Raw genomic sequence first — 56,961 nt, forward strand, 5'->3', positions numbered from 1 at the left:
TCGAGGTCGACCCTCTGGTCGTCGGGGAAGGGGATGGTCATCCCGGCGTCCGTGCGGCGGAGGTTGACCACCGGGACCTGCTCCATGCCGAGCGTGGCGAGTTCCGCTTCGACGCCGGCCCGCAGTTCCTCGGGGCGCTGCGCGATACGGAACGGGAAGGGGCCGCCGGGGTCGGGGGTGGCGCCGACCTTGGTGACGACCAGCACGTCGTCCTGAGGGCGCAGCGCCTCACGGACGAGACCGTTGACGAAGCCGTCGCCGTAGAAGTGGGCGGTGTCCACGTGGTCGACGCCGAGGTCGAACGCGCGGCGCAGCAGGGCGATGGCCGCGGGGCGGTCCTTGTGCAGGCGCTCCAGCTGCATGGCGCCGTAGCCGATGCGCGAGACCGTGCGTCCGGCCAGTCGGCCGGTGCCGCCGGGGCGCGGGGCGGAGACGATGGTGCGGGTGGTTTCAGCGGGCATGGCTTCCTGCTCTCATGAGAGACTGGGCGCATACGGAGGAGCCTCCGTTATCTTCAACCGTAGCACTATCGGAGGGGCCTCCGCTTTGTCATCGCCACCACGCCCCCACACCCCGGGCCCTGCCGACCCCGACGGCCGGCCGCTCCGCCGCGACGCGCGGCGCAACCGCGACAAGCTCATCGCCGTCGCCAAGTCCGCCTTCGCCCAAGCGGAAGGCCCGGTCTCCCTGGAGGGCATCGCCCGCGAGGCCGGCGTCGGCATCGGCACCCTCTACCGGCACTTCCCCACCCGCGAAGACCTCGTCGAGGCCGTCTACGCCAGCGAACTCGACGCCGTCACCGCCAGCGCCCCCGCCCTGCTCGACCGGCACCCCGCCGATGTCGCCCTGCGCGCCTGGATCGGCCGCTACGCCGCCTTCATCGCCACCAAACGCGGCATGATGGACACACTGCTCACCGCCTTCGCCTCCGGACGTATCGCCGCCCCCTCGCGCGAACGCGTCACCACCACCATCGCCACGATCCTCGAACGGGGCGCCGCCGCCGGCACCCTCCGGGCGGACGTCGACCCCGACGACGTCGCCACCCTGCTCATCGGCGTGTTCCCCGCCATCATCGAGGGCGCCTCCCAGGAACGGACCGACCGCCTGCTCGACCTCATCGTCGACGTCGTGCGCCGCCCACAGAGCCCACAGAGCCCGCAGAGGGATCGGTGATCGTGCAGCTCTCCGGTGGGCCCGCCGTCGGGGAGGGGCGCCAGGCGTACCGCGACGGCGGCGCCTTCCTGAGGTGCCCGGCTGCCCGCCGTCCGTCTGGTGCGGGCCGGTGGAAAACCTGTGGCGCGCCGTCGCCGCGGGCGGCTATGGTCCATTCGTTCCCGCGGCTCCTTCGTGCCGCAGATGTCCGCTGCGTGATCCGGGAGGTGTTGACCGATGGCTGTCGTTGCGACGGGCGTTGCCCGCAACCGGAAGTCCCTCAAGTCCACCTCCGTGGCCGCCGGCTGATCTCACTCCTTTCCCGCGCTCGTGGGCGCGGTGCCGGGGCCACCCTTGTGAAGGGTCACCCCTTGTCTTTCTCCTCTTCCCTCGGTTCTTCCTCGCATCCACTCGCTCCCTACGGCTGGGACGCGGGCTGGGAGGCCGAGTTCGCCCCGTACGCGGACCGGGGTCTCGTACCCGGTCGCGTCGTCCGGGTCGACCGCGGTCTCTGTGACGTCGTCACGCCGGCCGGCATGGTCCGTGCCGACACCGAGTTCGTCGTTCCCCGTGACCCGATGAAGGTCGTGTGCACGGGCGACTGGGCCGCCGTCGACCCCGACGGCAGCGACCCGCTGTACGTGCGGACCCTGCTGCCCCGCCGTACCGCCTTCGTCCGTTCCACCTCCTCCAAGCGGTCCGAGGGCCAGATCCTCGCGGCCAACGTCGACCACGCCGTCGTCGCCGTGTCGCTCGCCGCCGAACTGGACCTCGCCCGCGTCGAACGGTTCCTGGCACTGGCCTGGGAGTCCGGCGCGCAGCCCGTCGTCGTGCTCACCAAGGCCGACCTCGTGCCCGACCCGGTGACGCTCGCGCACCTCGTGCGGGACGTCGAGACCAGCGCGCCCGGTGTGCCGGTGCTGCCGGTCAGCGCCGCGCTGGGGGAGGGGCTGGACGTCCTCGGTGCCGTCGTCTCCGGAGGCACGGCCGTGCTGCTCGGGCAGTCCGGCGCGGGCAAGTCGACCCTCGCCAACGCGCTGCTCGGCGACGACGTCATGGACGTACAGGCGACCCGTGACGTCGACGGCAAGGGGCGGCACACCACCACCACCCGCAACCTGCTCGTCCTGCCCGGCGGGGGCGTGCTCATCGACACGCCCGGGCTGCGCGGGGTCGGGCTGTGGGACGCCGGGCACGGCGTCGGCCAGGTGTTCGCCGAGATCGCAGAGCTGGCCGAGGAGTGCCGGTTCCACGACTGCGCCCACGAGAGCGAGCCCGGATGCGCGGTGCTGGCCGCCGTCGACAGCGGTGAGCTGCCCGAACGGCGGCTGGAGAGCTACCGCAAACTGCTGCGGGAGAACCAGCGGATCGTCGCCAAGACCGACGCCCGGGTCCGGGCCGAGCTGCGCAAGGAGTGGAAGCGGCGGGGCGCCCAGGGGCGGGCGGCCATGGAGGCCAAGCAGGGGCGGCTGCGCTAGCCGGCGCAGCCGGACGCGGTGTCCGATTTCCGCCAGCCCGAGGGGGCGGGGTGGCGGAGACTGGACGGTGTGGAAGGTGACGACGACAGCAGGTACGAGACCGTGCGGAGCCGGGACGGCAGGTTCGACGGGGTGTTCTTCTTCGCCGTCGAGACGACCGGTGTGTACTGCCGGCCGAGCTGCCCGGCCCGTACGCCGCACCGCCGCAACGTGCGGTTCTTCGCGACGGCCGCCGCCGCGCAGGGCGCCGGGTTCCGGGCCTGCCGGCGGTGCCGTCCGGACGCCGTGCCCGGCTCGGCGGAGTGGGACGTGCGCGCCGACGTCGTGGGCCGCGCCGTGCGGCTGATCGGTGACGGCGTCGTCGACCGGGAAGGGGTGGCGGGGCTCGCCGCCCGGCTCGGCTACAGCAGCCGGCAGGTGCAGCGGCAGCTCACCGCCGAACTGGGCGCCGGACCGGTCGCCCTGGCCCGCGCCCAGCGGGCGCACACCGCGCGCGTGCTGCTCCAGACCACCGGCCTGCCCGTCACCGGGATCGCCTTCGCCGCGGGCTTCAGCAGCGTGCGGCAGTTCAACGACACCATCAGGAGCGTGTACGCCGACACCCCGAGCGGGCTGCGCGCCGCCGCCCCGGCCAGGGACCGGGCGGCCCCCGGCGGCGGCATACCGCTGCGGCTCGCCCACCGCGGGCCCTACCCGGCCGGGCCCGTCTTCGACCTGCTCCAGCGGGAGGCCCTGGCGGGGGTCGAGGAGGTGAGCGGGCCGCCGGGCCGCCGTGTCTACCGGCGCACGCTCCGGCTGCCCTACGGCACCGGCGTCGCCGCCGTCGACGAGCGAACGGGCGGGCCGAGCCGTTCCGGCAAGGGTTCCGGCGGCTGGCTCGCCGCGCGGCTGCTCCTCACCGACCCGCGCGACCTGACCACCGCCGTACGGCGGCTGCGGCGGCTGTTCGACCTGGACGCCGACCCGTACGCCGTCGACGAACGGCTCGGCGCCGACCCCCGCCTCGCCCCCCTGGTCGCCGCCCGCCCCGGGCTGCGCTCACCGGGCACCGCCGATCCGGAGGAACTGGCGGTACGGCTGCTGACCGGCCGGGCCGGCGCCGAACGGCTCGTCGCGCGGTACGGCAAGCGGCTCGACGCGCCCTGCGGCGGCCTCACCCACCTCTTCCCCGAACCGGCGGCGCTCGCCGGGGCCGAGCCGCACGGCACCCTCGGCGCGCTCACCGCCGCCCTCGCCGACGGCGCCGTACGCCTCGACCCGGGCGCCGACCGGGACGAGGCCGAGGCCGCCCTGCTCGCCCTGCCCGGCATGGACCAGGCGACCGTCACCGCCGTCCGCACCCGCGCCCTCGGCGACCCGGACGCGGCCCCGCCCGGCGCCGACGTCCCCGACACCTGGCGCCCCTGGCGCTCGTACGCCCTGAACCACCTGCGCGCAGCGGGGGAGTTGGAGTGATCATGCACATGGACACGGATATGCACACAGACATGCACACAGACATGCACACAGACATGCACACAGACATGCACACGGACATGCGTACCTACTGGACCGAGGTCGCGAGCCCCGTCGGGCCGCTGCTGCTCACCGCCGCCGCGGACGGGGCGCTGACCTCGCTGTCCGTGCCCGGGCAGAAGGGCGGGCGGACCGTCCAGGACGGCGACCACTGGCGGGCCGACCCCGGCCCCTTCCGGGAGGCCGTGGCGCAGCTCGGTGCCTACTTCGCCGGGGAGCTGACCGCGTTCCGGCTGCCGCTGCGCGCCGAGGGCACCGCCTTCCGGACGAAGGTGTGGGACGCCCTCGACGCCGTGCCCTACGGCACCACCACGACGTACGGGGCGATCGCCGCCCGCGTCGGCGCCTCCCGCGCCGCCGTACGGGCCGTGGGCGGCGCGATCGGCGCCAACCCGCTGCTGATCCTGCGCCCCTGCCACCGGGTGATCGGCGCCGACGGCTCCCTGACCGGATACGCGGGCGGACTGGAGCGCAAGACGCGGCTGCTGGCCCTGGAGGGGGTCCTGGACACGGGTCAGCCGGCGAACACCGCGCCCAGCCACGCCCCGGCGATCAGCAGGCAGGCGAACAGCTCCGTCAGCACGCTCCAGCCGCCCGAGCCCATCGCCGACCGCACGGCCGCGACCGCCTCGCCGTGACGGCCCAGGCGGAGCCGCTCGGCCAGGTAGATGCCGCCGAGGAAGCCGGGGACGGCGCCCACCACGGGAAGCAGGACGAAACCGACGAGGGCGCCGCCGCCCGCGTACACCGTCAGCCGGCCCTCGGCGTCCCCGGCCCGGCGCCGCCGCGCCGGCAGCGCCCAGCGCACCGCCAGGGACAGCAGCAGCACGACCGTGGCGCCGACCAGGACCGCCCAGGCCAGCGGCCGCGGGTCCTTCAGCGCCCACCACAGGACCGCCGCCCACACCAGCCAGGACCCGGGCACACCGGGCAGCAGGACGCCGCACAGCCCGAGCAGGACGACCAGGCCCACCAGCAGGAGGTCCACCACTCCCATCTGACCAGGGTGCGCCCACCGACGGCCGACCGCGAAACGACAGACCCCTAACGGTCCCGGGTCACCCAGCCCCGCTCGTAGGCGTGCCAGCCCAGTTGGAGCCGGGTGGCCACCCCGGTCAGCTCCATCAGCCGCTTCACCCGGCGCTGTACGGTCCGCAGCCCCAGGTCGAGCTGTTTGGCGACGCTCGCGTCGGTCAGCCCGGCCAGCAGCAGGGAGAGTATCTCCAGGTCGGTGGCGTCGGGGCCGTCGGGGGAGTCCTCGGTGACGCCGCGGGCGCCGAGCCGCAGCGGCAGGGCGTCCCGCCACACCGACTCGAACAGACCGGTGAGCAGTTCCAGCAGACCGCTGGCGTGCACCACCAGCGCGGCGGGCTCGGCGGACCGGGCGGTGAGCGGTACGAGGGCCAGGGCGCCGTCGGCGATCACCAGCTTGGTCGGCACCCGGTCCACCACCCGCACCTCCTCCCCGCGGTCCAGGGCCGCGGTCAGCTCGGTGATGCCGTCCGGCCGGTCCAGTACCGCCCGCTCCACCACCGCCCGGTAGCGCACGCCCCGCGCGGCGGCCTCCTCCTCCGCGTGGTTCTCCATGCCGGTGACGGCGACCGGGGTGCCGGTGACCAGCGCGCACACCTCGTCGGACGCGCCCAGCTGGAGCTGGAGGAAACGCCGGGTGACGGCCGCCGCGCCGGTCACCACCTCGACCAGGTCGTGCACCGCGGGCTCGCCGGCCGCCGCGCGGTACTCCTCGGCCAGCAGCGCGGCGGCCAGTTCCGCCTTCTCCAGTGCGTGCCGGTGCTGGGTGAGCAGGGCGCCCAGCGCCACGCCCGGCGGCGCCGCGACCCAGCGGCCCGGCCGCGCCGGGGACTGGGCCGCCAGACCGTTCTGTTCCAGCCGTCGCAGCGCCCGCTCGGTGTCCTGTTCGCCGAGCGCCAGCCGCCGGGCGAGATCGGGGACATCGGCGGCGCCCACGGACACCAGGGCCCGGTACGCCTCCTCCTGGGCCTCCTCCAGCCCCAGCACTCCCAGCATCGAACGCCGTCCCTCCCCGTGATCCCGGCTGACGCCGGCCTCCGGATCGCCCTCCGTGGCGGGAAACGGCCACGGCGCAAACCCGCCTCGGAACATCATCGCGGTACCGGTGGCCACTCTGCCAAGGTGACGTCACCGAGGCGCCCGACGGCGCCCGGCACCCGGCGGCCGTCGCGCCGCCGTACCGTGATCCGGGCCCTGACGTGCGCCGACGCGCACGGGGATGCGGGGCCCGGGTCGCCTCGCCGTCGCCGGGCGGTTCTCCCGTGGGGGGTGGGACCGCCCGGCGGCCGCCACCGCGCCGGGTTTTTCCGGATGCGCCGTTCTCAACCGGCCCGAGCGGTGGACAATTGGGGGCATGAGTCAGCAGGGGGGAAGTCCCACCGGCCGGGAGGACGACTGGTGGGGGGAGCTGTACGACGACTCCAGCCACGACACCGGGGGTGCGGGCGCGGCCGACTCCCTCGACGACCGGTTCGCCTCCGCGGCGGGAGCGCTGGACGACCGTCCCGGCCGGCGGCCACCCTTCCCGCCCGGCCCCGGCCCCGGCCCCGGCCCCGGCCCCGGCCCCGGCAGCGCGCCGCCCCCTTCCCGACCGGCCGCACCCCCGCCCCCACCTCAGCCTCCGGCTCAGTCCCCGTCCCCACCTCAGCCTCCGGCTCAGTCCCCACCTCCGCCCCCGCCCGCGCCCCCCACCTCACCCCCACCCCCCACCTCACCCCCACCCCCCACCTCACCCCCACCCCCGCTCCCCGCGAACTGGCCCCCGGCGTGCCGCGACGACACACCCCCCGCGGCCATCGGCCCCCGAGCCGGGACGGACGGGGGGCCACCGACTCCCGAGGGCCCGGCGCCCAGCCAGACCGGCCGGCTCCGCCGCCCCGGTCGCCCCCGTCGGCCCGACCGTCCCTCCGCGGGGGAAGCGGACTACGTGGGTTCGGGGCCGCCCACCTACGATCCCGAGCCCGCCGCCCTGCCGCCCGCCGACCCGGACGCCCTCGGCGACCTGGTCGCGGACACCGTGCTGGACGGTGCCCGGTACGGGGCCTGCACGCTGCGGGCGCTGTCCGTGCGCGGGGACTCCGCGCGCCACCGGGGGGACCCGCGCCGCGACGCCCTGCTCACCGCCCGCTTCGGGACGGGCGACGACGCCCTGGTCCTGGTCGCGATGGCCACCGGTGCCCGCGCGGCGACCGGCGCCCACCGTGCCGCCGCCGAGCTGTGCCGCTGGATCGGCCGGGCCGTGGGCCGCAGCCACGTCCGGCTGGCCGAGGACCTGCGGGCCGCCCGCCGCGGTGAGCTGAAGTCCGGCCTGCGCCGCCTCACCGACCGCAGCCTGGGCAGGCTCCGGGCGAGCGCCACCGAGCAGGGCCTGACGCCGGAGGAGTACGCGGCCGGGCTGCGCTGTCTGCTGCTGCCCGCCGACCCCGGCTGCCGTACCCGGGTGTTCTTCGGCGTCGGCGCGGGCGGGCTGTTCCGGCTGCGGGACGGGACCTGGCAGGACATAGAGCCCCGGCCCGCCGACCTCGCCGGCGAACCCGTGGTCGGGTTCGGTTCGTCCCCCGCCCGGGCAGCCCCCGAGACCCCCGACGGCGACCGGCTCACCGTGGACCTCGGCATCACCGCGCCGCCGAGCCCGTACGGCGAGCCGGGCGCCGGGCCGTCCCGCCGGCCGTTCCGGTTCCGGGCCTCCATCGCCCGCCCGGGTGATGTCCTGCTGCTGTGCACCGAGGGCCTGGCCGACCCCCTGCGGGGCGAGTCCGCCCTCCGTGACCACCTCGCCGGACGGTGGTCCGGCCGCACCCCGCCCGGCCTGGCCGGCTTCCTGGCCGACGCCCGCACCCGGGTCAAGGGGTACGCCGACGACCGTACGGCCGCCGCCGTGTGGGAGGCATGAACGGGGCCTTTGTGCCTACATGGACAGCATGGCCAAACAGAAGAACGTCGCCGAACAGTTCGTCGACATCCTCGTCCGCGCCGGAGTGGAACGCCTCTACGGCGTCGTCGGCGACAGCCTCAACCCGGTCGTGGACGCCGTGCGCCGCCACTCCGGCATCGACTGGGTGCATGTACGGCACGAGGAGACCGCCGCCTTCGCGGCCGGCGCCGAGGCGCAGATCACCGGCAAGCTCGCCGCCTGCGCCGGTTCCTGCGGCCCCGGCAACCTGCACCTGATCAACGGCCTGTACGACGCCCACCGCTCCATGGCCCCCGTGCTCGCCCTGGCCTCGCACATCCCCTCCAGCGAGATCGGCCTCGGCTACTTCCAGGAGACCCACCCCGACCACCTCTTCCGCGAGTGCAGCCACTACTGCGAGATGGTCTCCAGCCCGAAGCAGATGCCCCGGCTGCTGGACACCGCCATCCAGAACGCCGTCGGCCGCTCCGGCGTCAGCGTCGTCACCCTGCCCGGCGACATCGCGGGCGAGCCGGCCCCCGAGGCCGCCGTCGAGACCGCCCTCGTCACCTCCCGGCCCACCGTCCGCCCCGGCGACGAGGTGATCGACCAGTTGGTGCGGCTGATCGACGACGCCGACAAGGTCACCCTCTTCTGCGGCAGCGGCACGGCGGGAGCGCACGCGGAGGTGATGGAGTTCGCCGGGAAGATCAAGAGCCCGGTCGGGCACGCCCTGCGCGGCAAGGAGTGGATCCAGTACGACAATCCGTACGACGTCGGGATGAGCGGTCTGCTCGGGTACGGCGCCGCCTACGAGGCCACCCACGAGTGCGACCTGCTGATCCTGCTCGGCACGGACTTCCCGTACAACGCCTTCCTGCCCGACGACGTCAGGATCGCCCAGATCGACGTCCGGCCGGAGAACCTGGGCCGCCGCTCCAAGCTGGACCTGGCGGTGTGGGGCGACGCGCGGGAGACCCTGCGGTGTCTGATCCCGCGGGTCAAGGAGAAGAAGAACCGCAAGTTCCTCGACCGGATGCTGAAGAAGCACGCGGACGCCCTGGAGGGCGTGGTCAAGGCGTACACCCGCAAGGTCGACAAGCACGTGCCGATCCACCCGGAGTACGTGGCCGCCGTACTGGACGAGGTCGCCGACGACGACGCGGTGTTCACCATCGACACCGGGATGTGCAACGTCTGGGGCGCCCGGTACATCTCGCCCAACGGGCGGCGCCGGATCATCGGTTCGTTCTCGCACGGCTCGATGGCCAACGCGCTGCCGATGGCGATCGGGGCCCAGTTCACCGACCGGGGGCGGCAGGTCGTGTCGATGTCCGGCGACGGCGGGTTCTCCATGCTGATGGGCGACTTCCTCACCCTGGTCCAGTACGACCTGCCGGTGAAGGTCGTGCTGTTCGACAACTCCTCGCTGGGAATGGTGGAGTTGGAGATGCTGGTCGCCGGGCTGCCCTCGCACGGCACGGCCAACACGAACCCCGACTTCGCCGCCGTCGCCGAGGCGTGCGGCGCCTTCGGGGTGCGGGTGGAGAAGCCCAAGGACCTCGCGGGCGCCCTGAAGGCGGCGTTCAAGCACAAGGGTCCGGCCCTCGTCGACGTCGTCACCGACCCCAACGCCCTGTCCATCCCGCCGAAGATCAGCGCCGACATGGTGACCGGTTTCGCCCTGTCCGCCTCCAAGATCGTCCTGGACGGAGGCGTCGGCCGCATGCTCCAGATGGCCCGTTCCAACCTGCGCAACCTGCCGCGTCCCTAGGCTGGCGGCCCCCGCGAGCAATGGTGTTCGGCCATTTCCTGGCCGAACACCGGATACGGCCGGTCACCGGGGGGTCCGGATGACTGCCCGGCCCGCCACTGGGCATGGAACCTCGTGAACGTGTTCGAGTGCGAGGGAAGAGCGGTACCGGAACGCGGGCGGGGGACATGGAGCGGCAGGCGCACAGGGGCGGGCCCGTGGCGGTGGGGACCCGCCCGGTGGACGAAGCGGCGGAAGAGAAGGCCGACGGGAAGGCCGACAGGAAGAACGGCGCGAAGAACGGCGGGAAGAGCAGCGGGAAGAGCGGCGAGCGGGGCGGCGAGAAGGCCGGCGAGAAGGCCGGTGACGCGATGGACGGGGCGTCTCGGATCAGATGCCGGCTGCGGCGGTGCGACCTGGGAGCGGTCCCCGAAGCGCGCCGGGCGCTGCGTGAACTGCTGCGCCACTGGGGGCGGCCCGACCGGTCGGAGGTCGCGGAACTGCTCGCCAGCGAACTGGTCACCAACGCGCTGGTCCACACCGACCACGACGCCGTCCTGACCGCCACCGTGGGCCCCCGGGCGCTGCGGGTGGAGGTACGGGACTTCGTGTCCCGCCTGCCCCGGCCGCGCGCCGTGGACGCCGGCGACAGCACCAGCGGCCGGGGCCTGCTGCTGGTCCAGTCCCTCGCCGACGCCTGGGGGGTGCGGGCGCACGCCGTGGGGAAGTCGGTGTGGTTCGAACTGGACGCCGGGCCCGCCTGAGTCCCGGAGGGTTCCGGGAACGCCGAAGGGGCGCGGCCCGCGGGCCACGCCCCTTCCGGCACCGGCGCGCCGGCGTCCCGGTGGCTAACCGAACTGCTGCTCAAGGTCCTTGAGCTTGCGCTCCAGGGAGTCCAGCCGCGGCAGCGCCTGGGTGTCGTCCTCCGCGGTGAGGTCCACGGTGACCGGGTCACTCGCGCCGCGCACGGGCTGCAACGAGGGAAGGCGGCGTGCGGGCAGTTGCTCCAAAGGCGCTATGGCAGGCTCCGCGGAGGCTTGATCGGAGCCCCGCTCCACGGCCTGCACCTCGACCTCGACCGGGCGTCCGCCACGGCCGGGGAAGCCGCGGTGGCCCCGGCTGATCGCCTTCAGCTGCGCCCGCTCCAGGCGGCCGTGCTCGCGCTGGCGCCGCTTCTCCTCGTCCTTCTTGCGCTTGTCGTCGCGCACTTCCTCGACCGCCTCGTCCAGGCTGCGCACGCCCTCCAGGAGCATCAGCGACCAGGCGCCGTAGGTCTCGCGGGGAGCGCGCAGCCAGCGGACGATACGGATCTGCGGCAGCGGACGGGGCACCAGGCCCTGCTCGCGCAGCGCGGCCCGGCGGGTCTGCTTCAGCGCACGGTCGAACAGCACCGCCGCCGACAGGGACATGCCCGCGAAGAAGTGCGGTGCGCCCGCGTGGCCCGCGCCCCGGGGGGCGTGCACCCAGTTGAACCAGGCCGCCGCCAGCGCGAACGTCCACACGAGGATGCGGGAGCCGAGCGCGGCGTCACCGTGGCTGGCCTCGCGGACCGCGAGGACGGAGCAGAACATCGCCGCACCGTCGAGGCCGAACGGGACCAGGTACTGCCAGCCGCCGCTCAGGCCGAGGTTCTGCTCGCCGAACCCGACCAGACCGTGGAAGGAGAGCGCCGCCGCGACCGCGGCACAGCAGAAGAGGAGGAGGTAGGAGAAGGTGCCGTACAGGGCCTCCTTGCGCCTGCGACGCTCCTCGGCCCGCTCCCACGAGTCGTCCGCGCTCGCGTCCTTCCCCGAGGAGCGCTTGCCGCGCGCGAGCACCGCCACCGCCGCAAGCATGCCCAGGAGCAGTACGGCGCCCGGAAGCAGCCAGTTCAGCGATATGTCGGTCAGTCTCATCTAGGGGTCCCTTGCATTGGGATAGGGCGTAACGCCCGCCATAGTGGCCCAACTCCGCCTGCCCTCAGGGGTTTTCGGGGCAAGAGGCCGCCAAGGGAGTGCGTGGGGGCGGTCCGGGGCGGCGTTCTGCTCGAACTGGCGCTGGAGGGGCGGGAGTTGAGTTCGAACAAGAATACCTGCACGGGTGGTTCCGTGGAAACTTCCTGCAACCCATGAGGAAGGTGTGAATGGGCGTGGCGGTACGGGTGTCACCCGCGCGGATGATCTTAAGGGACGACCGCCGCGCTCTCGTCCGACGGGGTACCCGCCGGGCCCGGCCGAGGGGGTGTCAGCCCGCCTCGGCGAGGAGTCTGCCGATCCGGTCCGCCTCGGGGGTGCGCGGGCAGGCGGCGCAGGTGTCCTCGGGGCGCAGGGTGTAGAACATGCAGCAGCTCGCCCGGTCCCGGGTGGGCAGCGACTCGCCGTTCGGCCCGGTCAGCTCCCGGAACGCCGCCGTGCCGACGTACGGCCGGGTCGCCCCCGGCAGCAGCAGCTCCAGTTCGCGGCGGGCCCGGTCGCGCTCGCCGAGCAGATGGGCGACGTACCACAGGCCCTCCACGACCTCGTCGGTCGCCATGCCCCACAGGGCCCGGCCGCGCCGGCGCATCCGGGGGCCGAAACCGGCCAGCAGCGGTGTCAGGTGGTCCGCGACCGCGGCCCGCACCTCGGCCCGCAGCGCCTCCTCGTCGGCGACGACGCGGGCGCCGGGCAGCGCGGCGGCCGGATCGCCGGGCAGGCAGGCGAAGCCGTCCGGGCGGACCGCCATGCGGCCCAGCGGCAGTTCCTCGGCGGTGCGGTCGTAGGCGACGTGTGTCACGGGCAGGCGGGGGACCCGGCGGTGCAGGAACCAGGGCACCGTGATCAGCAGACAGGCCGGCCAGGCGTACCGGTGCAGACCGAAGGTGGCGACCACGTCCGGCCGCGCCCGCTGCCCGTAGTCCCGTACCACCTGTGCCTCGTCCCAGGCCAGGAACGACTCCAGGGCGGCCCCGCCCTCCGCGAGCGCGGCGGCCGTGACCCAGCCCCCGCCCTCGGGCAGCGGCTCCCCTGGGGCCTGCTCCACGGCGGCGAACGAGGGCAGCACCTCGGACAGGCGGGCGTAGGCGTCCGCGACGGACGAACGGGGCACGGGCATGCGGAACCACCGATCCACGTCGGTCGAACGGGCTATCTGCAGGTAAGCCTAACCTTACCCGTGATCCTCCGGATTTGAACTGGCGTGATGTACCCCTAGGGTGCTTGACGGACGAGTGACAACCCGCCGTAATGACCTCAAGTACCGACACGTCCCCAGGAGGACCCCGTGGACCCCGTGAGGGAGGGCGCGCAGAGCTCCGCCGAGACGGGGACCCCCGCCGTGCGGCCGGCGCCGGCGGCCCGCAGGCCGGGGCCGGCCGCGGTGCGCGGTGAGCACACCCACGCCGAGACGCCGCTGCCCCGTCCCCGCCCGCGTCCCCGGCCCCTCGTCCAGCGGTCCTCCGTGCGCGGGCAGGTCCTGGACGCCCTGCGCGCCGCGCTGGCCGCGGGCGAGCTGCGGCCCGGCGAGGTCTACTCGGCGCCCGCGCTCGGCGAGCGGTTCGGGGTGTCGGCCACCCCCGTGCGGGAGGCGATGCAGCGGCTCGCGCAGGAGGGCGCCGTCGAGGTCGTGCCGAACCGGGGTTTCCGGGTCGTCGAGCGGGGCGCCCGCGAACTGGCCGAACTGGCCGAGATACGCGCGCTGCTGGAGGCCCCGGTCCTGCTGCGGCTGTCCCGCACGGTGCCCGCCGAACGCTGGGCGGAGCTGCGCCCGCTGGCCGAGGCGACCGTCCGGGCCGCCTCCTCGGGTTCCCGCGCCGGCTACGCCGAGGCCGACCGCGCCTTCCACCGCGCGGTGCTGGCACTGGCCGGCAACGAGCAGCTCGTCCGGATCGCCGAGGACCTGCACCGCCGGGCGCAGTGGCCGCCGGCCGGCGGCCCCGTCCCGCGCGGCCGGGCCGACCTGATCGCCGACGCGCACCAGCACACGGCGCTGCTGGACGCGCTGATCGCCGGGGACCGGGACCTGGTGCGCGCCCTGGTGGGGGAGCACTTCGCGACGGACGGGGGAGCGGACGGGCTCGGCGGAGCGGTCTGAGGACGTCCTCCGACGGGACGTCACCGACCGGTGCGACGGCGGTCGTCCGCCCGGTGGGACCGGAGTCCGCCGTGCGCCGTGCACCGCGGCGCGTCCCGCCGTGGATGCCGCGTACCGGGCCGAATGGGGCCCGCGCCCGATGGGCGGGCGGCGCGCGGCCGGTCACGCTGGAGGGTGCGCGGGCCGCCGACGCGCGCCGCCCTGCCGCCCCGTACCGGCGCCGGTGTCCGGGACCCGCCCCGGTGCCGGCGCGACGCCCCCGCGAGGAGGAAACCGTGGCCGGTGACCCCCACCGCCCCCTTGCCCCGAACACCAGCGACACGTCGGACACCCCCGGCACCCCGGGCAGCCCGTACACCCCGCGCCCTCCGAAGGGCCCGTACGTCCCGTTGCGGCGCCGGTGGCGCAACCCGCTGCGGCGCCGTACCGACCGGCTCAGGACCGGGCTGGGCCTCGCCCTGCTGCTCGCCGTGCCGGCGGCCCTCCCTCCGGCCGTGACCTCGGCGGCCGACCGCGCCCACCGGCACTTCAGCGCCACCGCCGAACACCAGGAACGCGTCCGGCACCGCACCACGGCCGTCCTCGTCGACGCCGCCCCGCGCTCTCCGGCGTCCCGCCCGGTCCGGGCAGAGGTCCGCTACGTGGGCCCGGACGGCGGCACCCGGACCGCCCGGACCGCCGTCGCACCGGGGCTGCCCGCGCGGAGCACGGTCCCGGTCTGGGTCACCGCGGACGGGCGGCTCACCGAACCGCCGATGAGCGGGGACGAGATCCGCAGCCGCACCGCGGGCTGGGCTCTGCTCGCCGCCCTGGCCGTCACCGGCACCGGCGCCGCGGCGTACGGCGTCGGGGCACTGCTGCTCCAGCGACGCAACCTGGCCGCCTGGGAGGCGGAATGGACCACCACGGCCCCACACCGACCGACGCCCCCGTGAGGCGCGCCGTCTCCGTGGGAGGTCCCACGGGCAGTGACAGGCGCCGCCCTCGTGCGGCGCCACCGCGCCCGTGAGAGGCGCTGCCCCTCCCCGAGAGGCACACCGCGCCCGTGAGGGCACCGCGCCCGCGACCGATCGACGCCTCCGCAGGGGCACAGCGCCCGCACCGGGCCGAAGTCCCCTGTGAGGCGACCGAGCCCGTGACCGGCCGAAGCCCCCCGTGAGGCGTACCGCGCCCGCACCCGGACGAAGTCCCCCGTGAGGCGCACCCCCCCGCGCACGGCCGAAGCCCCCGTGAGGCGTACCGCCCCGATGAGTCGCGCCGCCCCGTCCTCATGAGCCGCGCCGTGCTGTCCTCATGAGCCGCCCCGCCCTGTCCCCATGAGCCGCGCCACGCCGTCCCCATGACCGCGCCGTCCCGCGCGTCAAGCCGTGGCCGCCCCCGTCGCCGGGGGGCTCAGTTGCTGGGCCAGCCAGGTCGGGACGCCGCCCAGGAGGCGGAACAGGCGGCGGGCCTCCTCGCGCAGGCGGGACGCCTCCGGTTCCGGTTCCGTCTCCGCCAGGGAGGCCAGCGCCGGGGCCGTGCCGACGAGGTACCCCAGCTCCTCCCGGATCCGCAGGGACTCGGCGAAACCGTGCCGGGCCTCGGCCAGTTCACCGTCCCGCAGGGCCAGCCCGGCCAGGTGCCGCCAGGTGAACGACAGCAGCAGCGGATCGGCGTGCGCCGTGGCCCCGGCGTGCGCCCGCCGGTAGGCGGCCCGCGCGGCCTGCGGGGAGCCGGTGAGGTTCTCGGCGAGCAGCCCGCGCCGGAAGTCGAGGAGGGCCCGCCCCGGCGCGCCGGGCGCGATCAGCGCCGCCGCCCGGCCCAGCGCCGCCCGCGCCTCGTCGGCCCGGTCCCGCACCCCGTGCAGCGTCGCCGCGTACGCGAGCTGCCCGCGTTCGCAGGCGGCGGCCCCGCGCTCGTCGTCGCTGTCCGCCAGCGCCTCCGCCGTGCGCAGCGCGTCCTCCGCCTCCGCCCAGCCCTGCTCGGTGTACAGGCACCGCTCCACCAGCAGCGCGGCCCGCTGGAGCGCGAAGGCGGGGGTGGCCGGCTGCAACAGGGCGGCCGCGTCGGCCCAGCAGGCCCGCGAGCGCAGCCGCCACACGGCGGTCCCGAGCGGATCGTCAGCGGTGGATCCCGTACCGGACATGGCGGAGTGCGCCACGTTGCCCTCCCTAGCACGCCGTCGAGCCCGAGTGGTGGCCGCATCTCAGCACGGAACGAGGGGCCCGGCCAAGGGGGTGGGTGAAGGATTTCACAAAGTCGTGGGACTCCGGGGCGGGGCGGTCCGGCCCGGCCGGTCAGCTCATCCGCAGTGCCAGGAAGAAATCCAGCTTGTCCTCCAGGCGCGACAGGTCACGCCCCGTCAACTGCTCGATCCGCCCGACGCGGTAGCGCAGCGTGTTGACGTGCAGGTGCAGCCGGGCCGCGCAGCGGGTCCAGGAACCGTCCGACGCCAGGAACGCCTCCAGCGTGGGGATCAGCTCGGCGCGGTGGCGCCGGTCGTACTCCCGCAGCGGGTCCAGGAGCCGGGCGGTGAAGGCCCGGCGCACGTCGTCGGGGACGAAGGGCAGGAGGAGCACGTGCGAGGCGAGTTCCTGGTGGCCGGCCGCGCAGACCCGGCCGGGCCGCGCCGCCGCCACCCGCCGGGCGTGCCGCGCCTCCTCCAGGGCGCCGCGCAGCCCCTCCGCCGAGTGCACGGCCGCGCTCACCCCGACCGTGATCCGCCCGTCGTCGTCCAGCCCGGCCGACAGGGGCTCCCGTACGGCCTCCAGCAGCGCCTCGGCCACGACGCCCGCCTCGCCGCCGTCGTGCTCCCGGGCGACCGCCGGCAGCGGTACGAGGGCGACGGCCTCGTCGCCGACGTGCGCGACGGCGATCCGGTCGGAGTGCTCGGGCCCGGGGACGCGGGGGTCGACCAGGATCTCCTCCAGCAGCGCCTGGGCGACCGCGCCGGTGCCGCTCTCCGGCCCGGCCGCGCCCTCCCACTCCACCCGCGCCACGACCACCTGCCAGTGCGGGGCCGCGCCCAGGCCCGGCAGCAGCACCGGCGCCGCGACCCGCAGCCGGGCCGCGATCTCGGCGGGCGCGGCGCCCGACTGGACCAGTTCGAGGATCTCCTGCGCCAGGCGCCGCCGGACCGTGCGGGCGGCCTCCCGGCGGTCCCGTTCGACGGCTATCAGCTGGGTGACGCCGTGCAGCAGGTCGAGCCGCTCCTCCGCCCAGTCCCCGGCGTCCGCCTCGACGGCCAGCAGCCACTCGGACAGCACCGCCTCCCGCACGTCGGGGGCGTCCCGCGGAGCGCGGCCGGGCCGGGGCCCCCCGCCGCGTACCGGGAAGAGGCTGTACGCGGTCGGGCCGGCCTGTACGCGGTGGGGAGCGCGCCGCCCGGCGCGCGTGGCCGCCAGGTGCTCCGCCGCGAGCCGCGCGCGCACCTCACCGGGGAGCGCGGACCCCGCCGTCTTCGCGCCCGCGACCTGCCGTCCGGTCGGCGACAGCACCCAGGCCCGCAGGTCCAGGTCGGTGCCGAGCAGTTCCAGGACGACGTCGGGGCCGCCGCCCGCCGGACCGGAGGTCATCATCCGGCGGTGCCGGTCGACCACCGCCGCGAGGTCCCCGGCGCGCTCCCCGGAGACCTGCCGCACCACGTGCTCGGTGATCGTCGCGAACGCCACCGACTCGTGCACCGCGAACAGCGGCAGCCGGTGCCGGGCGCACGCCACCACCAGGTCCTCCGGCACGCTGCCCAGCTCCGCCTCCCCGGCGGCGAGCGCGGCCACCCCGTTCTGCGCCAGGATGCGGACGAACGGGTCGGAGTCCGCGGCGTCGCGCCGCCAGGCCAGCCCGGTCAGGACCAGCTCGCCGCCGGAGAGGTAGCGGCTCGGGTCCCGCAGGTCGGTGGTCATCACGCCGCGCACCGCACGGTCCAGCTCGTGCTCGCCGCCGAGCAGCTTGAGGCCCAGCGCGTCGGTGTCCAGCAGTGCGCGCAGCCGCATTCGAGTCGCCGCCGTTCTCTGTCTCGTGTGTCTCGAAGGGGTGTTCCAGGTCACGCCGATGGGTCGCGCGTTTCCACAGGAAACCGGGGAGGTTACGGAAGACCTCTGTTCATACGAATCTACAAGATGACCACCCTGGCCAGCTAACTCCTTCATGGTTTCTGCGACTGACACAGGCGGAGCACAGGGCTGTGTACTGGGGCCACTCCACGTGAACAGCGCATGAACGAGCCCGGACCGCCGCACCCGGTGTGGCTCGATCCGTACGACCCCCGCGTACGACCCACACGACGAAGAAGAGAGCCGTTCATGGACTTCCTCCGCCCCGCCGGCTGGGAGGAGGCGCTCGCCGCCAAGGCCGCGCACCCCACCGCCGTACCGATCGCGGGAGGCACCGATGTGATGGTCGAGATCAACTTCGACCACCGCAGGCCCGAGTACCTGATGGACCTCGGCCGCGTCGCCGAGCTGAGCGAGTGGGAGGTGGGCGACCACAGCGTGCGGCTCGGCGCCGCCGTCCCCTATACGAAGATCATGGAGCACCTGCGGGCCGAGCTGCCGGGCCTCGCCCTGGCCGCGCACACCGTCGCCTCCCCGCAGATCCGCAACCGCGGCTCCGTCGGCGGCAACCTCGGCACCGCCTCCCCGGCCGGCGACGCCCACCCGGCGCTGCTCGCCGCCGGCGCCGAGGTCGAGGCCGCCTCGGTGCGCGGCACCCGCATGATCCCCATCGACGCCTTTTACACCGGCGTGAAGCGCAACGCGCTCGCGCCCGACGAGCTGATCCGCGCCGTGCACGTGCGGAAGGCGGACGGACCGCAGCAGTTCTCCAAGGTCGGCACCCGCAACGCCATGGTCATCGCGGTCTGCGCGTTCGGCCTCGCGCTGCACCCGGAGACCCGGACGGTGCGCACGGGCATCGGCTCGGCCGCGCCGACGCCGGTCCGGGCGACGGCCGCCGAGGAGTTCCTCGGCGCGGCACTGGAGGAGGGCGGCTTCTGGGACTCGGGGAAGACCATCACCCCGGCCGTGGCCCGCCGGTTCGCCCAGTTGTGCTCCGCCGCCTGCAACCCCATCGACGACGTACGCGGCACCGCGGCCTACCGCCGGCACGCGGTCGGCGTCATGGCCCGCCGGACGCTGACCTGGACCTGGGAGTCGTACCGCACCGCCGCACGGAAAGGAGAGGCCGCCTGATGCGCGTCAACCTCACCGTCAACGGACGCCCCCAGCGGGCCGACGACGTCTGGGAGGGCGAGTCCCTCCTCTACGTCCTGCGCGAGCGGCTCGGCCTGCCCGGCTCCAAGAACGCCTGCGAGCAGGGCGAGTGCGGCTCCTGCACGGTCCGCCTGGACGGCGTGCCGGTCTGCTCCTGCCTGGTCGCCGCCGGACAGGCGGAGGGCCGCGAGGTCCTCACCGTCGAGGGCCTGGCGGACGGCACCGGACTCGCCCCGGTCCAGCAGGCGTTCATCGACGCCGGCGCCGTCCAGTGCGGCTTCTGCACCCCCGGTCTGCTGGTCGCCGCCGACGAGCTGCTGGAGCGCCACCCCGACCCGGGCGACGCCGACATCCGCGAGGCGCTCTCGGGCAACCTGTGCCGCTGCACGGGCTACGAGAAGATCATGGACGCGGTCCGCCTGGCCGCCGCCCGCCGCTCCGCGTCCGAGGGGGTCTGACCATGGCGTTCCCCACCGGCGTGCCCGCCAAGCTCACCCAGGACTCGGGGACCAGGGGCGGCATCGGCGAGTCCACGCTCCGCCCGGACGGCACCCTCAAGGTCACCGGCGAGTTCGCCTACTCGTCCGACCTGTGGCACGAGGACATGCTCTGGGGCCAGATCCTGCGCTCCACGGTCGCGCACGCCGAGATCGTCTCCATCGACACCAGCCAGGCCCTCGCCCTGCCCGGCGTGTACGCCGTCATGACCTACGACGACCTGCCGGCCGGCGTGCGCCACTACGGCCTGGAGATCCAGGACACCCCCGTCCTCGCCCACGGCCGGGTACGCCACCACGGCGAACCCGTCGCGATCGTCGCCGCCGACCACCCGGAGACCGCCCGCCGCGCCGCCGCCAGGATCAGGGTCGAGTACCGGGACCTGCCGGTCGTCACCGACGAGGCGTCCGCGACCGCCCCGGACGCGATCCTGATCCACGCCGAGCGCGCTGATCACCACGCCGGCCACGTCCCGCACCCCAACATCGTCCACCGCCAGCCCATCGTGCGCGGCGACGTGACGGCGGCCCGCGCGCGGGCCGACGTGATCGTCACCGGCGAGTACACCTTCGGCATGCAGGACCAGGCGTTCCTCGGCCCCGAGTCCGGCCTCGCCGTCCCCGAGGAGGACGGCGGCGTCCACCTCTACATCGCCACCCAGTGGCTCCACTCCGACCTGCGCCAGATCGCGCCCGTGCTCGGGCTCCCCGAGGACAAGGTACGGATGACGCTGGCCGGCGTGGGCGGCGCGTTCGGCGGGCGCGAGGACCTGTCGATGCAGATCCACGCCTGTCTGCTGGCCCTGCGGACCGGCAAGCCGGTGAAGATCGTCTACAACCGTTTCGAGTCCTTCTTCGGCCACGTCCACCGCCACCCCGCCAAGCTCACCTACGAGCACGGCGCCACCCGCGACGGCAGGCTCACCCACGTCAAGGCCCGGATCGTGCTGGACGGCGGCGCCTACGCCTCCGCCTCCCCGGCGGTCGTCGGCAACGCCGCCTCGCTCGGTGTCGGACCGTACGCCGTCGACGACGTCGACATCGAGGCCGTCGCCCTCTACACCAACAACCCGCCCTGCGGCGCGATGCGCGGCTTCGGCGCGGTCCAGGCGTGCTTCGCCTACGAGGCGCAGATGGACAAGGTGGCCGGCGAACTCGGTCTGGACCCGGTGGAGTTCAGGCAGCGCAACGCCATGGAGCAGGGCACCCTGCTGCCGACCGGCCAGCCCGTCGACTCACCCGCCCCGGTCGCCGAACTGCTGCGCCGCGTCAAGGCCCGGCCGATGCCACCCGAGCGCCAGTGGGAGTCCAGCGAGGGCACCGACGTACGGCAGTTGCCCGGCGGCCTGTCCAACACCACCCACGGGGAAGGCGTCGTACGAGGGGTCGGGTACGCGGTCGGCATCAAGAACGTCGGCTTCTCCGAGGGGTTCGACGACTACTCGACCGCGCGGGTCCGGATGGAGGTGGTCGGCGGTGAGCCGGTGGCCACCGTGCACACGGCCATGGCGGAGGTCGGGCAGGGCGGCGTCACCGTGCACGCGCAGATCGCCCGCACCGAGCTGGGGGTCGCCCAGGTGACGATCCGTCCGGCCGACACCCGGGTGGGCAGCGCCGGTTCGACCTCCGCGTCCCGGCAGACGTACGTCACCGGCGGCGCGGTCAAGAACGCCTGCGAACTGGTCCGGGAGCGGGTGCTGGAGATCGGGCGCCGCAAGTTCGGCTCGTACCACCCCGCCTGGGCCACCGCCGAGCTGCTGCTGGAGGACGGCAAGGTCGTCACCGACGGCGGCGAGGCGCTGGCCGGCCTCGCGGAGGTCCTCGACGGCGAGGTGGTGGAGGTCGAGAAGGAGTGGCGGCACCGGCCGACCGAACCCTTCGACCCGCGCACCGGGCAGGGCAACGGCCATGTCCAGTACTCCTTCGCCGCGCACCGCGCCGTCGTCGAGGTCGACACCGAACTGGGCCTGGTGAAGGTGGTCGAGCTGGCCTGCGCCCAGGACGTCGGCAAGGCGCTCAACCCGCTCTCCGTGGTCGGCCAGATCCAGGGCGGCACCACGCAGGGCCTGGGCATCGCCGTGATGGAGGAGATCGTCGTCGACCCGGCGACGGCCAAGGTCAGGAACCCCTCCTTCACGGACTACCTGATCCCCACCATCCTCGACACCCCGACCATCCCGGTCGACGTGCTCGAACTCGCCGACGAGCACGCCCCGTACGGGCTGCGCGGCGTCGGCGAGGCGCCCACCCTGTCGTCCACCCCGGCCGTCCTCGCGGCGATCCGGGACGCGACGGGGCTGACGCTGGACCGGACGCCGGTCCGCCCGGAGCACCTCACCGGTTCGTGATCCACCCCGTTCGCCCTGGGCCGTCCCCCGGGTCGCGCACGTCCCAGTAACTGTGACCTCGGGAGACGGCATCATGACCCACCCGTCAGCGGAGCCCACGACCACCGCCGAGGACGCGGGCGCGGGTAGCCGCGTCCCGGCCGGACGGTCGTGGCTCGACCGGTACTTCCACATGTCCCGGCGGGGATCGACCGTCGCGCGCGAGGTGCGCGGCGGCGTCACCACCTTCATGGCGATGGCGTACATCCTCCTGCTCAACCCCCTGATCCTGTCCGGCGAGGACGCGGCCGGCGACACCCTCGCCCCCAAGGCCCTGATCACCGCGACCGCGTTCGCGGCGGCCCTGACCACCCTGCTGATGGGCCTCGTCGGCAAGGTGCCGCTCGCGCTCGCCGCCGGCCTCTCCGTCTCCGGCGTCCTCGCCTCGCAGGTCGCCCCCGCCATGACCTGGCCGCAGGCGATGGGCATGTGCGTGGTCTACGGCGTGGTCATCATGCTGCTCGCCGTCACCGGACTGCGCGAGATGATCATGAACGCGATCCCGTTGCCGCTCAAGCACGGCATCACCATGGGCATCGGCCTGTTCATCGCCCTGATCGGCCTCTACAAGTCCGGCTTCGTCCACCAGGGCGAGACCACCCCGCTCAGCCTCGGCCCGGCCGGGCAGCTCACCGGCTGGCCGGTGCTGCTCTTCGCCGGGACCCTGCTGCTGATCATCGTCCTCCAGGCCCGGAACGTCCCCGGCGCCCTCCTGATCGGCATCCTCGGCGGCACGGTGGGCGCGGCGGTGCTCAACGCCGCCGGGGCCGTCGACCCGGGGCAGTGGGCGAACGGCGCCCCCGAGCTGCACGGCGGCGCGCTCTCCCTGCCGGACTTCTCGCTCTTCGGCGCCGTCGAGTTCGGCGGCTGGGGCGAGGCCGGCGCGATGACCGTCGGCGTGATCGTGTTCACCCTCGTCCTCGCCGGGTTCTTCGACGCGATGGCGACCATCATCGGCGTCGGCACCGAGGCGAAGCTCGCCGACGACCGGGGCCGGATGCCGGGCCTGTCCAAGGCGCTGTTCATCGACGGCGCCGGGGGAGCGGTCGGCGGCCTGGCGGGCGCCGGCGGCCAGACGGTGTTCGTCGAGTCGGCCACCGGCGTCGGCGAGGGCGCCCGTACCGGCCTCGCCTCGGTCGTCACCGGCGCCCTCTTCGCGGCCTGCCTGTTCTTCACCCCGCTCACCGCGCTGGTGCCGCAGGAGGTCGCGTCGGCGGCGCTGGTGGTCATCGGCGCCATGATGCTGACGCACGCCCGGCACGTGGACTGGGCGGACCGGGCGACGGCGGTGCCGGTCTTCCTGACCGTGGTGCTGATGCCGTTCACCTACACCATCACGACCGGGGTCGCCGCCGGCGTCATCGCGTACACCGCGATCAAGGCCGCGCAGGGCAGGGCGCGGGAGGCCGGGGCCCTCATGTGGGCACTGACCGGCGTCTTCCTCGTCTGGTTCGCGCTCGCCCCGATCGAGGGCCTGCTGGGCGTGGGCTAGCCGCAGCCAGGGAACCCGTTCCTCCACCCCCGTCCCCGAGGAGACCGACAGATGCTGGACATCGCCGAACCGCTGCACCGGTGGGTCGAGCAGGGCCGCGACTTCGCCGTCGCCACCGTGGTGGCCGTCAGCGGCAGCGCGCCCCGCCGGCCCGGTGCCGCCCTCGCGGTGGACACCGACGGCACGGCGGTCGGGTCGGTCTCCGGGGGCTGTGTGGAGGGCGCCGTCTACGAGCTGTGCCGGCGGGCGCTGGCGGACGGCGAGAGCGTGGTCGAGCGGTTCGGGTACAGCGACGCGGACGCCTTCGCGACCGGGCTGACCTGCGGCGGCGTCATCGACATCCTGGTCACGCCGGTACGGGCGGACGACCCCGTCCGCCCGGTGCTCGCCGTCGCGGCCCGCGGGGAGGCGGCGGCCCTGGCCCGGGTCGTCGCCGGCCCCGGTGACCTGGTGGGCCGCGCCCTCGCCGTCCGCCCCGACGGCACCCGGTACGGCGGCCTCGGCGTCCACCCGGAACTGGACCGGACGGTCGCCGCCGAGGCGGCCGCCTTCCTGGACGCCGGCCGCACCGGCACGGTGGAGATAGGCGCGGAGGGCTCCCGGTGCGGGGCGCCGCTGACCGTGCTGGTCGAGTCCTCCGTCCCGCCCCCGCGGATGATCGTCTTCGGCGCGATCGACTTCGCCGCCGCGCTGGTGCGGGCCGGGAAGTTCCTCGGCTACCGGGTCACCGTCTGCGACGCGCGGCCCGTCTTCGCCACCGAGGCCCGCTTCCCCGACGCCGACGAGGTCGTCGTCGCCTGGCCGCACGCGTACCTGGAGCGGACGGACGTCGACGCCCGTACCGTCCTGTGCGTCCTCACCCACGACGCCAAGTTCGACGTACCGCTGCTGGAGCGGGCGCTGCGGCTGCCGGTGGCGTACATCGGCGCGATGGGCTCGCGCCGCACCCACCTGGACCGCGCGGCGCGGCTGCGCGCGGCCGGGGTGACCCGCCGTGAACTGGCCCGGCTCAGGTCCCCTATCGGCCTCGACCTCGGCGCCCGCACCCCCGAGGAGACGGCGCTGTCCATCGCCGCCGAGATCGTCGCCGCCCGGCGCGGCGGTACGGGCGCCCCGCTGACCGGGGCGCACACCCCGATCCACCACGACGGGACGCCCCTGCCTCAGCCGATCGGGGCCGGCATCGGCACCACGTCGTAGGAGAGCGCGATGGTGTCCCCGGTCACCGGGTCGCCCAGCTCCACCCGCCAGGCGTCGGCGAACTGGTCCACCTCGGCGGCCATCGGGATGGTCCCGGAGATCAGCACCGTGCCCGGCACCAGCTCGCCGCGCTCCCGCAGCACCCCGGCCCAGTAGGCGGGGGTCAGCAGCTCGGCCAGCGTGCCGTCCTGGATCTGCGTCTCCTCGCCGCCGTGGCCCACCCACGCCCGCAGCGTCAGCCGGTCGAGCCGCTCCTCCACGTCCGCCAGCCGCCACGCGCGCCGGGCCAGCACGTCCGGGCCCGCGTTCTTGCTCCAGGCCACGCCGTGCACCTCCAGCTCCCGGTCGGTGTGGTCGCAGGCGGCGGTCAGCAGCAGCTCCCCGCCGTCCGCCACGACCAGCGCCCACTCGGCCTCGCCGGAGGTCCGCCCGTGCTGCGCGGGCACCGCGGTGGTCTGCTGCGCGAGGTAGGGCGAGACCGGGTAGAGGGCGGGGGTGACGGACGGCGCGGGGACGCCCAGCTCCGCCAGCTCGGCGACGTGCGCGGCGACGTCGTCCTGGCTGCGCCCGGCGTACCCGGCGTTGAGCAGCAGCCGGACGTCCACCTCGCGGGTGGTTCCGTCGGGCAGCTCGAAGGTCAGCACGGCCATGAGGTCTCCAAACGTAGGCACGGTCGGGGTTTCGAGTGGGTTAACTTGCCGCGCGGGGCTTGCGCATACGACCTGTATACAAGAAGTATGCCGGAAGGTCCACGTACGTTGGACGGCACTCGAAGCAAGGACAGGAAGCATGCACGACACCCGGCCGGACGGCTCCGGCATCCGCCGCGCCTTCTTCGCCAGCCTCACCGGCACCGCCCTGGAGTGGTACGACTTCGCCGTGTACTCCGCGGCGGCGGCCCTGGTCTTCGGCGACCTCTTCTTCCCCTCCGAGGACCCGCTGACCGGCACCCTGCTGGCCTTCTCCACGTACGCCGTGGGCTATGTCTCCCGGCCGCTGGGCGGCATCGTCTTCGGCCGCCTCGGCGATGTCATCGGCCGCAAGAAGGTGCTGATCGCCACGTTGGTGCTGATCGGCGCCGCCACCTTCCTGATCGGCGTGCTGCCCGCCTACTCCACCATCGGCGTCGCCGCCCCCATCGCCCTGGTCCTGCTGCGGTTCGCGCAGGGCGTGGGCGTCGGCGGCGAGTGGGGCGGGGCGGTGCTGCTGTCCAGCGAGTTCGGCGACCCGAGGAAGCGCGGCTTCTACGCCTCCGCCGCCCAGGTCGGCCCGCCCGCCGGCAACCTGCTCGCCAACGGTGTGCTCGCCGCGCTCGGCGCGCTGCTCACCGAGGACCAGTTCACCAGCTGGGGCTGGCGGGTCGCGTTCCTGGTGTCGGCGGCGCTGGTGGCCTTCGGGCTGTGGATCCGGGCCAAGCTGGAGGAGACGCCGGTCTTCAAGGCGATGGAGGCCGAACAGGACCGGCCGCAGGCGCCGGTGCGCGAGGTGTTCACCACCCAGCCCCGGGCGCTGACGGCCGCCATCCTCAGCCGGGTCGCCCCCGACGTGCTGTACGCGATGTTCACCGTCTTCGTCCTCACCTACGCCACCGACGAACTGGACATGTCCCGCGGCTCCGCCCTCACCGCCGTACTGATCGGCTCCGCGCTCCAGATCGTCCTCATCCCGCTGGCCGGCGCGCTCACCGACCGGGTCAACCGGCGGCTGGTCTACGGGGTGTCGGCCGTCGGCGCGGGCGTCTGGCCGTTCGTCTTCTTCCCGATGGTGGGCGGCGGTTCCTGGCCGCTGCTGGCCCTCGGCGTCGTGGTCGCCCTCGTCCTGCACTCCCTGATGTACGGTCCCCAGGCGGCCTTCATCGCCGAGCAGTTCTCGCCGCGCCTGCGCTACACCGGCTCCTCCCTGGCGTACACGCTGGCCGGGGTGATCGGCGGGGCGGTGGCGCCGCTGCTGTTCACCGCGTTGCTGGGCGCCTTCGACAGCTGGGTGCCGCTGGCCGGGTACATCGCGCTCACGGCGGTGGTCACGGTCGTGGGCCTCGCCCTGGGCCGGGACGCCGACACCGCCGAGCACGAGGACGTGCGCCTCGTGGAGCAGGCGCGGGACCACGCGCCCGCCGCACAGTGAACCCGTACCGCCTCCTGCACAGCCGTACCGCCGACGAAGGGACACCGCACCCATGCGCATCGCACTGAGCCAGCTCACCACCGGCACCGATCCGGCGCGGAACCTGGAGCTGATCGAGCGGGAGACGCGGCGGGCCGCCGAGGCCGGCGCGCGGGTCGTGGTCTTCCCGGAGGCGTCGATGATCTGCTTCGGCACCTCGCTCAAGCCGGTCGCCGAACCGCTGGACGGCCCCTGGGCCGACGGCCTGCGCAAGATCGCGGCGGCCTCCCGGACCGTCGTGGTGGCCGGCATGTTCACCCCCGCGCCGGACGGCCGGGTCACCAACACCCTGCTGGCCACCGGCCCCGGCGTCGAGGCGTCCTACGACAAGATCCACCTCTACGACGCGTTCGGCTTCGCCGAGTCGGACACGGTGGCGCCCGGCTCGCGGGTCGTCACCATCGACGTGGACGGCGTCCGGCTCGGCCTCGCGACCTGCTACGACGTCCGTTTCCCGGAGCTGTTCCGGGCGCACGCCGACGCGGGCGCGGTCGCGACGCTGCTGGCCGCGTCCTGGGGCGCGGGGCCGGGCAAGCGGGAGCAGTGGGAGCTGCTGGTGCGGGCCCGCGCGCTGGACGCCACGCTGTTCGTCGCGGCGGTGGACCAGGCCGACCCCGAGGCGAGCGGCACGCCGGTGCCGCCGAAGGCGCCCACCGGCATCGGGTACAGCCTGGTGGCCGGTCCGGACGGCACGGTGCGGGGTGCGGCGGGCGCGGGGCCCGAGCTGGTCGTGGCCGACCTCGATCCGGCGGAGGTGGGGGCGGTGCGGGAGAGGATCTCGGTGCTGGCGAACCGGCGGCTGTGAGGCCGGCACGGCCGGGTGTTCCGGCTGCGGGTCCGTCGTGGCTCGTCGCGCGGTTCCCCGCGCCCCTGCGGGGCGCCTACCCCGCCAGCAGTACCCGCAGCGTCGACTCCAGGTGGCCGTCGATCGCCGCGCGAGCCGCGGCGGCGTCCCCCGCGGTCAGGGCGTCCAGGATCGCGCGGTGCTCCACGAGGACCGCGTCCTGGCGGTTGCGCGCGTTGAACAGCGCCACCACGCCCGCCCGGACCTGCCGGCTGCGCAGTCCCTCGTAGTGCCGGTCCAGGAGGCCGTTGCCCACCGCCGCCACCAGCGTCATGTGGAACTGCTGGTCCACGGCGATGAACTCGCGGGCCTGCGCCGGGCCGGTCAGGGCGCGCTGGCGCTCCAGCAGGGCGTTCAGCTCCGTCAGCGGACAGCTGTCCGTGGCGATCACCCGCTCGGCCGCGTACCGCTCGACGATGCCGCGCAGCTCCATCAGCTCGGTGATCTCCCGCCCGGACAGCGGGGCGACGCGGGCGCCGCGCTTGGGCACCAGTTGCACCAGGTCCTCGGCGGCGAGCAGCAGCAGCGCCTCCCGGATGGGGGTGCGCGAGACGCCGATGCGGTCGGCGACCTCCTGCTCGGAGAGGAACTCGCCCTGCATCGCGGGGTCCGTCAGCACGGTCTCCTTCAGGTAGGCGTACGCCTTCTCCCGTCCGGACGTCACCGTGGCCCCCTGCGTCGCATACAGCTCGTATACAGTCTCGTCCGCAGAAGCTACCACGCGTCGGGCGGTGTTCCTGATCGAGGGCCGGTCCGGGCGGCGGGAGTGACCGGTTGTCTCACGGCTGCCTGAGGAGCCGGTTGACCGCCCGTCCGAAGACGTACCGGCCGGAGCGCTCCAGGGTCCCGTCGAGCGCCGACGGCAGCAGGCGGACGGTCAGCTCCTCGTGCCAGCGGACCCGGGTGCGGCCGCCGGGACCCGGGCGGACCTCCAGTTCCGCCCAGCCCCGCACCACCCGGCCCCGCTTCTCCACGCGGCACCGGCCCGGCGTCCCGTCCCCCGGTGGCTCCCAGACGGTCACCTCCATCGGGTCGTCGAAGGCGAGCGGCCCCAGGCCCGTGCGGGCGACGAAGCGGGTGCCGGGGCCGGTGGGCGGGGCGGTGGTGACGGTGATCCGGGTCAGCGGCACCGCGTCGCCGTGCCGGTGCCACTCGGTGAGCCGGCGCCAGGTCTCGTCCAGCGGGAGCGGTGCCGTGCGTTCGAGCAAGAAGGTGGCCACGTCACGATCGTAGGGAATCCGCGGCCGGGTCTCCTCCCCGTGACCGGCCACCACCACCGCTTCCGAATACGCGTTCGGGGTACGGAGGGCTGTCGCCGGTTACTCGCCGACACGCACGTGAACGCGAGAGTGAGGAGAGCCCCGTGAGCGAGAGCCTCAGCGGCGGCCGGTCCTGGCGCCGGGCGCTGGTCACCGGCGGCGCCGGATTCGTGGGATCCCACCTGTGCGGCCGGCTGCTCGACGCCGGCACCGAGGTCGTCTGCCTGGACAACCTCGCCACCGGCGCCCGGAGCAACGTGGCCGCCCTGGAGCGCGAGCGGGGCTTCCGCTTCGTCCCCGCCGACGCCACCGACCCCGCCGCCCTGCGCGGCCTGCCCGGCCGGTTCGACCTGGTCCTGCACTTCGCCTGCCCGGCCTCCCCGGCCGACTACCTCCGCCTCCCGCTGGAGACCCTCGACGTGGGCAGCAACGGCACCCGCAACGCCCTGGAGCGGGCCCACGCCGACGGCGCCCGCTTCCTGCTCGCCTCCACCTCCGAGGTCTACGGCGACCCGCTGGAGCACCCGCAGCGCGAGACCTACTGGGGCAACGTCAACCCGGTCGGCCCGCGCAGCGTCTACGACGAGTCCAAGCGGTTCGCCGAGGCCCTCACCACCGCCCACCGCCAGGTGCACGGCACCGACACCGCCATCGTCCGCATCTTCAACACCTACGGCCCCCGGATGCGCACCGGCGACGGCCGCGCCGTGCCCACCTTCATCGCCCAGGCCCTGGACGGCGTACCGCTCACCGTCGCCGGGGACGGCGGCCAGACCCGCTCCCTGTGCTACGTCGACGACACCGTGGACGGCGTCCTCGCCCTCGCCGCGTCCCGGGAGACCGGGCCGGTGAACATCGGCGGCACCGACGAGATCACCATGCTGGAACTGGCCCGCCGCATCGTCGACCTCACCGGCTCCGGCTCCCGCATCCGCTTCGTCGAACGCCCCGTCGACGACCCCGGGCGCCGCCGCCCCGACACCACGCTGGCCCGCGAACGGCTCGGCTGGCGCCCCCGCACCGACTGGAACGAGGGCCTGGAACGCACCATCGGCTGGTTCGCGCACGCCGTCGCGGCCTGAACCACCGGCACGGTCACCAAGGGTGGTTTTGCCCTCTCTTTCCGGAGTTGAGCTGTTTCCAAGTGTTTGAGGCAGCTGTCCCGCGGCACCCGCGACCCGGAAGCGACACAGGACGGAGTACACCTCATGCGCATCCTCGGTATCAACGCTCTGTTCCACGACCCCGCCGCCGCCCTCGTCGTGGACGGCAGGACCGTCGCGGCCGCCGAGGAAGAGCGCTTCAGCCGCCGCAAGCACGGCAAGCGGCCGGTGCCGTTCTCCGCCTGGGAGGTGCCGGAACTCTCGGCCCGCTGGTGCCTGGAGCACGCGGGCGTGCGGCCCGGCGAACTGGACGCCGTCGCGTACTCCTTCGACCCCAAGCTCGCCCGGCCCGCCCGGGACATGGGCCTGGACGACCCCTGGGACCCGCTGCGCCTGGAGTACGCCCGCCGCGCCCCGCAGTTCCTCGCCGAGGCGCTGCCCGGACTCGACCCCGACCAGGTCGTCTTCGTCCCGCACCACGTCGCCCACGCCGCCTCCGCCGGACCGGCCTCCCCGCACCCCGACAACGACGTCCTCGTCCTCGACGGACGCGGCGAGTGCGCCTCCCACCTGGCCGGCCGCTACCGCGACGGCAAGCTCGACACCCTCGCCACCCAGGCCCTGCCGCACTCGCTCGGCCTGGTCTACGAGGAGCTGACCGAGCACCTCGGCTTCCTGCGCAGCAGCGACGAGTTCAAGGTCATGGCCCTCGCCTCCTACGGCACGCCCCGCTTCGCCGGCCGGATCCGCGAGCACGTCCACGCCACCGGCGACGGCGGCTTCCGCGCCCACGGCGTCGACTGGGCCGCCCTCGCCCCGGCCCGCCCCAGGGACCAGGAGTGGACCCAGGTCCACGCCGACCTCGCCGCCAGCGCCCAGGCCGTCCTGGAGGAGACCCTCCTCGACCTCGTCCACTGGCTGCACCGCGAGGCCGGCGGCGACTGTCTGACCATGGCCGGCGGCGTCGCCCTCAACTGCGTCGCCAACACGCGCATCGCCCGCGAGGGCCCCTACCAGAACGTCTGGGTGCAGCCCGCCGCCGGCGACGCCGGGACCGCCCTCGGCGGCGCCCTGCACGTCGCCGCCGCCCAGGAGGGCGCCGCCCCCGAGCCGATGCCCGGCGCCGACCTCGGGCGCGGCTGGAGCGACGACGAGATCCGCGCCTGGCTGGAGACGGCCGCGATCCCCTACGAGGAACCCGGCGACATCGCCGAGACGGTCGCCGAGGAACTGGCCCGGGACGGCGTCGTCGCCTGGTTCCAGGGCCGCAGCGAGTACGGGCCGCGCGCCCTCGGACACCGCTCCCTGATGGCCCACCCGGGCCGCGCGGAGAACCTGGAGCGCCTCAACGCCGTCAAGGGCCGCGAGGAGTTCCGGCCGGTCGCGCCCATGGTGCTGGCCGACCGCGCCGCCGAGATCTTCTCCGGCGGGCCGATCCCCAGCCCGTACATGCTCTTCGTGCACGACGTCGCCGCCGCGTGGCGGGACCGCGTACCGGCCGTCGTCCACGTCGACGGCACCGCCCGCATCCAGACCGTCGAGGAGCGCCGCGAGCCGCTCGTCGCGCGGATGCTGCACGCCTTCGAACGCCGCACGGGACTGCCGGTCGTCGTCAACACCAGCCTCAACACCGCCGGCCGGCCCATGGTCGACGACCCGCGCGACGCCCTGGAGTGCTTCGGCTCCGCGCCGGTGGACCTCCTCGCCATCGGACCGTTCGCCGTCCGCCGGGGGAGGGTCTTCGCATGACCGGACACTCCGAGGGCCACCCCGGCTACTCCGTGGTGATCCCCACCCTCGTCCGGGCGACGCTGGCCGACTGCCTGGCCGCGCTCGCCGCCGCGACCGGACCGAAGCCGGACGAGATCCTCCTCGTCGACGACCGGCCCGCGCCGGACGCCGACGCCGAGCCCGGCGCGCTGGAACACCCGCTGACCGTCCTCGGCGACCTGCGCGAGCGCACCGTCGTGCTGCGCGGCGGCGGACGCGGACCGGCCGCCGCCCGCAACACCGGCCTGCGCGCCGTCACCACCGAGTGGACCGCGTTCCTCGACGACGACGTCCAGGTCGGCCCCCACTGGTGCGACCAGCTCGTCCAGGACCTCACCGGGGCCGCCCCCGACACCGGCGCCGTCCAGGGCGTCATCGCCGTCCCGCTGCCCGGCGAACGCCGCCCCACCGACTGGGAGCGCGGCACCGCCGGCCTCGCCACGGCCCGCTGGATCACCGCCGACATGGCCTACCGCACCGAGGTGCTCAAGGAGGTCGGCGGCTTCGACGAACGCTTCACCCGCGCCTTCCGCGAGGACGCCGACCTCGCGCTGCGCGTCCTCGACGCCGGCTGGCGCATCCGGCAGGGCCGGCGCACCACCCGGCACCCGGTGCGGCCCGCCTCCCGCTGGGTCTCCCTGAAACAGCAGCGCGGCAACGCCGACGACGCGCTGATGCGGCACCTGCACGGCCCCGACTGGTGGGACAAGGCGGTCGCGCCCCGGGGCCGGATCCGCCGCCACATGGCCATCACCGCCGCCGGTGCCGCGGCCCTCCTCCTCGCCGCCGCCGGCCGCCCCCGGGCCGCCGCCGTCGCCGGGCTCGGCTGGGCCGCCGGCACCGCCGAGTTCGCCTGGGCCCGCCTCGCACCCGGCCCGCGCACCCGCGACGAGGTGACGACCATGCTCGTGACCAGCGCGCTCATCCCGCCGGCCGCCACCTGGCACCGGATCGGCGGCGAGCTGCGGCACCGGTCCGCCCCCGCCTGGCGGGAGGTGGCCGCGTGAGCACCCCCGACACCGCCGCCGTGCGGGCGGCCGGCACCGTCAAGGCCGTCCTGTTCGACCGCGACGGCACCCTGGTCCACGACGTCCCCTACAACCGCGACCCCGAGCGGGTCCGCCCGGTCGACGGCGCCCGCGAGGCACTGGACCTGCTGCGCGCGCACGGCATCCGCACCGGCGTCGTCACCAACCAGTCCGGCGTGGCCCGCGGCCTGCTCACCGACGCCGACGTACGCCGCGTCAACCGCCGGATCGACGACCTGCTCGGCCCCTTCGACGTGTGGGCGGTCTGCCCGCACGGCCCGGACGACGGCTGCCACTGCCGCAAGCCGCGGCCCGGCATGATCCTCTGGGCGGCCGGCCGGATCTGCGCCGGCCCCGCCGAGACCGTCGTCATCGGCGACATCGGCGCCGACGTCGAGGCCGCGCGCCGGGCCGGCGCCCACGGGGTCCTCGTCCCCAACGCGGCGACCCGCCCCGAGGAGACGGCCGCCGCCGCCCATGTGGCGCCGGACCTGCTGACCGCCGTACGCGCGCTGCTCGGCGGCCCGCCCAAGGGCCGGGTCCTGGCCGACGAACGCCCCATCGAGAACGCCTACGCCATCGGCGGCCCGGCCGCCCCGGCGGACGCGGCGGTGTGGCGGGCCCCGGCCGCCGGCGACACCCCGGGGAGGCCGCGATGAGGGCGATCGTCACGCGGCTGGACAGCTTCGGCGACGTACTGCTCGCCGGGCCCGCCGTCCGGGCCGTCGCCGCCCGCGCCGACCACGTCACCCTGCTGTGCGGCACCCGCGGCGCGCCCGCCGCGCGGCTGCTGCCCGGCGTGGACGAGGTGCTGGTGTGGGACGCGCCCTGGGGCGGGTTCGAACCGCCCGCCGTGGACCGCGCCGACCTCGACGCCCTCACCGCCCGGATCGACGCCGACACCGGCCTGATCCTGACCTCCTTCCACCAGTCCCCGCTGCCCACCGCCCTGGTGCTGCGCCTGGCCGGCGTCCGCCGCCTGGCCGCGGACAGCGTGGACTACCCCGGCTCCCTGCTCGACGTGCGCCACCAGCGCGCCCCGCACGCCCACGAGGCCGAAGCGGCCCTCGGCCTGGCGGAGGCGGCCGGCTTCCCGTGCCCCGACGACGGCCGGCTGCGGGTACGCCGGCCGCCCGCCGTCACGGAACTGACCGGACCCGGCCCGTACGTCGTCCTGCACCCCGGCGCCAGCGTCCCCGCCCGCGCCTGGAGCCCCGACCGCGCCGCCGAAGCCGTACGCGAACTCGCCGCCGCCGGACACCGCGTCCTGGTCACCGGCGGCCCCGGCGAACGCGACCTCACCGCCCACGTGGCGGGGGAGCACGGCACCGACCTCGGCGGCCGCACCGAGGCCCCGGAACTCTCCGGCGTCCTCGCGGGCGCGGACGCCGTCGTCACCGGCAACACCGCCCCCGCCCACCTCGCCGCCGCCGTCGGCACCCCCGTCGTCTCCCTGTTCGCCCCGGTCGTCCCGGCCGAACGCTGGCGGCCGTACGGAGTGCCGTACGTCCTCCTCGGCGACCAGGACGCGCCCTGCGCCGACAGCCGCGCCCGCCAGTGCCCCGTACCGGGCCATCCCTGTCTGAACACCGTCACCGCCACGGACGTGGCGGCCGCCGTCGAGAAACTCGTGGGGGAGACGTCATGAGAATCCTCATCTGGCACGTGCACGGGTCGTGGACCACGGCCTTCGTGCAGGGCCCGCACACCTACGTCGTCCCCGTCACCCCCGACCGCGGCCCCGACGGCCTCGGCCGCGCCCGCACCTGGGACTGGCCGCGGTCGGTGATCGAGGTCCCGCCGGAGCAGCTGCGCGACGAGGAGATCGACCTCGTCGTCCTCCAGCGCCCCCACGAACTCGGCCTGGTCGACCGCTGGCTGGGCCGCCGCCCGCCCCTGGTCTACCTGGAGCACAACGCACCCCACGGAAACGTGCCCGACACCCGCCACCCCGCCGCCGGCCTCCCCGGCGTCATCCTCGTCCACGTCACCCACTTCAACCGCCTGATGTGGGACGCGGGCCGCACCGAGACCACCGTCGTCGAACACGGCATCGTCGACCCCGGCCCCCGCTGGACCGGCGAACTGGACCGCGCCGCCGTCGTCGTCAACGAGCCCGTCCGGCGCGGCCGTACCACCGGTACCGACCTGCTGCCCGCCTTCGCCCGCGCCGCCCCCCTCGACGTCTTCGGCATGGGCACGGACGGACTCGCCGCCCACCTCGGCGTCGACCCCGCGCGCTGCCGCACCCAGGACGTCCCGCAGAGCGACCTGCACACCGCACTCGCCCGCCGCCGCGTCTACGTCCACCCCGTCCGCTGGACCTCCCTGGGCCTGTCCCTCCTGGAGGCCATGCACCTGGGCATGCCCGTGGTCGCCCTCGCCACCACCGAGGTGACCGAGGCCGTCCCGCCCGGCGCCGGAGTGGTCTCCAACCGCGTCGACGTACTGACCGACGCCGTACGCGACTTCCTCGCCGACCCCGCGCACGCCCGCGCGGTCGGCGAGAAGGCCCGGGCGGCGGCCCTCGCCCGCTACGGGCTGTCCCGCTTCCTGGACGACTGGGAGCGGCTGCTGAAGGAGGTGACCCGATGAGGATCGCCATGGTGTCCGAGCACGCGAGCCCGCTCGCCGCGCTCGGCGGCGTCGACGCCGGGGGACAGAACGTCTACGTGGCCCGGCTCAGCGAGGAACTGGCCCGGCGCGGCCACGACGTCACGGTGTACACCCGCCGCGACGGCCTCGACCTGCCCGACCGGGTACCGCTGCCCGGCGGCGCGGTCGTCGAACACGTCCCCGCCGGACCGGCCGAGACCCTGCCCAAGGACGACCTGCTGCCGTACATGCCCGCCTTCGGCGCCCACCTGGCCCGGGCCTTCACCCGGGAGCGGCCCGACGTGGTGCACGCCCACTTCTGGATGTCGGGCCTCGCCGCCCAGATCGGCGTACAGCCGCACGGCGTCCCCTTCGTGCAGACCTTCCACGCCCTCGGCACCGTCAAGCGGCGCCACCAGGGCCTCAGGGACACCAGCCCGCACGAACGCATCGGCATCGAACGGCAGCTCGGCCGCTCCTGCGCCCGGGTCCTGGCCACCTGCACCGACGAGGTCGTCGAACTGGGCGACATGGGCGTGCCCCCGCGCCAGGTATCCGTCGTGCCGTGCGGGGTGGACTCCCACCACTTCCGCCCCGGCGCCGACACCGGCCGCGCCCCCGCGCGCCGCCACCGGCACCGGCTGCTGGCCTGCGGCCGGCTCGTCCCCCGCAAGGGCTACGACCTCGCCGTCCGCGCCCTCGCCGACATCCCCGACGCCGAACTCCTCATCGCCGGCGGCCCGCCCGCCGACGACGTCGACACCGACCCCGAGGCCCGGCGCCTGACGAGCATCGCGCGCCGGATGGGCGTCGCCGACCGGGTACGGCTGCTCGGCGCGGTCGACCCCGAGCACATGCCGACCCTGATCGGCAGCGCCGACCTCGTGCTGTGCACCCCGCACTACGAGCCGTTCGGCATCGTGCCGCTGGAGGCGATGGGCTGCGGCGTGCCCGTGCTCGCCACCGACGTCGGCGGCCACCGCGACTCCGTCGCCGACGGCGTCACCGGCCGGCTCGTCGAACCCGGCAGCCCCCGGGCGATCGCGGACGCCGCCCGCGACCTCCTCGCCGACGAACGGCTGCGCCGCGCCCTGGGCACCGCCGGACGCGAACGCGTCCTCAAGCACTACACATGGCGGCGCGTCGCCGACGGCGCCGAACAGGTCTACCGCCTGACCCTCGCCGACCACGAACTGTCCCAGGAGGTGGCGTGATGACCGTGCACCCGCCCGTCGTCGGGCACTGCGACGAACTCCAGGACGCGCTGGCCGCGTTCCGCGCCTCCGCGCACATCACCCAGCGCTGGGGCGAACAGCTCGCGGCCGTCCTCTCCGGCGGCGGCCGGCTGCTCGCGGCCGGCAACGGCGGCAGCGCCGCGCAGGCCCAGCACCTGACCGCCGAACTCGTCGGCCGCTACCGCGACGACCGGCCGCCGTTCTCCGCGATCGCCCTGCACGCCGACACGTCCTCCACCACCGCCATCGCCAACGACTACGGCGTCGACGAGGTCTTCGCCCGCCAGGTCCGCGCGCACGGCCGCGAGGGCGATGTCCTGATGCTGCTGTCCACCTCCGGCGCCAGCGCCAACCTGCTGTCCGCCGCGGACGCGGGCCGCGCGGCGGGCCTGCGGGTGTGGGCGCTGACCGGCTGCGAACCCAACCCGCTGATGGCGGGCAGCGACGAGTCCCTGTGCGTGGAGGCCGCCACGACGGCGACCGTCCAGGAACTCCACCTGGTCGCCGTCCACATGATCTGCGCGGCCTTCGACGCCGCCCTGGACCAGGGCGCGGGGGGCCGGGGCACGCGGGCCCGGGGCGCCCGGGGAGGGGGCACCCATGCGTGACAAGACCCCGCTGGTCGTCGTCGGCGACGCGCTGCTCGACCGCGACCTGACCGGCTCCGCCGACCGGCTCGCCCCCGACGCGCCCGTGCCGGTGGTGTCGGAGTGCGCCGAACGCGTCCGGCCGGGCGGCGCCGCGCTCGCCGCCTACCTCGCCGCCCGCGACGGCCGCGACGTCACCCTGATCACCGGCCTGGGCGACGACCCCGCCTCCGGCGAGCTGCGGGAACTCCTCGACCCCTGGCTGACCCTGATCCCGCTGCCGCTCGGCGGCACGCTGCCCGAGAAGACCCGCGTCCTGGCCCAGGACCGCCCCGTCGTCCGCCTCGACCGCGGCGGCGGACACGCCCGCGCCGCCACCGACGAGGCCCGCGCCGCACTGCGCTCCGCGCACGCCGTACTGGTCTCCGACTACGGCCGCGGCACCGCCGACGCCCTGCGCGAGGAACTCACCGACCGTCCGCCCCTGGTCTGGGACCCGCACCCGCGCGGCGGCCCGCCCGTGCCCGGCACCCGGCTGGTGACGCCCGCCGAGAAGGAGGCGCACGGCTTCGCCCCCGGCGACGCCCGCCCGGACGGCACCCTGCGGGCCGCCGCGCACATCGCCGCCGACCTGGTCCGCGACTGGAAGGCCGCCGCCGTCGCCGTCACCCTCGGCGCCCGGGGCGCCCTGCTCTCCTACGGCGAACACCCCCTCCTCGTGCCCGCGCCCGCCACCCACCCCGGCGACTCCTGCGGCGCCGGCGACCGGTTCGCCGCGACGGCCGCCGGACTGCTGGCCGACGGGACGCTGGTCGGCGAGGCCGTGGAGGGCGCGGTGGGCGCCGCGAGCGCGTTCGTCGCCGCGGGCGGCGCGGGCGCCCTGCCGCGGGCCGGCTCCCGGCCGCGCGCCGTTCCGCCCCCCGACACCGACGACCCGCACGCCCTCGCCGCCCGTATCCGCGCCCAGCACGGCACCGTCGTCGCCGCGGGCGGCTGCTTCGACCTGCTGCACGCCGGACACGTCGGCCTCCTCCAGGCCGCCCGCAGGCTCGGCGACTGCCTGGTGGTCTGCGTCAACTCCGACGCCTCCGTCCGCCGCCGCAAGGGCGAGGGCCGCCCCGTCAACCCCCTCGCCGACCGCATCCGCGTCCTGCGCGCCCTGGCCTGCGTGGACGCCGTCGCCGTCTTCGACGAGGACACCCCCGAACGGCTGCTGGGCGACCTGCGCCCCGACGTCTGGGTCAAGGGCGGCGACTACGCCGGCGCGGACCTCCCCGAGGCCGCGCTCCTGGAGGAGTGGGGCGGCCAGGCGGTCCTCCTCCCGTACCTCGACGGCCGCTCGTCCACGGCCCTGATGGCCCGGGCGGCGGAGGGCGTGCGATGACGGTCCCTTCCTGGACCGAGCGCCCCGCACCGCCGGCGACGGTTCCTTCCTGGGCTGGGTGTTCTGTCGTGTCGGGGACGGTTTCTTCCTGGGCTGGGTGTCCTGTTGTGTCGGGGACGGTTTCTTCCTGGGCTGGGCGTTCTGTCGTGCCGGCGACGGTTCCTTCCCGGACCGGGCGCCCTGTCCCGCCGGCGACGGTCCTTTTCCCGACCGGCCGCCCCGTCCCGCCGGCGACGGTCCCTTTCCCGACCCGGCGCCCCGCCCCGCCGGCGCGGGTCCGGGTACTCGTGCGGGGCGGGCACGGCCCCGTCGCGCGTGGTGCCGCGGTCTCCTCGCCCGGCGCCCGGCCCGGCACCTGGGACCGGTCCGGCCCGGGGGGTGGGCCGACGGCGGCCGGGGCGCCCGGCGGCCCGCCCGGCCCGCCCGGCCCGCCGGGCGACGGCCACGCACCCCGCCTCCTGGTCCTGCGCGCCCTCGGTCTCGGTGATCTCCTCGCCGGTGTCCCCGCGCTGCGCGCCCTGCGGCGGGCGTACCCCGGCCATGAACTGGTGCTGGCCGGCCCCGCCGAGCTGGCGCCCGTCGTGACCGCGACCGGCGCCGTCGACCGTCTGCTCCCCGCCGCCGCACCCGGCCGCGCCGTGCCCCGTGCCCTCGACTGGACCGGCCCGCCCCCCGACCTCGCCGTCGACCTGCACGGCAACGGCCCGGCCAGTCGCCGCCCGCTGGTCGCCCTGCGCCCCCGCAGGCTGCTCGCGTTCGCCGCGGCCGACGGGCCGCCCTGGTACGCCGAGGAACACGAACGCGACCGCTGGTGCCGCCTGCTGACGGCGTACGGCATCGACGCCGACCCCACCGACCTGCTGCTGCCCCGCCCGCCGGTGCCGTCCCCGGCGCCCGGCGCGGTCGTCCTGCACCCCGGCGCCGGCGCCCCCTCCCGGTGCTGGCCGGCCGAGCGGTACGCGACCGTCGCCGGGACACTGCGCGCCCGCGGCCTGCGGGTCGTGGTGACCGGCGGCCCGGACGAGAACGACCTCGTGGCCCGGCTGGCCAAGGACGCCGGCCTGCCCGACACCGACGTCTTCGGCGGCGGCCTGCCCTACGACCGCCTCTCCGCCCTCGTCGCCGACGCCCACGCCGTGATCAGCGGAGACACCGGCGTCGCCCACCTCGCCGTCGCCCACGCCGCCCCCTCCGTCACCCTCTTCGGCCCCGTCCCGCCCAGCCGCTGGGGCCCGCCCCCGCACCCCCGCCACCAGGTCCTGTACCACCCCGGCCCGGACGACGACGGCGACCCGCACGGCGACACCCCCGACCCCGCGCTGCTGCGCGTCTCCGCCGACGACGTACTGCACGCAGTCGACGCCCTGAGCGAGGCACCATGAACCACGCCCCCACCACCACCCCCGAACGCACCCGCACCGACCGGACGCCGCACGCCCCCGTCGGCGTCGTCATCGCCACCCGCAACCGTTCGGCACGCCTGGCCTCCACCCTGCGCCACCTCCTCGACCTCCCCGAACGCCCCGAGATCCTCGTCGTGGACAACGCCTCCACCGACGACACCCGCACCATGCTGACCCGCGACTTCCCGCGGGTGAGAGTGCTGTCCATGCCCGTCAACCGCGGCGCCCTCGCCCGCACCCACGGCGTCCGCGCCCTGGACACCCCCTACGTGGCGTTCAGCGACGACGACTCCTGGTGGGCCCCCGGCGCGCTCGCCACCGCCGCCCGGCTCTTCGACGAACACCCCCGGCTCGGCCTGCTCTCCGCCCGCACCCTCGTCGGCCCCGCCGAGTACGCCGACCCGCTCAACGGCGTCCTCGCCCAGTCCCCCCTCGGCCCGGCCGCCGACCTCCCCGGCACCCAGGTCCTCGGCTTCCTCGCCTGCGCCTGCGTGGTCCGCCGCGAGTCCTACCTCGACGCGGGCGGCTACCACCCCCTCCTCTTCTTCGGCGCCGAGGAGACCCTCCTCGCCTACGACCTCGCCGCCCGCGGCTGGGGCGTCACCCACTGCCCCGAGGTGACCGCCCACCACCACCCCGACCCCGGCCCGCGCACCGGCCGCCCGACCGTCGTCCGCCGCAACGAACTCCTCACCGCCTGGCTGCGCCGCCCCCTGCCGTACGCCCTCGCCCGCACCCGCGCGCTCGCCCTCGAAGCCCGCCACGACCCGCACGCCCGGCGCGCCCTGCGCGAGACCCTGGTACGGCTGCCCGCCGCGCTCCGCGACCGCAGAACCCTGCCCCCGCACGTGGAACGGGCCGCCCACCGCCTGGACGGAACGGACCCGGCGTCATGACCGACCCCCGCACCACCGTCGTCGTCATCACCCACAACCGCCGCCCCGAACTCCTGCGCACCCTCGACCACTTGGCCGCCCTGCCGGAGAACCCCCCGGTCATCGTCACCGACAACGCCTCCACCGACGGCACCGCCACCGCCGTCGCCCGCCACCACCCGGAGGTACGGCTGCTGCGGCCCGGCCGCAACCTCGGCGCCGTCGGCCGCAACCTCGCCGTCCGCGACGTCCGCACGCCCTACGTCGCCTTCTGCGACGACGACTCCTGGTGGGCGCCCGGCTCGCTCGCCGGGGCGGCCGACCTCCTCGACCGGCACCCCGCGCTCGGCACGGTCACCGCCCGGATCGTCGTCGAACCGGACGGCACGGAGGACCCCATCGTCAAGGAGTTGCGGGACTCGCCCGTCCCCGGCCCGTCCTGGCTGCCAGGCCCCGCCCTCGGCTCGTTCCTGGCCGCCGCGACCGTGCTGCGCACCGACGCGTTCCGCGCGGCGGGCGGCTTCCACCCCCGGCTCTGGCTGGGCGGCGAGGAGGAACTGCTCGCCGCCGACCTCGCCGCGGACGGCTGGTGGCTGACGTACGCCGACCACCTGACCATCCATCACCACCCCTCGCGGGTGCGGGACGCGACGCTCCGGCGTACGCACGGCATCCGCAACACCCTGTGGTTCACCTGGCTGCGCCGCCCCGCCGGGTACGCCCTGCGCCGCACCTGGCACCTGGCCCGCACGGTCCCCCGTGACACCGCCTCGCTGCGCGCCTTCGCCGAGGCGACCGCCGCCCTGCCCTGGGTCCTGCGGGAACGCCGGGTGCTGCCGCCGGACGTCGAGGCCCGGCTGCGCACCCTGGAACCGGCCCAGCGGGACTCGACGGCCCGCAGCTACACGGGCTGACGCCGGCGCACGAGGACCGGGGCCGGGCCAGCCCTCGGTCCACCGGCACAGCACCTGGGATGCCGGTCACCATGAGGGTGACGGAGCCGGCGAGCAGCAGCAGGACCGGCAGTGCGCCGAGTGCCCCCGCCGGCCGCTGCCTAACGGATCCCGAGGGCCTCGGCCAGCCCGTCGGCGGCGTCCGCCACGCCGTCGGCCCGGAACGCCGCACCGGTCCGCCGGGCCGCCTCCCGCCCGTCGTCACCCAGGCACCAGGCCCACCACCGCTCCAGCTCCCTGGTCCCCGGCTCGCCCGTTCTTCCCGGCGTTCCGGGCCCCAGCTTCGCGGCCGCGACCAGCGCCGGCCAACCGCAGGCGCGGGCCTGCGCGGTCACCTTCGCGCCGCCCGCGACCGGGTCCACGGCGAGTGCCGGCACTCCCGCGCGCAGGGCCAGTACCAGCCCGTGCAGCCGGTCGGTGACGACCAGGTCCAGCCGGGCGAGGACCGTCTCCAGCTGGGCCGGGGTCGCGCACAGCCGCCAGTCACGGGTGTCCAGCCGGGTCTCCAGTTCCAGCCGCGCGCAGTCCTTGCCGCCGAGCCACCCCGTCACCGCCTCGGCGACCTCGGCGTGCCGCCGCCGGCCGCCGTACTCGCGCTGCCCGTGCGTGAGGATCACACCGACGACCGGCGGGGCGGTCGGCGCGGGAGCGCGGGCGGCGAGGTCCGTGGTCGGCTCGGCGGTGGGCGCGTCGCGGGCCAGGACGTGGTGGAAGCCGGTGACGGCCGCGGAGTCCGGGTCCACGATCGAGACGCCGACGGCGATCCGCACACAGTGCGCGAACCGCCGGTGCATCTCCTCGACCTGCCGCCCGTGCGCGGGCCCGCACACGAACACCAGGTGCGTGTACGCGGCCGGATCGATGTCCTCGAAGTGCGTGCCGTCCGCCCGGAACCCGGGACTCCACACGACGTCGTACGCCTGTCCCGCGTCCCGCAGTACCGTCTCCACCCGTTCCAGCGCCAGCACGTCCCCGGCGGTCGCCTCCCCGTGCAGGAAGCTGAACCACCCGGTCACCAGGATTCTGCGTGGCTTGTGCACAGTGTCCCCGGGTGCCCGGCCGGCTGCGAGCCATGCGCCCGTCGTCGCGATGTTCACCCCCGTTCGGGGCTGGTGCGACCAGGGCGGATGACCCGAAGATGGCAGCGAGCCGCCCGGAGATGGTCCGGCACCGAGGAGGACACGATGACGACGGCGACGCAGAGCTTCCGCGAGGCCCGCGACTTCCTGCTGGAGCACCGCGAGGACTACGCCACCGCCTACGCGGGCTTCGCGTGGCCCCGCCCCGAGCACTTCAACTGGGCGCTGGACTGGTTCGACGTCATCGCGGACGGCAACGACCGTACGGCGCTGCACATCGTGGAGGAGGACGGGACCCGGACTCGGCGGTCGTTCGCCGAGATGTCCGCCCGGTCCGACCGGGCCGCGAACTGGATGCGGGAGCGGGGCGTCGCGCCGGGCGACCGCATCCTGGTCATGCTGGGCAACCAGGTGGAACTGTGGGAGACGGCCCTGGCCGCGATGAAACTCCGCGCCGTCGTCATCCCGGCCACCCCGCTGCTCGGCCCCGCCGACCTGCGCGACCGGGTGGAGCGCGGCCGGGTGGCCCATGTGATCGTCCGCACCGAGGACACCGCCAAGTTCGCCGACGTACCCGGCGGTTACACACGCATCGCGGTCGGCGGCGCACCGGACGGCTGGCAGCCGTACGAAGACGTGGACACAGCCCCGGACGGGTTCGCGCCCGACGGCCCGACCCGCGCCGACGACCCCCTGATGCTCTACTTCACCTCGGGCACGACCGCCCGCCCGAAACTCGTCGAGCACACCCACGTCTCCTACCCCGTCGGGCACCTGGCGACGATGTACTGGATCGGCCTGACCCCCGGGGACGTGCACCTGAACATCTCCTCACCCGGCTGGGCCAAGCACGCCTGGTCCAACCTGTTCGCCCCGTGGAACGCCGAGGCGACCGTCTTCCTCCACAACTACACCCGCTTCGACGCGCCCCGCCTGATGGCCGAGATGGACCGCGCCGGTGTCACCACCTTCTGCGCCCCGCCCACCGTCTGGCGCATGCTGGTCCAGGCCGACCTGACCCGCCTGGCCACCCCGCCCCGGGAGGCCGTGGCGGCCGGTGAACCCCTCAACCCCGAGGTGATCGAACAGGTCCGCCGCGCCTGGGGCGTGACCGTCCGCGACGGCTTCGGCCAGACCGAGACGGCCGTACAGGTCTCCAACAGCCCGGGCCAGGTGCTCAAGACCGGCGCGATGGGCCGCCCCAGCCCCGGCTACCGCGTCGAACTCCTCGACCCGGTCACCGGCGAACCCGGTGCCGCCGAGGGCGAGATCGCCCTCGACCTCTCCACCCGCCCCGTCGGCCTGATGACCGGCTACCACGGCGACCCCGACCGTACGGCCGAGGCGATGGCGGACGGCTACTACCGCACCGGCGACATCGGCTCCCGCGACGCCGACGGATACCTCACGTACGTGGGCAGGTCCGACGACGTCTTCAAGGCCAGCGATTACAAGATCAGCCCCTTCGAGCTGGAGAGCGCGCTGCTGGAACACGAGGCGGTCGCGGAGGCCGCCGTCGTCCCCGCCCCCGACGAACTCCGCCTCGCCGTACCGAAGGCGTACGTCGTCCTGGCGGCCGGCTGGCAGCCCGGCCCGGACACCGCGAAGGTCCTCTTCGACCACTCCCGCCGGACCCTGGCCCCGTACAAACGCCTGCGCCGCCTGGAGTTCGGAGACCTCCCCAAGACCGTCTCCGGCAAGATCCGACGCATCGAACTCCGCGAGGCCACGGCCGAGGGCTCGGACGCGGAGTACCGGGAGGAGGACTTCCGGTAGCCGCGAACTCCCCCCGACGCGACGGTCACCACCGGAAGAAGCGCGCCGGCCCGCGCCTGCGGCGCGGTGCCGCCGTCCGGGTCTGTCCTGGACCTGGGTGAGGATCCGGACGCGCCTCGGCCGTGAGAGTGAGGTGCACGACCTCGTCGGCCATGCCGAGAACGACGGACGAGCCGTGAGCGGCGATGGCCCGCGCCTGGAGCGGCAGTCTGATCGAGGTGGTGAGCCGCCGGGTCTCCAGGTCCCAGACCTGGAGGAGGCCCCCGGCGGCTGTGAGGGTTCCCGCGTGGTAGGTGCTGGCGTCGGAGAGCAGGAGGAGGTGAGGGCGCCCGTCGATGTGGGTGCACGCGACCGCGGACGGCTGGTTGTGCGGGAAGGGCAGGTCCCATGCCCACGTGCGGGAGCCGTCGGTCAAGCTGCACACGTGAACGGCGGACCATTCGGCGACGAACGCGTAGGGATGGCCGTCGATCAGAGCGCAGGCCAGGACGTGCGAACGCAACACCGGGGTTTCTGTCTCCAGCGGACGGAACGTGCCGTCGGCCGGGTACCACACCTGGAGCCGGTTGTGAACCAAGGCCACGACGTACGCGGTGTCCGGCGTCTCCAGGCAGGCGAACGCGATGAGTCCTCGAGGGGGCTCCTCAGCCGCGGCGGCAGGCAGGAGAGTGGCGATCAGGTCCCCGTCACGAAGGTCCCACACACGCAGGGCACCGGTGTCCGGGGAGGAGGAGACGGCGGCAGCGTATACGCGGCCCTCATGGGCGAAACACGCGACACCGTAGGGGGAGCCGACGACATCCCTGGGGACCACGAGACGGGAAGGTCCCTGAAGATCCCATACGGCGAGGCCTTCGTTGGCGGTCGCACAGACGCCCTGGGGCCGTCCGTCGAGGACGGTGACATCGACGTGTTCCGGCATGGGGAAGAAGCCGATGTCGATGGCCGGCTCCCACGCGGGCTCACGCGTTGCGGCGGTCAAATCCCAGACGCGCAGGTGTGCGTCCCGGCCGGCGGCCACGGCGTGCGGACGGCCGTCGTGGACGAAGCAGGCGACGCTCTTGACCTCGTGGGACGTGACGGTGGGCGGCGTGCGTGCGGAGAGGTCCGTCAGATCCCACAGGCGGATGCCGTCGGAGCCCCCGGTGACGGCATGCGGCACTCCGTCGACGGGGACGGAGACAACGGACGACACACGGTCCGGATGGCCGACGAGGGTGGTGAGCAGCCGGCCCTCGTCGAGGTCCCACAGGTCGACCGCCTTGCCGCAGGCGACCGAGGCCACGAAGCGGCCGTCGACGTGGTCGCAGACGAGGGGCGCCATCGTGTCGCCCTTCATCCCGTCGACCGGCGCGCGGGCCGCCGTGACCGTGGCCAGGTCCCAGACCTGGAGTTCGACAGAGTCCAGGAACACGGCGTGGGGGCGTCCGCGGTGCTCCGCGCACGCGACGTGCAGGACACCACTCAGGCGGGCGCTGCTCAGGTGTGCGTACGCGCGGCGGCGTTGTTGTCCGCGGGTCGTCAGGTCCCAGATCCGCGGGGGTGCCGACAGGCTGGAGACGATCAGGTGGGGGCGGCCCTCGTACCGGAACACGTCCGCGGAGACGATGCCCTTCCAGCGCGGTCCGAAGTCGTCCCCGCGGGAGCCGTCCGTCAGGTCCCACAGCGCGATCCCGCGCGCGGACAGGGTCACGGCGTGGGGCCGCCCGTGCAGCGTCGTGCAGCGCAGGGCCAGCAGGCGGCCGGGGTGCCGGACGAGCACCTGGCGCTGCGCCACGAGGTCCCACACCCGCAGGGCGTCGTCGCGACGGTAGGTGACGGCGTGCGGGGTGCCCCGCATCTCGAAACACACCGTCATGTGACCGAGGGAGGGCCCGGTGTCCTCGTCCTCGTCCTCGTATCTGTCCTCGTCCGAGGGGCGAGCCTGCCGCCGGTAGGGGACGGACGCCCGCAGCGTGCCGTTGCCGAGGTCCCAGATCTCCAGGCGGTCGCCGCCCGCCGAGCCGTCCGCGACGACGTGCGCCCTGCCGTCGATGACCGTGTGGTCCAGGGAGTGCACGTACATGTCCCCGAGCCTGCGGTGCATCGCCGGGTGTACCAGGTCGCCGGTGGCCCACCGCGGCACCCAGGGGAGTCCGCGGGTGAGCCTGCGGCCGAGGGCGCTGTCGCCGAACCGGGCGGCGTCGATGGCCAGGATGTCCCGGCGTTCGTCGTTCGTCAGCGTGGCGTGCGTGGCGTAGGAGGTCCGGTAGAGGGCGGCCGTCCGGCCCGGGAAGTCCGCCGGAGCCCCTTCGAGGGCGGAGACCAGCGAGGCGGGCGAGGCGTGCACGAGGAACTCGGCGTCCCCCAGCAACTCCTCCAGCAGCCCGCCCGCCGCCGCGTGTGCCGCCAGGTGGTCGCGGAGGTAGGCGGGGCAGGCGGCCCAGTCCGGCGCCTTCGCCTCCGGATCGTGCGGCACCTGGTCCCGGAGCGTCTCGGTGATGGCCGCGTGCGCCGTACGGTCATCGGGCCCCCGTTCCCGCAGATACTCGGCCAGCGCTTCGTGGAACAGCCGGAACACGGAGTCCCCGGCCGGGGTGACCGTCTCCACGACGTAGGAACCGGCGTGTTCCTGCAACCAGCGCAACTCGCCCTCCGCGCACGGCACACCGGAGAGCGCCTCGGCGAGCGGAGCCCACAGGGTGGACCACGGCAGGCCCGCCCCTTGCGCGTAGGCCAGGGGACGCAACAGCCGTTCCACGGTGTCGCGGTCGTCGCCGTAGCGGAGCAGGTACGCCTCGAACGCCTCGCCCGCGCTGCCCGGCAGGGTCCGCTCCCAGCCGGGTGAGGCGGTGTCGACCGGCTCCGGCAGGCGGATCAGGGCCCGCGCGGTCATCCGGGCGACCAGGAAGGACTTGTCCGCCCGCGCGGCGATCCCGCGCGCCACGACGGCCGCCGCCCGGGGTTGGTCGCGGTAAGGGGAGAGCGAGTCGGGATCGTGACGGTCCAGCAGCACCTTGCGCGCGTACGCGACGATCTCGTCGCGGCTGGTCCGCCGGTCCAGGTCGATGATCCTGCTCACCCCGCCCAGCGGGCCCAGCAGGGTGCGTCGGGTCCCCACCACCAGCCGCACGGCGGGCAGCGACGCCAACGGCAGCAGGAGACGCCGGGCGATGCGGTTCCCCTCCCGTCCGTCGCCGGCGGCGCCCGCCTCGTCCAGGGCGTCGACGAGGACGGCGACCGGCGGGGAGCCCGCCTGCCCGGCCAGTTCCCCGACCAGTTCCTCCACGTCCAGGCCCGGGCGCCCCACCGCACGGGACAGTTCGTCGACGAGGTGTTCCAGCGTCGAGTGCCGCGCGTGCAGCGGCACGAGGGGATGCTCGTCCCGCCGTCGCAGCAGTCGTCCCAGTACCGCGGACTTGCCCGAACCGGGATCCCCGGTCACGACGAGGATCCTGCCGTCGTGGAGGGGCGCGGTCAGCCAGTCCGCCATTTCCTCCAGCACCGCCTCCCGGCCGGTGAAGTAGTCGCCCTCGTCGTCCAGCCCGCCGACACCGCGTGCGCGGGTCTCGAAGTGGGCGCGGCTCTGCCGGCGCAGGCGGCTGATCGTCTCCAGGTCCAGCCGCCGCCCCGTGAAACCGGCGAGGTGCGCCGTGTTGCGGAAGAAGGGGGCGTGGCCGTCGCTGTCAGCCGTGTAGTGGCGAGCGCGCTGGGCCAGCCCGCGGTCGGCGAAGTACGCGTTGATCCGCTGTGTCACCTCGTGCACGCCCACGAACTCCTGAAGGGCCCCCGACTGGGGCCGCTCCAGTACCTGGGACAGGGCGTCCACGAAGGCGTTCTCCCGCGCCTGCTGCTTGTTGCGCGCGGCGGCGACGGCCCAGTGGCCCGCCGAGTCGCGCTGGGAGCCGGCGAGGCGGGTGGCGAGGACGGCGAGGTCGCCGGTGCCCGTGCCCGCGTAGCAGGTGTCCAGGATGAACAGGTGGTAGCCGGCCGTGCTCCCGAGCAGCGCTCTGCCCAGGTCCTCACTGGCCAGGGCGGTCGCGTGGAGCAGCGTCAGCCGGGTCTCGGAACACAGCAGGTAGTGCCGGCCGTGGTGGTTGACCGCGTGCCCCGCGAAGTACACGACGACCGCGTCCTCGGGGCTCAGCCGGGTGGTCGCCGCCCACCTCTCCAGTTCCTCGGCGACCGTCTGGCGGTCCGGGTTCCTCGCCAGCCGGGGGAGCACGGCCTCGTAGCCCATCGGGACCAGCAGCTCCCGCATCCGCCGCACGTCACCGCGTACGCCCGGCAGGTCCTCGATCTCGGCGTCGCGGTACTTGCCCACGCCGATCGTGATGAGGTACTTGCGGCCGCCCGGCGTCCGCGCCGTCATGCCAGTCCCCGGGCGACGGCCGCTCCCGTCGTCGGGGCGGTGAGGTAACGGGACAGGTCGTGCATCCGCACGCCGTTGTCGATGGACGCGTCGGCGATCCGCTCACCGAAGCGGGCGGACAGCCGGTCGGGCAGGGCGACGATGTCGCCCCGGTCGGCGATGTTCGTCCAGTGCCGGACGGAATCGGGCCACGCCGCCCTGCCGTCGGCCGGCGGCGGGGAGAGACGGTCGAAGACGATGCCGCGCAGCCCGAGCGGCGATCCCACGGTCACCAGGTCCACCGGTCGCCGTGCGGCGTACCGGCACAGCGCCTCGTAGGCGACCACCGAGCCGAGGGAGTGCGCCACCACCACCTGGGTGTCGTCGCTCAACTCCGCCGCGACCCTGGCCCGCACGGCCTCGCGCAGCTCGGGTTCGGTCAGATAGCGGCGGACCTGCTTGAGGGCGAAGACAAGCAGGCGGTCGGAGACCTTGCCGAAGAACGCGGAACCGGCCAGCGCGTCCAGCGCCGAGCGCACCCAGCCGTGGTGCAGGGCGTGCGAAGCCCCGAACGCCAGCGGTCCGCGCGTCGCCGTGTCCCCGGCGTCGGGGCCGGGCACACCGGGATCGAGCCGGGCCGCCTCCCGCCACCAGGCGCCGAGCAGTTCGGTCTCCACGCCTTCCTCGACGTCGGTCTCGTCCCACGGAGGAAGGCCGACGGAGCGGGTGCCCGGCGGGAAGTAGCAGTCACCGTAGAACGCGCACGCCACGTCGGCCGCGGGCACGGGAACCGCCCCGGCCAGCCGCATGCCGTCCCGCAGCGCCGGTACGGCATCGCGGTGCAACTGGTCGGGCCCCCGGAACTCCTGCCCGACACCATGCACCACAAGGACCCGTGCCATGCCATTCCCCTCCACAGTCCACCGCGCCTCACCGTACGACGACGACAGGGCTGTTCGCAGCCCCGGCAGATGGACAGCAGCATGGCCGCCCCGGGGCGCGCGGCGGGGCCGTACCCTCGGAGTATGAGCGCCCACCTCGGTGAACGGCTCCGGGAGATCCGCACGCGTCGGGGGCTGACCCAACGACAGCTGGCGGATCTCTCGGGTGTCTCCCTGTCCCTCGTCCGGAAGCTGGAGCAGGGTGAGCGCACCGACACCCGGCTGGAGACCGCGCGGGCCCTCGCCCACGCGCTCAAGGTGCCCACCACCCGCCTCGTCGCCGCGCACGCGGAGGAACCGGCCGACGAGGCCACCGTGCGGAGCTGGGCGCCCGTGCACGCCGCCCTCGCCGCTCCGTCCGACACCGGACCGCTCGACGAGGCACCGACCTACGAGGGCGTACGGGACGCGCTGCGATCAGCGGTGCCCCTGTTCGCGCACGACCGCTTCACCGAACTCGGTACGGTGCTTCCGGCACTGCTGCGCGACACCGAGGCGTTGACCACCACCGACCCGCGAGGCAGGCCGCTGCGCGCCCGCCTGCTGGAGCTGACCGGCTGGCTGATGACCCAGACCCGGCAGTTCGACGCCGCCGAACTGGCCCTGGACCGGGCCCAGGACGACGCCACCGACCGCGTTCAGCGCGCCGCGACGGCCAGTGTCCAGTGCTGGCTGCTGCTGCGCAGGGGACGGCTCGCGCGGGCCCGGGAGCTGGCGGTCCGGTGGTCCGACGAGGTCGAGCCCCGCATGTCGCGGGCCACGCCGGCCGAGTTGAGCGCCTGGGGGTGGCTCCTGCTGCGCCTGTCGGCCGCGGCGATCCGGGACAACCGCCCCGGTGAGGCGGACGACGCCCTGCGCCTGGCCCACTCGGCCGCGGTGGCCCTGGGCCGGGAGCACACGCCCGAGGGCGACTTCCTCCGCACGTTCGGGCCCGTCACCGTGGCGCTGAAGCGCGCGGAGAACGCGATGGTCTCCGGCCGCCCGGACACGGTGCTCACCCTCGCCTCCCGCATCCCCGTGGACACCCTGAAACCGACGTCCAACAACAGGAACCGCCACCTGCTCGACGTCGCGAGCGCCCAGACGCAGCTACGGCAGTACGCGGAGGCGGTGGACACCTTCCAGAAGATCCGCGCCGGCTCCCCGCAGTGGCTCCCGAACCAGCGCTACGCCCGGGACATCCTCGACCGCGTCGTGACCCGGCGCCGGACGCTGACGCCCGAGATACGGGAGCTGGCCGACCTGGTGAACCTGCCCGTGTGACCCTCTGTGGCACTTCGGCCCCACACCCGGGAAAAGTGCCATCGACGCAGGTCAACGCTGCTCGTAGCGTCTGTCGAAAGCAGGACGACACAAGGAGCGGGCGTCATGGCGAGCAGCGCGCGGGCCGCACTGGCCGAGGCCATCGAACTGTACGGTGTCAACGGGCGGTTGCTCGTCTTCCACGACCCCGGCGACCCGTTCGGCATCGCCGCCGAAGGCGCCGATCCGCCGCCGTACGGAGGGGACCCCCGGGGCCGTTCCAGGCTGCGGGAGAAGGTCGCGCGGGCCAACGCGCGCAGCCGGGGCGAGATCCTGTAGCCGCCGGACGGCGCGCGACCCGGGTCAGTCCGTGTCGGGGGCGTCGATCACCGTGCCGTTCTCGTCGAGCGTGTGGGTGCGCCAGTACACGTCCCACTTGTCGTCGACCTTCTGCGGCACCTTGCCCTCCGGGTAGCGCGCGTACCCCTTCGGCGGTTCCTCCCCCTCCGGTACACAGGCGGAGCCGGTGCTGCCCACGGAGAGCACGGGGTACTCGCCGCCGCCGCAGATGGCGTCCTGGAAGCCGGAGCAACCGGTGAGTGCCACGACCGCGGTGCCGCTCGCGAGGGCGGCGAGCAGCAGGGGGAACCGTCCGGTTCGTGACGGGGCGGTCATGAGGGGCAGGCGCATCGGATTCTCCAGTCGTTCGGTCTGGCCCCCACTCTCGCCGCAGCGCGTCCCCGTGCCCTGAGTACGCGTACTCAACCCGGCCCGCGCGGGCACTCAGGGCGGGCCGTCGGCCGTCGCGGCCAGGGCCGCCGCCGGGGCGTTGGCCGGGCGGGGACCGGTGCCGGGGCCGAGGACGAACAGCGGGACGTGCAGCAGGTCGGCGCGGGCCCGGACGTCGGCGGGGTACGCGGCCAGCGAGAAGTGCAGGACGCGGCGGGCGGAGCGGGTCATGGCCGTCAGCCACAGGCATTCCACGTCCCGCGTGGTGGCGGCGGAGCCGGTCGGGTCGATCTGGACGAGGACGCCGCGCCCGGTGAGCCCGATGCCGGGCGTGAGCCCGCGCCGGGCGCGGTGCAGGTCGTGGTGGCCGAGCGCGCCCAGGTACCGCACGACCGCCGTGACCGTGTCGAAGGGGTCGCGCACCGGCAGGCTCAGCACCGTGCCGCACGGACAGCCCAGTTCCGGCCGGGGCCACTGTCCCTCGTCGCCGCAGGCGGCGCAGCGCACCCCGATCCACTCCTCCTCCCAGGCCCGGTGGCGGACCTCCGCCACGGTTCCGTCCGGGTCCAGCGAGGGGGCGACCGGCACTCCGCAGGCGCACGGGTACGCCGGTGCCGTGTAGCGGTGCGCGCGCCGGCAGGACGGACAGCGCACCGTGAGGCTCTCGGTCATGCCCCTCATCGTCCTCCCTTGACGTCCCTCGGCCACCCACTTACCTTACTTTCGTCATGTAGAAGACGACTTCCGACATACGGAAAGACCGGTATACGGAAGGACTGGAACTGCTCAGCGTGGGCGCGACGGGCGTGGTTCCGAACCAGGTTCCGACCAGCAGGAGTACTCGAATGGCTCGTATGACCGCTGCCCGCGCGGCAGTCGAGATCCTCAAGCGCGAGGGCGTCACCGACGCGTTCGGCGTGCCGGGCGCGGCGATCAACCCCTTCTACGCGGCGCTCAAGGCGTCCGGCGGCATCACCCACACCCTCGCCCGGCACGTCGAGGGCGCCTCGCACATGGCCGAGGGGTACACGCGCACCCGTCCCGGCAACATCGGGGTGTGCGTCGGTACGTCGGGCCCGGCCGGCACCGACATGATCACCGGGCTGTACTCGGCGACCGGCGACTCGATCCCGATCCTGTGCGTCACCGGCCAGGCGCCGACCGCCGTGATCCACAAGGAGGACTTCCAGGCCGTCGACATCGCCTCCATCGCCGCGCCGGTCACCAAGATGGCGGTGACCGTGCTGGAGGCCGCGCAGGTCCCCGGCGTCTTCCAGAAGGCGTTCCACCTGATGCGCTCCGGGCGTCCCGGCCCGGTCCTGATCGACCTGCCGGTCGACGTGCAGCTGACGGAGATCGAGTTCGACCCGGAGACGTACGAACCGCTGCCCGTCTACAAGCCGGCCGCCTCCCGCGCCCAGATCGAGAAGGCGCTCGACCTGCTCGGCGCCGCCGAGCGCCCGCTGATCGTCGCCGGCGGCGGCGTCATCAACGCCGACGCGGCCGGTCTGCTGGTGGAGTTCGCCGAGCTGACCGGCGTGCCCGTCGTGCCGACCCTCATGGGCTGGGGCGTGCTCCCCGACGACCACGAACTGAACGCCGGCATGGTCGGCCTCCAGACCTCCCACCGCTACGGCAACGCCACCTTCCTGGAGGCCGACTTCGTCCTCGGCATCGGCAACCGCTGGGCCAACCGCCACACCGGCCGGCTCGACGTCTACACCGCCGGACGGACGTTCGTGCACGTCGACGTCGAACCGACGCAGATCGGCAGGATCTTCGCCCCGGACTACGGCATCGCCTCCGACGCCAGGGCCGCCCTCACCCTCTTCACGGAGGCGGCGAGGGAACGGAAGGCGGCCGGCACCCTGCCCGACCGCTCCGCCTGGGCCGCGTCCGCGCAGCGGCGCAGGGCCACCCTCCAGCGCCGTACGCACTTCGACGACATCCCGATCAAGCCGCAGCGGGTCTACGAGGAGATGAACAAGGCGTTCGGACCCGAGACCCGGTACGTCTCCACCATCGGCCTCTCCCAGATCGCCGGCGCCCAGCTGCTCCACGTCCACCGGCCCCGGCACTGGATCAACTGCGGCCAGGCCGGGCCACTGGGCTGGACCGTCCCGGCCGCCCTCGGCGTCGCCAAGGCCGACCCCGAGGCTCAGGTCGTCGCGCTCTCCGGGGACTACGACTTCCAGTTCATGATGGAGGAGCTGGCGGTCGGCGCGCAGCACAGGATCCCGTACGTGCACGTGCTGGTGAACAACTCCTACCTGGGGCTGATCCGGCAGGCACAGCGGGCCTTCGACATCGACTTCCAGGTCAAGCTGGAGTTCGAGAACATCAACTCGCCCGAACTCGGCGGCTACGGCGTGGACCACGTCAAGGTCGCCGAGGGCCTGGGCTGCAAGGCGATCCGGGTGACCGACCCCCGCGAGCTGGGCGCGGCCTTCGAGCGGGCCAAGAAGCTCGCCGCGGAGCATCGGGTGCCGGTCGTCGTGGAGGCGATCCTGGAGCGGGTCACCAACATCTCCATGTCGGGGACGAACGACATCTCCGACGTCACGGAGTTCGAGGAACTGGCCACCGAGCCCGGCCACGCCCCGACCGCCGTCAGGACGCTGGGGCTCTGAGCCCGCGCGGACACGACGAGGGCGGTCCGTTCCCCCGGGACGGGCCGCCCTCTCGCCGTGTTCAGTCGCCTCCGCCGCCGCAACCGAAGCCCCCGCCGTGGTGACCGCCGCCGTGATCGGCACCAGGTCCGGACCCGTCGTCGTCATCGTCGGCCCGCAACCGCAGGAACCGGTCCGTCCGGCCGAACGGGAAGCGGCCCGCGTCCGCGTGGGCGCCCCGCCCGGTCAGCCGGGTGCGCTCGGTGAACCGCGGCAGCAGCGCCCTGAGCGCCGGATCGCCGTACAGGGCGACAGCCAGGGCCATGTCGTCGTGCGTATACCCTTCGGGACCCGCGGGCGGCGGGAAGGCCGCGCGCAGCTTCCGCAGCCGCCTGCGGCCGGCGCGGGTCGGACGGCCGGTCAGCGGGCCCAGCAGCCCGGCCGCCACGAGATCCCCGCGCGCCCGGGCCACCGCCGTGCGCACCACCGAGCGCGCCAGCAGCTCCTCCAGGCCGGCCGGGCGGTAGAGACCGCCGCGCACCGCGCGCTCCAGGTCGTTGCGGTGCGGCGAGTGCCGCGCCGCCTCCGGGACCAGCGCCCGGCGCAGGGCCCCCGGCCGTCCGGCGGTCACGACACCGCGCAGATGCAGCGCCACCACGGCGACCGTGACGGCGGCGCGTGCCCCGCCGCGCATCAGCGCGACGTGGTACGGCTCCAGCCGGATGCCCCTGGTGTTGTCGGCCCTTCTCATGCGATCACCCCCGTGTGCGGGGGATGTGCCCGCTCACGGGGGTGGTCCAAGCGTGCCGGTGCCGGTTTCAGAGGAGGACTTGAGGATGCCGTACCGCGCGTACGGCCGAGGGTGTACGCGCGGGTCGACGGGGATGACCGGGCCGCGGCGGGCGCGACCGGCTCGGGCGCTCCTCCCCTCACGTCGTAGGAGGGGACGCCGGGCCGTTCGCCACCGCACTGGCCCGCGCTCGCCGCGGTCCCGGTCCGCGCGTACGGCTCCGGCCTCCCCGCCGGTGCCGTACGCGGGCTGATGAGCCGGTGCGCGACGGCGTACTCGTGTCGCGTCACCGGTGGTGCCGGGCGGCGCCGCACGCCTGGGCGCGACGGGACATCTGTCGACGCGCGGCGCCGCCCGGGTCCTCGGGGTGACCGGAAGGGTCAGAGCTGGGCGCCGGAGAGGCGTTCCACGGCTCGCAGCAGGGCGGAGTGGTCCAGGCCGCCGTCGCCCTGGGCGCGCAGGGACGCGACGAGCTGCGCGACCACGGCGCCGACCGGCAGCGCCGCGCCGACGGCGCGGGCGGCGTCGGTGACGATGCCCATGTCCTTGTGGTGCAGGTCGATCCGGAAGCCCGGCCGGAAGTCCCGGTTCAGGAAGTTGTCCTTCTTCCGGGTCAGCACGGTCGAGCCGGCCAGCCCGCCGTCGAGGACGTCCAGCGCCGCCGCCAGGTCGACGCCGGACTTCTCCAGGAAGACCACGGCCTCGGCGCACGCCTGGATGTTGACGGCGACGATCAGCTGGTTGGCGGCCTTCACCGTCTGGCCCGCGCCGTGCGGACCGCACCGCACGATCGTCCTGCCCAGCGCCTCGAAGAGCGGCCTGGCCTCGTCGAAGTCGGCCTGCTCGCCGCCGACCATGATGGACAGCACGGCCTCGATCGCCCCCGCCTCACCGCCGGAGACGGGCGCGTCCAGCACCCGGATGCCCTTGTGGCGCGCGGCGTGGGCCAGGTCGATGGAGGTCTGCGGGGTGATCGAGGACATGTCGATCAGCAGGGCGCCGGAGCGGGCGTTCTCCAGGATGCCGTCGGGGCCGTAGGCGATGGCCTCGACCTGCGGTGACGCGGGCACCATCGTGATGATCACGTCGGCGTCGCGCACGGCCTCGGCGACCGAGCCCGCCGCGGTGCCGCCGGCGGCGGCCAGCCGGTCCAGCTTCTCCCGTTCCAGGGTGTGACCGGTGACCCGGTAACCCGCCTTGATCAGGTTCTCCGACATGGGGGAGCCCATGATGCCCAGGCCGATCCAAGCGATGTTCGTGCTCATGAGGGTGCCTTTCCGTGCGGGTGTGGCTCGGTGCGGGTGTCTCCCGGGGCGTGAGGACGGTCAGCGGGCCTCGCGGGGCAGCCAGTCGAAGGACTCGGCGCTCGGCCGGTCGCCGGGCTTGTACTCCAGGCCGACCCGGCCGTCGTAACCGGCCTTGCGGAGCCGGTCGAGCAGTTCCTCCAGCGGCAGCGAACCGGTGCCGGGGGCGCCGCGCCCGGGGCTGTCGGCGATCTGGACGTGACCGGTCCTCGCCGCGAACCGCTCGATCACCTCGGGCAGGTCCTCGCCGTTCATGGCCAGGTGGTAAAGGTCCATGAGGAACTTGGCGTTGCCCAGTCCGGTCGCCTCGTTGACCCGGTCGAC

Annotated in this window: 48 protein-coding genes and 2 pseudogenes (2 of these 50 only partly in view); 32 read left to right on the forward strand and 18 right to left on the reverse strand. The window is 74.7% G+C overall.

Annotation, left to right across the window (positions count from 1 at the left end; all coding sequences use genetic code 11):
• Positions 1-461 (reverse strand): annotated as a pseudogene (locus ACZ3IG_RS15730) (aldo/keto reductase); it reaches 470 nt to the left of the window's first position.
• Positions 462-546: 85 nt separating this feature from the next.
• Here ACZ3IG_RS15730 and ACZ3IG_RS15735 point away from each other — a divergent pair.
• The 4 genes and pseudogenes from ACZ3IG_RS15735 to ACZ3IG_RS15750 all read left to right on the forward strand — a co-directional run.
• Entirely contained in the window at positions 547-1,176 is a 630-nt protein-coding gene (locus tag ACZ3IG_RS15735; protein ID WP_467432342.1) for a TetR/AcrR family transcriptional regulator, read from the forward strand.
• Positions 1,177-1,526: 350 nt separating this feature from the next.
• Positions 1,527-2,633 carry a ribosome small subunit-dependent GTPase A gene (gene rsgA / locus ACZ3IG_RS15740; protein WP_467432343.1) on the forward strand — a complete coding sequence of 369 codons (1,107 nt, stop codon included), beginning with the start codon at positions 1,527-1,529 and terminating at the stop codon, positions 2,631-2,633.
• A 69-nt stretch (positions 2,634-2,702) separates the two neighbouring features.
• Positions 2,703-4,088, forward strand: a complete 1,386-nt coding sequence (locus ACZ3IG_RS15745; protein ID WP_467432345.1) for a DNA-3-methyladenine glycosylase 2 family protein — start codon at positions 2,703-2,705, stop codon at positions 4,086-4,088.
• An 80-nt stretch (positions 4,089-4,168) separates the two neighbouring features.
• Positions 4,169-4,591: pseudogene (locus tag ACZ3IG_RS15750) on the forward strand (methylated-DNA--[protein]-cysteine S-methyltransferase); the annotation flags it as partial.
• A 71-nt stretch (positions 4,592-4,662) separates the two neighbouring features.
• Here the strand turns inward: ACZ3IG_RS15750 and ACZ3IG_RS15755 are convergent.
• Both ACZ3IG_RS15755 and ACZ3IG_RS15760 read right to left on the reverse strand, forming a co-directional pair.
• Positions 4,663-5,145: a DUF456 domain-containing protein gene (locus ACZ3IG_RS15755; RefSeq protein ID WP_467432347.1), complete on the reverse strand. Its 483-nt coding sequence runs from the start codon at positions 5,143-5,145 to the stop codon at positions 4,663-4,665.
• Between the two features lie 47 nt (positions 5,146-5,192).
• Entirely contained in the window at positions 5,193-6,176 is a 984-nt protein-coding gene (locus tag ACZ3IG_RS15760; RefSeq protein ID WP_467432348.1) for a helix-turn-helix domain-containing protein, read from the reverse strand.
• 358 nt (positions 6,177-6,534) lie between these two features.
• On the opposite strand from ACZ3IG_RS15760, the gene ACZ3IG_RS15765 reads away from it, so the two are divergent.
• From ACZ3IG_RS15765 to ACZ3IG_RS15775, 3 genes are all read left to right on the forward strand, one after another.
• The gene (locus tag ACZ3IG_RS15765; RefSeq protein ID WP_467432349.1) at positions 6,535-8,073 is read left to right on the forward strand and encodes a protein phosphatase 2C domain-containing protein; all 1,539 of its coding nucleotides are present in this window, start codon (positions 6,535-6,537) and stop codon (positions 8,071-8,073) included.
• A 28-nt stretch (positions 8,074-8,101) separates the two neighbouring features.
• Positions 8,102-9,847, forward strand: coding sequence for a pyruvate dehydrogenase (locus ACZ3IG_RS15770; RefSeq protein ID WP_467432352.1), 1,746 nt, complete (start codon positions 8,102-8,104; stop codon positions 9,845-9,847).
• A 350-nt stretch (positions 9,848-10,197) separates the two neighbouring features.
• Positions 10,198-10,590, forward strand: a complete 393-nt coding sequence (locus ACZ3IG_RS15775) for an ATP-binding protein (protein WP_467432474.1) — start codon at positions 10,198-10,200, stop codon at positions 10,588-10,590.
• Between the two features lie 84 nt (positions 10,591-10,674).
• On the opposite strand, the gene ACZ3IG_RS15780 is transcribed toward ACZ3IG_RS15775, so the two are convergent.
• Positions 10,675-11,721 carry a DUF2637 domain-containing protein gene (locus ACZ3IG_RS15780; protein WP_467432353.1) on the reverse strand — a complete coding sequence of 349 codons (1,047 nt, stop codon included), beginning with the start codon at positions 11,719-11,721 and terminating at the stop codon, positions 10,675-10,677.
• A 328-nt stretch (positions 11,722-12,049) separates the two neighbouring features.
• The gene (locus ACZ3IG_RS15785) at positions 12,050-12,895 is read right to left on the reverse strand and encodes a (2Fe-2S)-binding protein (protein WP_467432354.1); all 846 of its coding nucleotides are present in this window, start codon (positions 12,893-12,895) and stop codon (positions 12,050-12,052) included.
• Between the two features lie 177 nt (positions 12,896-13,072).
• Between ACZ3IG_RS15785 and ACZ3IG_RS15790 the strand changes: the two genes are divergently transcribed.
• Both ACZ3IG_RS15790 and ACZ3IG_RS15795 read left to right on the forward strand, forming a co-directional pair.
• Positions 13,073-13,873, forward strand: coding sequence for a GntR family transcriptional regulator (locus ACZ3IG_RS15790; protein ID WP_467432476.1), 801 nt, complete (start codon positions 13,073-13,075; stop codon positions 13,871-13,873).
• A gap of 275 nt (positions 13,874-14,148) precedes the next feature.
• Positions 14,149-14,808, forward strand: coding sequence for an Rv1733c family protein (locus tag ACZ3IG_RS15795; RefSeq protein ID WP_467432355.1), 660 nt, complete (start codon positions 14,149-14,151; stop codon positions 14,806-14,808).
• Positions 14,809-15,233: 425 nt separating this feature from the next.
• Here ACZ3IG_RS15795 and ACZ3IG_RS15800 read toward each other — a convergent pair whose 3' ends face one another.
• Positions 15,234-16,013 carry a hypothetical protein gene (locus tag ACZ3IG_RS15800; RefSeq protein WP_467432357.1) on the reverse strand — a complete coding sequence of 260 codons (780 nt, stop codon included), beginning with the start codon at positions 16,011-16,013 and terminating at the stop codon, positions 15,234-15,236.
• 136 nt (positions 16,014-16,149) lie between these two features.
• Positions 16,150-17,844 carry a PucR family transcriptional regulator gene (locus tag ACZ3IG_RS15805; protein ID WP_467432359.1) on the reverse strand — a complete coding sequence of 565 codons (1,695 nt, stop codon included), beginning with the start codon at positions 17,842-17,844 and terminating at the stop codon, positions 16,150-16,152.
• Positions 17,845-18,153: 309 nt separating this feature from the next.
• Between ACZ3IG_RS15805 and ACZ3IG_RS15810 the strand changes: the two genes are divergently transcribed.
• From ACZ3IG_RS15810 to ACZ3IG_RS15830, 5 genes are all read left to right on the forward strand, one after another.
• Positions 18,154-19,041, forward strand: coding sequence for an FAD binding domain-containing protein (locus ACZ3IG_RS15810; protein WP_467432360.1), 888 nt, complete (start codon positions 18,154-18,156; stop codon positions 19,039-19,041).
• A complete protein-coding gene (locus tag ACZ3IG_RS15815) occupies positions 19,041-19,520 on the forward strand; it encodes a (2Fe-2S)-binding protein (RefSeq protein ID WP_467432361.1) in 480 nt (159 codons plus the stop codon). The genes ACZ3IG_RS15810 and ACZ3IG_RS15815 overlap by 1 nt, the downstream gene beginning before the upstream one ends.
• Positions 19,521-19,522: 2 nt before the next feature.
• Positions 19,523-21,907 carry a xanthine dehydrogenase subunit D gene (gene pucD, locus ACZ3IG_RS15820; RefSeq protein WP_467432363.1) on the forward strand — a complete coding sequence of 795 codons (2,385 nt, stop codon included), beginning with the start codon at positions 19,523-19,525 and terminating at the stop codon, positions 21,905-21,907.
• Between the two features lie 73 nt (positions 21,908-21,980).
• Entirely contained in the window at positions 21,981-23,438 is a 1,458-nt protein-coding gene (locus tag ACZ3IG_RS15825; protein WP_467432365.1) for an NCS2 family permease, read from the forward strand.
• 51 nt (positions 23,439-23,489) lie between these two features.
• Entirely contained in the window at positions 23,490-24,638 is a 1,149-nt protein-coding gene (locus ACZ3IG_RS15830) for an XdhC family protein (protein ID WP_467432367.1), read from the forward strand.
• Here ACZ3IG_RS15830 and ACZ3IG_RS15835 read toward each other — a convergent pair.
• Complete coding sequence (locus ACZ3IG_RS15835; RefSeq protein WP_467432368.1) at positions 24,602-25,288, reverse strand: DUF2848 domain-containing protein; 687 nt, start codon at positions 25,286-25,288, stop codon at positions 24,602-24,604. The genes ACZ3IG_RS15830 and ACZ3IG_RS15835 overlap by 37 nt on opposite strands.
• 139 nt (positions 25,289-25,427) lie before the next feature.
• Here ACZ3IG_RS15835 and ACZ3IG_RS15840 point away from each other — a divergent pair, with 139 nt between their 5' ends.
• Positions 25,428-26,762: an MFS transporter gene (locus ACZ3IG_RS15840; protein WP_467432369.1), complete on the forward strand. Its 1,335-nt coding sequence runs from the start codon at positions 25,428-25,430 to the stop codon at positions 26,760-26,762.
• Between the two features lie 52 nt (positions 26,763-26,814).
• Positions 26,815-27,606, forward strand: coding sequence for a carbon-nitrogen hydrolase family protein (locus ACZ3IG_RS15845; RefSeq protein ID WP_467432372.1), 792 nt, complete (start codon positions 26,815-26,817; stop codon positions 27,604-27,606).
• A 76-nt stretch (positions 27,607-27,682) separates the two neighbouring features.
• Here ACZ3IG_RS15845 and ACZ3IG_RS15850 read toward each other — a convergent pair whose 3' ends face one another.
• Together ACZ3IG_RS15850 and ACZ3IG_RS15855 are read right to left on the reverse strand one after the other, a co-directional pair.
• Entirely contained in the window at positions 27,683-28,309 is a 627-nt protein-coding gene (locus ACZ3IG_RS15850; RefSeq protein ID WP_467432374.1) for a GntR family transcriptional regulator, read from the reverse strand.
• A 115-nt stretch (positions 28,310-28,424) separates the two neighbouring features.
• Positions 28,425-28,865 carry an SRPBCC family protein gene (locus tag ACZ3IG_RS15855; protein WP_467432375.1) on the reverse strand — a complete coding sequence of 147 codons (441 nt, stop codon included), beginning with the start codon at positions 28,863-28,865 and terminating at the stop codon, positions 28,425-28,427.
• A 143-nt stretch (positions 28,866-29,008) separates the two neighbouring features.
• On the opposite strand from ACZ3IG_RS15855, the gene ACZ3IG_RS15860 reads away from it, so the two are divergent.
• From ACZ3IG_RS15860 to ACZ3IG_RS15915, 12 genes are all read left to right on the forward strand, one after another.
• Positions 29,009-29,986, forward strand: a complete 978-nt coding sequence (locus ACZ3IG_RS15860; protein ID WP_467432376.1) for an NAD-dependent epimerase/dehydratase family protein — start codon at positions 29,009-29,011, stop codon at positions 29,984-29,986.
• A gap of 126 nt (positions 29,987-30,112) precedes the next feature.
• Complete coding sequence (locus tag ACZ3IG_RS15865) at positions 30,113-31,756, forward strand: carbamoyltransferase family protein (RefSeq protein ID WP_467432378.1); 1,644 nt, start codon at positions 30,113-30,115, stop codon at positions 31,754-31,756.
• Complete coding sequence (locus ACZ3IG_RS15870; protein WP_467432380.1) at positions 31,753-32,784, forward strand: glycosyltransferase family 2 protein; 1,032 nt, start codon at positions 31,753-31,755, stop codon at positions 32,782-32,784. The genes ACZ3IG_RS15865 and ACZ3IG_RS15870 overlap by 4 nt, the downstream gene beginning before the upstream one ends.
• Positions 32,781-33,464, forward strand: coding sequence for a D-glycero-alpha-D-manno-heptose-1,7-bisphosphate 7-phosphatase (locus ACZ3IG_RS15875; protein WP_467432382.1), 684 nt, complete (start codon positions 32,781-32,783; stop codon positions 33,462-33,464). Before ACZ3IG_RS15870 ends, ACZ3IG_RS15875 begins: the two co-directional genes overlap by 4 nt.
• On the forward strand, positions 33,461-34,453 hold the full coding sequence (locus ACZ3IG_RS15880; RefSeq protein WP_467432383.1) for a glycosyltransferase family 9 protein: 993 nt from the start codon (positions 33,461-33,463) through the stop codon (positions 34,451-34,453). Before ACZ3IG_RS15875 ends, ACZ3IG_RS15880 begins: the two co-directional genes overlap by 4 nt.
• Positions 34,450-35,400, forward strand: a complete 951-nt coding sequence (locus ACZ3IG_RS15885; protein WP_467432384.1) for a glycosyltransferase — start codon at positions 34,450-34,452, stop codon at positions 35,398-35,400. The genes ACZ3IG_RS15880 and ACZ3IG_RS15885 overlap by 4 nt, the downstream gene beginning before the upstream one ends.
• The gene (locus ACZ3IG_RS15890) at positions 35,397-36,614 is read left to right on the forward strand and encodes a glycosyltransferase (protein ID WP_467432386.1); all 1,218 of its coding nucleotides are present in this window, start codon (positions 35,397-35,399) and stop codon (positions 36,612-36,614) included. The genes ACZ3IG_RS15885 and ACZ3IG_RS15890 overlap by 4 nt, the downstream gene beginning before the upstream one ends.
• A complete protein-coding gene (locus tag ACZ3IG_RS15895; RefSeq protein WP_467432388.1) occupies positions 36,614-37,243 on the forward strand; it encodes a D-sedoheptulose-7-phosphate isomerase in 630 nt (209 codons plus the stop codon). Before ACZ3IG_RS15890 ends, ACZ3IG_RS15895 begins: the two co-directional genes overlap by 1 nt.
• Positions 37,236-38,606 (forward strand): D-glycero-beta-D-manno-heptose 1-phosphate adenylyltransferase, encoded by a 1,371-nt coding sequence (gene rfaE2, locus ACZ3IG_RS15900; RefSeq protein ID WP_467432389.1) that lies wholly within the window; start codon positions 37,236-37,238, stop codon positions 38,604-38,606. The genes ACZ3IG_RS15895 and rfaE2 overlap by 8 nt, the downstream gene beginning before the upstream one ends.
• Before the next feature lie 287 nt (positions 38,607-38,893).
• Positions 38,894-39,988 (forward strand): glycosyltransferase family 9 protein, encoded by a 1,095-nt coding sequence (locus ACZ3IG_RS15905; protein WP_467432390.1) that lies wholly within the window; start codon positions 38,894-38,896, stop codon positions 39,986-39,988.
• Positions 39,985-40,905 carry a glycosyltransferase family 2 protein gene (locus ACZ3IG_RS15910; RefSeq protein WP_467432392.1) on the forward strand — a complete coding sequence of 307 codons (921 nt, stop codon included), beginning with the start codon at positions 39,985-39,987 and terminating at the stop codon, positions 40,903-40,905. The genes ACZ3IG_RS15905 and ACZ3IG_RS15910 overlap by 4 nt, the downstream gene beginning before the upstream one ends.
• Positions 40,902-41,798, forward strand: a complete 897-nt coding sequence (locus ACZ3IG_RS15915) for a glycosyltransferase family 2 protein (protein WP_467432394.1) — start codon at positions 40,902-40,904, stop codon at positions 41,796-41,798. The genes ACZ3IG_RS15910 and ACZ3IG_RS15915 overlap by 4 nt, the downstream gene beginning before the upstream one ends.
• 140 nt (positions 41,799-41,938) lie before the next feature.
• Here the strand turns inward: ACZ3IG_RS15915 and ACZ3IG_RS15920 are convergent, their stop codons facing one another.
• The gene (locus ACZ3IG_RS15920; protein WP_467432395.1) at positions 41,939-42,853 is read right to left on the reverse strand and encodes a polysaccharide pyruvyl transferase family protein; all 915 of its coding nucleotides are present in this window, start codon (positions 42,851-42,853) and stop codon (positions 41,939-41,941) included.
• Between the two features lie 168 nt (positions 42,854-43,021).
• On the opposite strand from ACZ3IG_RS15920, the gene ACZ3IG_RS15925 reads away from it, so the two are divergent.
• Positions 43,022-44,692 carry an AMP-binding protein gene (locus ACZ3IG_RS15925; RefSeq protein WP_467432397.1) on the forward strand — a complete coding sequence of 557 codons (1,671 nt, stop codon included), beginning with the start codon at positions 43,022-43,024 and terminating at the stop codon, positions 44,690-44,692.
• A gap of 25 nt (positions 44,693-44,717) precedes the next feature.
• Here the strand turns inward: ACZ3IG_RS15925 and ACZ3IG_RS15930 are convergent, their stop codons facing one another.
• Both ACZ3IG_RS15930 and ACZ3IG_RS15935 read right to left on the reverse strand, forming a co-directional pair.
• A complete protein-coding gene (locus tag ACZ3IG_RS15930; protein ID WP_467432399.1) occupies positions 44,718-49,043 on the reverse strand; it encodes a caspase family protein in 4,326 nt (1,441 codons plus the stop codon).
• The gene (locus ACZ3IG_RS15935) at positions 49,040-49,924 is read right to left on the reverse strand and encodes an antibiotic ABC transporter ATP-binding protein (RefSeq protein ID WP_467432400.1); all 885 of its coding nucleotides are present in this window, start codon (positions 49,922-49,924) and stop codon (positions 49,040-49,042) included. The genes ACZ3IG_RS15930 and ACZ3IG_RS15935 overlap by 4 nt, the downstream gene beginning before the upstream one ends.
• Before the next feature lie 123 nt (positions 49,925-50,047).
• Here ACZ3IG_RS15935 and ACZ3IG_RS15940 point away from each other — a divergent pair, with 123 nt between their 5' ends.
• Positions 50,048-51,226 (forward strand): helix-turn-helix domain-containing protein, encoded by a 1,179-nt coding sequence (locus ACZ3IG_RS15940; protein WP_467432402.1) that lies wholly within the window; start codon positions 50,048-50,050, stop codon positions 51,224-51,226.
• Between the two features lie 105 nt (positions 51,227-51,331).
• Positions 51,332-51,544, forward strand: coding sequence for a hypothetical protein (locus tag ACZ3IG_RS15945; protein WP_467432403.1), 213 nt, complete (start codon positions 51,332-51,334; stop codon positions 51,542-51,544).
• Positions 51,545-51,568: 24 nt separating this feature from the next.
• Here ACZ3IG_RS15945 and ACZ3IG_RS15950 read toward each other — a convergent pair whose 3' ends face one another.
• A complete protein-coding gene (locus tag ACZ3IG_RS15950) occupies positions 51,569-51,880 on the reverse strand; it encodes an SCO0607 family lipoprotein (RefSeq protein WP_467432478.1) in 312 nt (103 codons plus the stop codon).
• Between the two features lie 108 nt (positions 51,881-51,988).
• On the reverse strand, positions 51,989-52,606 hold the full coding sequence (locus tag ACZ3IG_RS15955) for a hypothetical protein (protein WP_467432404.1): 618 nt from the start codon (positions 52,604-52,606) through the stop codon (positions 51,989-51,991).
• A gap of 173 nt (positions 52,607-52,779) precedes the next feature.
• On the opposite strand from ACZ3IG_RS15955, the gene gcl reads away from it, so the two are divergent.
• Entirely contained in the window at positions 52,780-54,564 is a 1,785-nt protein-coding gene (gene gcl, locus ACZ3IG_RS15960) for a glyoxylate carboligase (protein ID WP_467432405.1), read from the forward strand.
• A 61-nt stretch (positions 54,565-54,625) separates the two neighbouring features.
• On the opposite strand, the gene ACZ3IG_RS15965 is transcribed toward gcl, so the two are convergent.
• From ACZ3IG_RS15965 to ACZ3IG_RS15975, 3 genes are all read right to left on the reverse strand, one after another.
• Positions 54,626-55,294 (reverse strand): TIGR04222 domain-containing membrane protein, encoded by a 669-nt coding sequence (locus ACZ3IG_RS15965; RefSeq protein WP_467432407.1) that lies wholly within the window; start codon positions 55,292-55,294, stop codon positions 54,626-54,628.
• Positions 55,295-55,713: 419 nt separating this feature from the next.
• Positions 55,714-56,598 carry a 2-hydroxy-3-oxopropionate reductase gene (locus ACZ3IG_RS15970; protein ID WP_467432409.1) on the reverse strand — a complete coding sequence of 295 codons (885 nt, stop codon included), beginning with the start codon at positions 56,596-56,598 and terminating at the stop codon, positions 55,714-55,716.
• A gap of 60 nt (positions 56,599-56,658) precedes the next feature.
• A protein-coding gene (locus ACZ3IG_RS15975) for a TIM barrel protein (RefSeq protein ID WP_467432410.1) crosses the window boundary here: on the reverse strand, positions 56,659-56,961 show its end. The gene runs 528 nt beyond the window's last position; only the last 303 of its 831 coding nucleotides appear in the window; its start codon lies beyond the right edge, outside the window — the gene reads right to left on this strand; the stop codon is at positions 56,659-56,661.

This window comes from Streptomyces sp. NPDC016677 (assembly GCF_055562815.1).

Coding starts and splice junctions, on each gene's coding strand:
- ACZ3IG_RS15755 (WP_467432347.1), bottom strand. CDS start 5,145: ATGGGAGTGGTGGACCTCCTGCTGGTGGGCCTGGTCGTCCTGCTCGGG.
- ACZ3IG_RS15760 (WP_467432348.1), bottom strand. CDS start 6,176: ATGCTGGGAGTGCTGGGGCTGGAGGAGGCCCAGGAGGAGGCGTACCGG.
- ACZ3IG_RS15765 (WP_467432349.1), top strand. CDS start 6,535: ATGAGTCAGCAGGGGGGAAGTCCCACCGGCCGGGAGGACGACTGGTGG.
- ACZ3IG_RS15770 (WP_467432352.1), top strand. CDS start 8,102: ATGGCCAAACAGAAGAACGTCGCCGAACAGTTCGTCGACATCCTCGTC.
- ACZ3IG_RS15775 (WP_467432474.1), top strand. CDS start 10,198: ATGGACGGGGCGTCTCGGATCAGATGCCGGCTGCGGCGGTGCGACCTG.
- ACZ3IG_RS15780 (WP_467432353.1), bottom strand. CDS start 11,721: ATGAGACTGACCGACATATCGCTGAACTGGCTGCTTCCGGGCGCCGTA.
- ACZ3IG_RS15785 (WP_467432354.1), bottom strand. CDS start 12,895: ATGCCCGTGCCCCGTTCGTCCGTCGCGGACGCCTACGCCCGCCTGTCC.
- ACZ3IG_RS15805 (WP_467432359.1), bottom strand. CDS start 17,844: ATGCGGCTGCGCGCACTGCTGGACACCGACGCGCTGGGCCTCAAGCTG.
- ACZ3IG_RS15810 (WP_467432360.1), top strand. CDS start 18,154: ATGGACTTCCTCCGCCCCGCCGGCTGGGAGGAGGCGCTCGCCGCCAAG.
- ACZ3IG_RS15815 (WP_467432361.1), top strand. CDS start 19,041: ATGCGCGTCAACCTCACCGTCAACGGACGCCCCCAGCGGGCCGACGAC.
- pucD (WP_467432363.1), top strand. CDS start 19,523: ATGGCGTTCCCCACCGGCGTGCCCGCCAAGCTCACCCAGGACTCGGGG.
- ACZ3IG_RS15825 (WP_467432365.1), top strand. CDS start 21,981: ATGACCCACCCGTCAGCGGAGCCCACGACCACCGCCGAGGACGCGGGC.
- ACZ3IG_RS15830 (WP_467432367.1), top strand. CDS start 23,490: ATGCTGGACATCGCCGAACCGCTGCACCGGTGGGTCGAGCAGGGCCGC.
- ACZ3IG_RS15835 (WP_467432368.1), bottom strand. CDS start 25,288: ATGGCCGTGCTGACCTTCGAGCTGCCCGACGGAACCACCCGCGAGGTG.
- ACZ3IG_RS15840 (WP_467432369.1), top strand. CDS start 25,428: ATGCACGACACCCGGCCGGACGGCTCCGGCATCCGCCGCGCCTTCTTC.
- ACZ3IG_RS15845 (WP_467432372.1), top strand. CDS start 26,815: ATGCGCATCGCACTGAGCCAGCTCACCACCGGCACCGATCCGGCGCGG.
- ACZ3IG_RS15865 (WP_467432378.1), top strand. CDS start 30,113: ATGCGCATCCTCGGTATCAACGCTCTGTTCCACGACCCCGCCGCCGCC.
- ACZ3IG_RS15870 (WP_467432380.1), top strand. CDS start 31,753: ATGACCGGACACTCCGAGGGCCACCCCGGCTACTCCGTGGTGATCCCC.
- ACZ3IG_RS15880 (WP_467432383.1), top strand. CDS start 33,461: ATGAGGGCGATCGTCACGCGGCTGGACAGCTTCGGCGACGTACTGCTC.
- ACZ3IG_RS15885 (WP_467432384.1), top strand. CDS start 34,450: ATGAGAATCCTCATCTGGCACGTGCACGGGTCGTGGACCACGGCCTTC.
- ACZ3IG_RS15890 (WP_467432386.1), top strand. CDS start 35,397: ATGAGGATCGCCATGGTGTCCGAGCACGCGAGCCCGCTCGCCGCGCTC.
- ACZ3IG_RS15895 (WP_467432388.1), top strand. CDS start 36,614: ATGACCGTGCACCCGCCCGTCGTCGGGCACTGCGACGAACTCCAGGAC.
- rfaE2 (WP_467432389.1), top strand. CDS start 37,236: ATGCGTGACAAGACCCCGCTGGTCGTCGTCGGCGACGCGCTGCTCGAC.
- ACZ3IG_RS15910 (WP_467432392.1), top strand. CDS start 39,985: ATGAACCACGCCCCCACCACCACCCCCGAACGCACCCGCACCGACCGG.
- ACZ3IG_RS15915 (WP_467432394.1), top strand. CDS start 40,902: ATGACCGACCCCCGCACCACCGTCGTCGTCATCACCCACAACCGCCGC.
- ACZ3IG_RS15925 (WP_467432397.1), top strand. CDS start 43,022: ATGACGACGGCGACGCAGAGCTTCCGCGAGGCCCGCGACTTCCTGCTG.
- ACZ3IG_RS15930 (WP_467432399.1), bottom strand. CDS start 49,043: ATGACGGCGCGGACGCCGGGCGGCCGCAAGTACCTCATCACGATCGGC.
- ACZ3IG_RS15935 (WP_467432400.1), bottom strand. CDS start 49,924: ATGGCACGGGTCCTTGTGGTGCATGGTGTCGGGCAGGAGTTCCGGGGG.
- ACZ3IG_RS15940 (WP_467432402.1), top strand. CDS start 50,048: ATGAGCGCCCACCTCGGTGAACGGCTCCGGGAGATCCGCACGCGTCGG.
- ACZ3IG_RS15945 (WP_467432403.1), top strand. CDS start 51,332: ATGGCGAGCAGCGCGCGGGCCGCACTGGCCGAGGCCATCGAACTGTAC.
- ACZ3IG_RS15950 (WP_467432478.1), bottom strand. CDS start 51,880: ATGACCGCCCCGTCACGAACCGGACGGTTCCCCCTGCTGCTCGCCGCC.
- ACZ3IG_RS15955 (WP_467432404.1), bottom strand. CDS start 52,606: ATGACCGAGAGCCTCACGGTGCGCTGTCCGTCCTGCCGGCGCGCGCAC.
- gcl (WP_467432405.1), top strand. CDS start 52,780: ATGGCTCGTATGACCGCTGCCCGCGCGGCAGTCGAGATCCTCAAGCGC.
- ACZ3IG_RS15965 (WP_467432407.1), bottom strand. CDS start 55,294: ATGAGAAGGGCCGACAACACCAGGGGCATCCGGCTGGAGCCGTACCAC.
- ACZ3IG_RS15970 (WP_467432409.1), bottom strand. CDS start 56,598: ATGAGCACGAACATCGCTTGGATCGGCCTGGGCATCATGGGCTCCCCC.